General features: G+C 66.3%; 52 protein-coding genes and 1 riboswitch (2 of these 53 only partly in view). Of the genes, 20 read left to right on the top strand and 32 right to left on the bottom strand.

The window, feature by feature from the left end; all coding sequences use genetic code 11:
- A protein-coding gene (gene pruA / locus G6N08_RS11740; protein ID WP_163757483.1) for an L-glutamate gamma-semialdehyde dehydrogenase crosses the window boundary here: on the bottom strand, positions 1-695 show its 5' end (the start). It extends 937 nt beyond the left edge of the window; the window shows 695 of its 1,632 coding nt (coding positions 1-695); its start codon is at positions 693-695; its stop codon lies off the left edge, out of view.
- Between the two features lie 83 nt (positions 696-778).
- On the opposite strand from pruA, the gene G6N08_RS11735 reads away from it, so the two are divergent.
- The 3 genes from G6N08_RS11735 to G6N08_RS11725 all read left to right on the top strand — a co-directional run bounded on the left by G6N08_RS11735 (position 779) and on the right by G6N08_RS11725 (position 4,166).
- The gene (locus tag G6N08_RS11735; protein WP_163757481.1) at positions 779-2,359 is read left to right on the top strand and encodes a PucR family transcriptional regulator; all 1,581 of its coding nucleotides are present in this window, start codon (positions 779-781) and stop codon (positions 2,357-2,359) included.
- 155 nt (positions 2,360-2,514) lie between these two features.
- Positions 2,515-3,285, top strand: a complete 771-nt coding sequence (mddA, locus tag G6N08_RS11730) for a methanethiol S-methyltransferase (protein ID WP_163757479.1) — start codon at positions 2,515-2,517, stop codon at positions 3,283-3,285.
- Between the two features lie 89 nt (positions 3,286-3,374).
- Positions 3,375-4,166, top strand: coding sequence for a lipase family protein (locus tag G6N08_RS11725; RefSeq protein ID WP_163757477.1), 792 nt, complete (start codon positions 3,375-3,377; stop codon positions 4,164-4,166).
- Here G6N08_RS11725 and G6N08_RS11720 read toward each other — a convergent pair.
- The 9 genes from G6N08_RS11720 to mshB all read right to left on the bottom strand — a co-directional run bounded on the left by G6N08_RS11720 (position 4,121) and on the right by mshB (position 15,959).
- Positions 4,121-5,449 (bottom strand): alpha/beta hydrolase fold domain-containing protein, encoded by a 1,329-nt coding sequence (locus G6N08_RS11720; protein ID WP_163757475.1) that lies wholly within the window; start codon positions 5,447-5,449, stop codon positions 4,121-4,123. The two genes, G6N08_RS11725 and G6N08_RS11720, sit on opposite strands and share 46 nt — an antisense overlap.
- Positions 5,450-5,633: 184 nt before the next feature.
- A complete protein-coding gene (locus G6N08_RS11715) occupies positions 5,634-6,539 on the bottom strand; it encodes a pseudouridine-5'-phosphate glycosidase (protein ID WP_163757473.1) in 906 nt (301 codons plus the stop codon).
- 67 nt (positions 6,540-6,606) lie between these two features.
- Positions 6,607-8,934, bottom strand: coding sequence for an APC family permease (locus tag G6N08_RS11710; protein ID WP_163757471.1), 2,328 nt, complete (start codon positions 8,932-8,934; stop codon positions 6,607-6,609).
- A 49-nt stretch (positions 8,935-8,983) separates the two neighbouring features.
- On the bottom strand, positions 8,984-10,123 hold the full coding sequence (dapC, locus tag G6N08_RS11705) for a succinyldiaminopimelate transaminase (RefSeq protein WP_163760504.1): 1,140 nt from the start codon (positions 10,121-10,123) through the stop codon (positions 8,984-8,986).
- Between the two features lie 23 nt (positions 10,124-10,146).
- A complete protein-coding gene (gene fdxA, locus G6N08_RS11700) occupies positions 10,147-10,473 on the bottom strand; it encodes a ferredoxin (RefSeq protein WP_163757469.1) in 327 nt (108 codons plus the stop codon).
- A 498-nt stretch (positions 10,474-10,971) separates the two neighbouring features.
- On the bottom strand, positions 10,972-11,445 hold the full coding sequence (locus G6N08_RS11695) for a YbhB/YbcL family Raf kinase inhibitor-like protein (RefSeq protein WP_246216741.1): 474 nt from the start codon (positions 11,443-11,445) through the stop codon (positions 10,972-10,974).
- A 269-nt stretch (positions 11,446-11,714) separates the two neighbouring features.
- Complete coding sequence (locus G6N08_RS11690) at positions 11,715-14,291, bottom strand: bifunctional FO biosynthesis protein CofGH (protein WP_163757466.1); 2,577 nt, start codon at positions 14,289-14,291, stop codon at positions 11,715-11,717.
- A gap of 179 nt (positions 14,292-14,470) precedes the next feature.
- Positions 14,471-14,962, bottom strand: coding sequence for a hypothetical protein (locus G6N08_RS11685; RefSeq protein ID WP_174813291.1), 492 nt, complete (start codon positions 14,960-14,962; stop codon positions 14,471-14,473).
- Between the two features lie 91 nt (positions 14,963-15,053).
- On the bottom strand, positions 15,054-15,959 hold the full coding sequence (mshB, locus tag G6N08_RS11680) for an N-acetyl-1-D-myo-inositol-2-amino-2-deoxy-alpha-D-glucopyranoside deacetylase (protein ID WP_163757464.1): 906 nt from the start codon (positions 15,957-15,959) through the stop codon (positions 15,054-15,056).
- Positions 15,960-16,372: 413 nt separating this feature from the next.
- On the opposite strand from mshB, the gene G6N08_RS11675 reads away from it, so the two are divergent.
- The 3 genes from G6N08_RS11675 (at position 16,373) to G6N08_RS11665 (ending at position 18,710) form a co-directional block, all read left to right on the top strand.
- Positions 16,373-16,567, top strand: a complete 195-nt coding sequence (locus tag G6N08_RS11675; RefSeq protein ID WP_163757462.1) for a hypothetical protein — start codon at positions 16,373-16,375, stop codon at positions 16,565-16,567.
- Between the two features lie 124 nt (positions 16,568-16,691).
- Positions 16,692-17,882: a PPE family protein gene (locus tag G6N08_RS21090; protein WP_163757460.1), complete on the top strand. Its 1,191-nt coding sequence runs from the start codon at positions 16,692-16,694 to the stop codon at positions 17,880-17,882.
- A 198-nt stretch (positions 17,883-18,080) separates the two neighbouring features.
- Complete coding sequence (locus G6N08_RS11665; protein WP_163757458.1) at positions 18,081-18,710, top strand: TetR/AcrR family transcriptional regulator; 630 nt, start codon at positions 18,081-18,083, stop codon at positions 18,708-18,710.
- A gap of 246 nt (positions 18,711-18,956) precedes the next feature.
- Here G6N08_RS11665 and G6N08_RS11660 read toward each other — a convergent pair whose 3' ends face one another.
- From G6N08_RS11660 to G6N08_RS11635, 6 genes are all read right to left on the bottom strand, one after another.
- Positions 18,957-20,864 (bottom strand): ABC transporter family substrate-binding protein, encoded by a 1,908-nt coding sequence (locus tag G6N08_RS11660; RefSeq protein ID WP_163757456.1) that lies wholly within the window; start codon positions 20,862-20,864, stop codon positions 18,957-18,959.
- Between the two features lie 189 nt (positions 20,865-21,053).
- Positions 21,054-21,782, bottom strand: a complete 729-nt coding sequence (narI, locus tag G6N08_RS11655; RefSeq protein WP_163757454.1) for a respiratory nitrate reductase subunit gamma — start codon at positions 21,780-21,782, stop codon at positions 21,054-21,056.
- Entirely contained in the window at positions 21,775-22,443 is a 669-nt protein-coding gene (gene narJ / locus G6N08_RS11650) for a nitrate reductase molybdenum cofactor assembly chaperone (RefSeq protein WP_163757452.1), read from the bottom strand. The genes narI and narJ overlap by 8 nt, the downstream gene beginning before the upstream one ends.
- Complete coding sequence (narH, locus tag G6N08_RS11645) at positions 22,440-24,110, bottom strand: nitrate reductase subunit beta (RefSeq protein ID WP_163757450.1); 1,671 nt, start codon at positions 24,108-24,110, stop codon at positions 22,440-22,442. Before narH ends, narJ begins: the two co-directional genes overlap by 4 nt.
- A 34-nt stretch (positions 24,111-24,144) precedes the next feature.
- Entirely contained in the window at positions 24,145-27,831 is a 3,687-nt protein-coding gene (locus tag G6N08_RS11640; RefSeq protein ID WP_163757448.1) for a nitrate reductase subunit alpha, read from the bottom strand.
- Positions 27,832-28,297: 466 nt separating this feature from the next.
- Positions 28,298-28,687: a (deoxy)nucleoside triphosphate pyrophosphohydrolase gene (locus G6N08_RS11635; protein WP_163757446.1), complete on the bottom strand. Its 390-nt coding sequence runs from the start codon at positions 28,685-28,687 to the stop codon at positions 28,298-28,300.
- 26 nt (positions 28,688-28,713) lie between these two features.
- Here G6N08_RS11635 and G6N08_RS11630 point away from each other — a divergent pair, with 26 nt between their 5' ends.
- Positions 28,714-28,998: a 4a-hydroxytetrahydrobiopterin dehydratase gene (locus G6N08_RS11630; RefSeq protein ID WP_163757443.1), complete on the top strand. Its 285-nt coding sequence runs from the start codon at positions 28,714-28,716 to the stop codon at positions 28,996-28,998.
- On the opposite strand, the gene G6N08_RS11625 is transcribed toward G6N08_RS11630, so the two are convergent.
- The gene (locus G6N08_RS11625; RefSeq protein WP_163760500.1) at positions 28,995-30,305 is read right to left on the bottom strand and encodes a mannosyltransferase; all 1,311 of its coding nucleotides are present in this window, start codon (positions 30,303-30,305) and stop codon (positions 28,995-28,997) included. The genes G6N08_RS11630 and G6N08_RS11625 overlap by 4 nt on opposite strands.
- A 162-nt stretch (positions 30,306-30,467) precedes the next feature.
- On the opposite strand from G6N08_RS11625, the gene G6N08_RS11620 reads away from it, so the two are divergent.
- Positions 30,468-31,109, top strand: a complete 642-nt coding sequence (locus tag G6N08_RS11620) for a hypothetical protein (protein ID WP_163757442.1) — start codon at positions 30,468-30,470, stop codon at positions 31,107-31,109.
- A 43-nt stretch (positions 31,110-31,152) separates the two neighbouring features.
- Complete coding sequence (locus tag G6N08_RS11615) at positions 31,153-32,145, top strand: Rv1157c family protein (RefSeq protein ID WP_174813290.1); 993 nt, start codon at positions 31,153-31,155, stop codon at positions 32,143-32,145.
- Positions 32,146-32,233: 88 nt separating this feature from the next.
- Here the strand turns inward: G6N08_RS11615 and G6N08_RS11610 are convergent, their stop codons facing one another.
- From G6N08_RS11610 to G6N08_RS11595, 4 genes are all read right to left on the bottom strand, one after another.
- Positions 32,234-32,380, bottom strand: coding sequence for a DUF1059 domain-containing protein (locus G6N08_RS11610; RefSeq protein ID WP_163757440.1), 147 nt, complete (start codon positions 32,378-32,380; stop codon positions 32,234-32,236).
- On the bottom strand, positions 32,377-32,964 hold the full coding sequence (locus G6N08_RS11605) for an HhH-GPD-type base excision DNA repair protein (RefSeq protein ID WP_163757438.1): 588 nt from the start codon (positions 32,962-32,964) through the stop codon (positions 32,377-32,379). The genes G6N08_RS11610 and G6N08_RS11605 overlap by 4 nt, the downstream gene beginning before the upstream one ends.
- A gap of 220 nt (positions 32,965-33,184) precedes the next feature.
- Positions 33,185-33,373, bottom strand: a complete 189-nt coding sequence (locus tag G6N08_RS11600; RefSeq protein WP_163757436.1) for a DUF5302 domain-containing protein — start codon at positions 33,371-33,373, stop codon at positions 33,185-33,187.
- 64 nt (positions 33,374-33,437) lie between these two features.
- On the bottom strand, positions 33,438-33,881 hold the full coding sequence (locus G6N08_RS11595) for a PPOX class F420-dependent oxidoreductase (RefSeq protein WP_163757434.1): 444 nt from the start codon (positions 33,879-33,881) through the stop codon (positions 33,438-33,440).
- Between the two features lie 159 nt (positions 33,882-34,040).
- Between G6N08_RS11595 and G6N08_RS11590 the strand changes: the two genes are divergently transcribed.
- Complete coding sequence (locus tag G6N08_RS11590; RefSeq protein WP_163757432.1) at positions 34,041-34,562, top strand: DUF1697 domain-containing protein; 522 nt, start codon at positions 34,041-34,043, stop codon at positions 34,560-34,562.
- A gap of 92 nt (positions 34,563-34,654) precedes the next feature.
- On the opposite strand, the gene G6N08_RS11585 is transcribed toward G6N08_RS11590, so the two are convergent.
- On the bottom strand, positions 34,655-35,020 hold the full coding sequence (locus tag G6N08_RS11585) for an Rv1152 family transcriptional regulator (RefSeq protein WP_163757430.1): 366 nt from the start codon (positions 35,018-35,020) through the stop codon (positions 34,655-34,657).
- A gap of 35 nt (positions 35,021-35,055) precedes the next feature.
- Here G6N08_RS11585 and G6N08_RS11580 point away from each other — a divergent pair, with 35 nt between their 5' ends.
- Positions 35,056-35,769: an NAD-dependent deacylase gene (locus G6N08_RS11580; RefSeq protein WP_163757428.1), complete on the top strand. Its 714-nt coding sequence runs from the start codon at positions 35,056-35,058 to the stop codon at positions 35,767-35,769.
- Positions 35,770-35,830: 61 nt separating this feature from the next.
- Here the strand turns inward: G6N08_RS11580 and G6N08_RS11575 are convergent, their stop codons facing one another.
- Together G6N08_RS11575 and G6N08_RS11570 are read right to left on the bottom strand one after the other, a co-directional pair.
- On the bottom strand, positions 35,831-36,475 hold the full coding sequence (locus G6N08_RS11575; protein WP_163757426.1) for a class I SAM-dependent methyltransferase: 645 nt from the start codon (positions 36,473-36,475) through the stop codon (positions 35,831-35,833).
- 191 nt (positions 36,476-36,666) lie between these two features.
- A complete protein-coding gene (locus tag G6N08_RS11570) occupies positions 36,667-39,009 on the bottom strand; it encodes an MMPL family transporter (protein ID WP_163757424.1) in 2,343 nt (780 codons plus the stop codon).
- Between the two features lie 332 nt (positions 39,010-39,341).
- Between G6N08_RS11570 and G6N08_RS11565 the strand changes: the two genes are divergently transcribed.
- The 3 genes from G6N08_RS11565 to G6N08_RS21080 all read left to right on the top strand — a co-directional run bounded on the left by G6N08_RS11565 (position 39,342) and on the right by G6N08_RS21080 (position 43,429).
- Positions 39,342-41,075, top strand: a complete 1,734-nt coding sequence (locus G6N08_RS11565; RefSeq protein WP_163757421.1) for a hypothetical protein — start codon at positions 39,342-39,344, stop codon at positions 41,073-41,075.
- A gap of 294 nt (positions 41,076-41,369) precedes the next feature.
- Positions 41,370-42,929 (top strand): PGRS repeat-containing protein, encoded by a 1,560-nt coding sequence (locus tag G6N08_RS21085; protein WP_163757419.1) that lies wholly within the window; start codon positions 41,370-41,372, stop codon positions 42,927-42,929.
- A gap of 368 nt (positions 42,930-43,297) precedes the next feature.
- A complete protein-coding gene (locus tag G6N08_RS21080; protein WP_281352746.1) occupies positions 43,298-43,429 on the top strand; it encodes a hypothetical protein in 132 nt (43 codons plus the stop codon).
- Positions 43,430-43,722: 293 nt separating this feature from the next.
- Here G6N08_RS21080 and G6N08_RS11555 read toward each other — a convergent pair whose 3' ends face one another.
- A complete protein-coding gene (locus G6N08_RS11555; RefSeq protein ID WP_163757417.1) occupies positions 43,723-44,475 on the bottom strand; it encodes a 3-hydroxyacyl-CoA dehydrogenase in 753 nt (250 codons plus the stop codon).
- 27 nt (positions 44,476-44,502) lie between these two features.
- The gene (locus tag G6N08_RS11550) at positions 44,503-45,600 is read right to left on the bottom strand and encodes a CaiB/BaiF CoA transferase family protein (protein WP_163757416.1); all 1,098 of its coding nucleotides are present in this window, start codon (positions 45,598-45,600) and stop codon (positions 44,503-44,505) included.
- Between the two features lie 84 nt (positions 45,601-45,684).
- On the opposite strand from G6N08_RS11550, the gene G6N08_RS11545 reads away from it, so the two are divergent.
- Positions 45,685-46,521 (top strand): enoyl-CoA hydratase, encoded by an 837-nt coding sequence (locus G6N08_RS11545; RefSeq protein WP_163757413.1) that lies wholly within the window; start codon positions 45,685-45,687, stop codon positions 46,519-46,521.
- Here the strand turns inward: G6N08_RS11545 and G6N08_RS11540 are convergent.
- Together G6N08_RS11540 and G6N08_RS11535 are read right to left on the bottom strand one after the other, a co-directional pair.
- Positions 46,507-47,226, bottom strand: coding sequence for a CPBP family intramembrane glutamic endopeptidase (locus tag G6N08_RS11540; protein ID WP_163757411.1), 720 nt, complete (start codon positions 47,224-47,226; stop codon positions 46,507-46,509). The genes G6N08_RS11545 and G6N08_RS11540 overlap by 15 nt on opposite strands.
- The gene (locus tag G6N08_RS11535) at positions 47,223-48,362 is read right to left on the bottom strand and encodes an NAD(P)H-binding protein (protein ID WP_163757409.1); all 1,140 of its coding nucleotides are present in this window, start codon (positions 48,360-48,362) and stop codon (positions 47,223-47,225) included. The genes G6N08_RS11540 and G6N08_RS11535 overlap by 4 nt, the downstream gene beginning before the upstream one ends.
- A 228-nt stretch (positions 48,363-48,590) precedes the next feature.
- Here G6N08_RS11535 and G6N08_RS11530 point away from each other — a divergent pair, with 228 nt between their 5' ends.
- The 3 genes from G6N08_RS11530 to G6N08_RS11520 are packed head-to-tail and all read left to right on the top strand — an operon-like array spanning position 48,591 to position 51,178.
- Positions 48,591-49,661 (top strand): type III polyketide synthase, encoded by a 1,071-nt coding sequence (locus G6N08_RS11530; RefSeq protein ID WP_174813289.1) that lies wholly within the window; start codon positions 48,591-48,593, stop codon positions 49,659-49,661.
- A 3-nt stretch (positions 49,662-49,664) separates the two neighbouring features.
- Entirely contained in the window at positions 49,665-50,165 is a 501-nt protein-coding gene (locus G6N08_RS11525; protein ID WP_163760496.1) for an isoprenylcysteine carboxyl methyltransferase family protein, read from the top strand.
- Positions 50,162-51,178, top strand: a complete 1,017-nt coding sequence (locus G6N08_RS11520) for an NAD(P)/FAD-dependent oxidoreductase (protein WP_163757406.1) — start codon at positions 50,162-50,164, stop codon at positions 51,176-51,178. Before G6N08_RS11525 ends, G6N08_RS11520 begins: the two co-directional genes overlap by 4 nt.
- A 6-nt stretch (positions 51,179-51,184) precedes the next feature.
- On the opposite strand, the gene G6N08_RS11515 is transcribed toward G6N08_RS11520, so the two are convergent.
- Positions 51,185-52,501: a sensor histidine kinase gene (locus G6N08_RS11515; RefSeq protein WP_163757403.1), complete on the bottom strand. Its 1,317-nt coding sequence runs from the start codon at positions 52,499-52,501 to the stop codon at positions 51,185-51,187.
- 27 nt (positions 52,502-52,528) lie between these two features.
- Positions 52,529-53,236, bottom strand: a complete 708-nt coding sequence (locus tag G6N08_RS11510; protein WP_163757401.1) for a response regulator transcription factor — start codon at positions 53,234-53,236, stop codon at positions 52,529-52,531.
- Positions 53,237-53,585: 349 nt separating this feature from the next.
- Between G6N08_RS11510 and G6N08_RS11505 the strand changes: the two genes are divergently transcribed.
- Positions 53,586-54,845: a PPE family protein gene (locus G6N08_RS11505; RefSeq protein ID WP_163757400.1), complete on the top strand. Its 1,260-nt coding sequence runs from the start codon at positions 53,586-53,588 to the stop codon at positions 54,843-54,845.
- Positions 54,846-54,912: 67 nt separating this feature from the next.
- On the opposite strand, the gene G6N08_RS11500 is transcribed toward G6N08_RS11505, so the two are convergent.
- A complete protein-coding gene (locus G6N08_RS11500) occupies positions 54,913-55,713 on the bottom strand; it encodes a crotonase/enoyl-CoA hydratase family protein (RefSeq protein ID WP_163757398.1) in 801 nt (266 codons plus the stop codon).
- Positions 55,710-56,858: a thiolase family protein gene (locus tag G6N08_RS11495; protein ID WP_163757396.1), complete on the bottom strand. Its 1,149-nt coding sequence runs from the start codon at positions 56,856-56,858 to the stop codon at positions 55,710-55,712. The genes G6N08_RS11500 and G6N08_RS11495 overlap by 4 nt, the downstream gene beginning before the upstream one ends.
- A 190-nt stretch (positions 56,859-57,048) precedes the next feature.
- Positions 57,049-57,282: riboswitch (cobalamin riboswitch) on the top strand.
- A gap of 138 nt (positions 57,283-57,420) precedes the next feature.
- Here G6N08_RS11495 and metE point away from each other — a divergent pair.
- Positions 57,421-57,671, top strand: partial view of a 5-methyltetrahydropteroyltriglutamate--homocysteine S-methyltransferase gene (gene metE / locus G6N08_RS11490; protein ID WP_163757394.1) — the 5' end (the start) only. Its footprint extends 2,026 nt past the window's final position; only the first 251 of its 2,277 coding nucleotides appear in the window; the start codon lies at positions 57,421-57,423; its stop codon lies off the right edge, out of view.

The following is a 57,671-nucleotide window of genomic DNA, read 5'->3' as shown; positions in this document are numbered from 1 at the left end:
CCCGCCGCCTCCAGCAGTTGCATTGTCAAGTAGGCCGCCAGGGTTTGTGTGATTGACGGCTTCCACACGACGGTGTTGCCCATCAGCGCGGGCGCCGTGGGCAGGTTGCCGGCGATCGAGGAGAAGTTGAACGGCGTGATCGCATAGACAAAGCCATCCAGCGGCCGGTAGTCGGCGCGGTTCCACTCGCCAGGCGTGCTGATCGGCTGCTGCGCCAGGATCTGGCGGGCGAAGGCGACGTTGAACCGCCAGAAGTCGATCAGCTCGCAGGGCGCGTCGATCTCGGCCTGATAAGCGGTCTTGGATTGGCCGAGCATCGTTGCGGCGGCGATCGTTTCCCGCCACGGGCCAGCCAGCAGATCGGCGGCACGCAGGAAGACCGCGGCGCGTTCGTCGAACGGCGTCGCCGCCCAATCGTTCTTTGCGGCCATCGCGGCGTCGATCGCGGCAGCGGCGTCGGCGTGAGTGGCGTTGGTCAGCGTGCCCAGTTTCGCGGCGTGCCGGTGCGGCTGCACGACGTCGATGCGCTCACCGTCGCCCATCCGGTGCTGACCGGCGATGACGTGCGGCAGGTCGATCGGCTCACCACCCAACGAGGCCAGCGCGGCGCGCAGCCTCCGTCGTTCGGGGGAATGCGGGGCGTAGTCGTGCACCGGCTCGTTGACCGGCAGCGGTACCCGGGTGATCGCATCCATACTGCCAGGGTCGCGCGTACCCAGCCCCAGACGATTGGTTAATCGAACAAGATAGCCCGGCAGTGCTAGTAGGATCGGACAACATGCGGGCCGCTGGCGTCGGGCTGGGTCAGTTGCTGCTCGCGCTGGACACCACGATGGTCAGCCTCATCGACGCCCCGCGTGGCCTGGACCTGCCGGTGGGGTCGGCGGCGTTGATCGATTCCGACGATGTACGGTGGGGTCTGGCTGCGGGAGCGGACTCTGCCGACGTGTTCTTCTTGCTCGGTGTGAGCGACGACGAGGCGCTGCGCTGGATCGGCGAGCAGCCCAGCGGGTGGACACCGGTGGCCATCTTCGTCAAAAAGCCCTCCGATGAACTGGTGGCCACGGCGGTCGCCGCAGGGTCGGCGGTGGTGGCGGTGGACCCGCGAGCCCGCTGGGAGCGGCTGTATCGATTGGTCAACCACGTCTTCGAGCATCACCGTGCCGATCCGCTGTACGACTCCGGCGCCGATCTGTTCAGCCTGGCGCAATCACTGGCCGACCGCATCCACGGGATGGTCAGCATCGAAGACGACCGCTCGCACGTGCTGGCCTATTCGGCCTCCAACGAGGAGGCCGACGAACTGCGGCGGTCGTCCATCCTGGGCCGGGCCGGCCCGCCTGAGCATCTGGAATGGATCGGCAAGTGGGGCATCTTCGATGCGCTGCGGGCCGGCAACGAGGTCGTCCGCGTCGCGGAACGCCCGGAACTGGGGCTGCGGCCGCGGCTGGCGGTCGGTATCCATCTGCCTCCGGTCGACACCCGCCGAGCGTCGGTGTTTGCCGGCACTATCTGGGTTCAGCAGGGTTCTCGACCGCTGGCTGAGGATGCCGAGCAGATGCTGCGCGGGGCTGCGGTGCTGGCGGCGCGCATCATGGGGCGGCTGGCGGCCCGGCCCTCCTCCCATGCGTTGCGGGTGCAGCAACTTCTAGGCCTGCGCGAGATGGACAGCGCTGACACCGTCGCCGTCATCGCCCGCGAACTCGGCATCGTGGCCGACGCCGACGCCGCAGTCATCGGCTTCGACAGCATCGGCCGTGACCGGCAGCCGTCCGACGTCTTAGCATTGAGTGCCAGTGCTTTTCGCCATGATGCTCAAGTCGTCTCGAAAGGCTCACGGGTATATGTGCTGCTACCGCAGGCCACGAACACCCGCGCTGTCACCTCCTGGATTCGGGGGACGATCGCCGCACTGCGCAGCGAGCTGGGACTCGAGCTGCGCGCCGTCATCGCCGCCCCGGTGACCGGTTTGGCCGGGGCAGCCGCCGCGCGCGCCGAAGTGGACCGGGTGCTCGACAGCGCTGAGCGCCACCCGGTTTCCATCGCCCAGGTGACGTCGCTGGCCGAAGCGCGCACCACCGTGCTGCTCGACGAAATCGTGACCCTGGTCAGCGCCGACGAGCGACTGATCGACCCGCGGGTACGGGAGCTGCGGGCGCGTGACCCGGTGCTGGCCGAGACGCTGCGCGCGTACCTGGACAGCTTCGGGGATATCAGCGCCGCAGCGACCCGGCTACACGTCCACCCCAACACCGTGCGCTACCGGGTACGCCGAATCGAGAGAATACTGTCTGTGTCGCTGGCCGATCCCGATGTGCGACTGCTGCTTTCGCTGGGTCTGCGGGCGACCGAGGGCTGAGCCCCGGATCACCACCGCGAAGCACCCATCGCGGAAGTCTCGACCCAGGCGGTGCACAGCTGTACTGTTAGGGCAGTTGGTCACGGCGGTTGGCGATTTGCCGGGCATTCCGCTCAGCCCGGCTCACAAGAGCAGCGACCAGCTGGGAGGCCACCATGAGCCGCTTCCTGGTAATCGGCTACGCCGTGATGTGTTACGTGATGTTTGTCGCCGCCTTCATTTACGCGATCGGGTTCGTCGGCGACTTTGGGGTGCCGCGCAGTGTCGACTCCGCCGCGGTGGCCCCGGCGGGACAGGCGGTCGCGATCGACATGGTGCTGCTTTCGGTGTTCGCCATCCAGCACAGCGTGATGGCCCGCCCGGCGTTCAAACGATGGTGGACGCATTACGTGGCGCCGCCGATCGAACGCAGCACCTATGTGTTGGTGACGAATCTCGTGCTGTTCCTGCTGTTTTGGCAGTGGAGGTCCATTCCCGCTGTGGTGTGGAACGTGACAGCACCAGCCGGCAGGCTCGGACTGTGGGTGCTGTTCTGGCTGGGCTGGCTGATGGCGCTGGCGTCGACATTCATGATCAGCCATTTCGACCTGTTCGGGCTCAGGCAGGCGTACCTGGCTGGGCGTGGGAAACCACACGCAAACATCGGATTTCGCTCCCGTCTGCTGTACCGGCTGGTGCGGCATCCGATCATGCTGGGCTTTGTCATCGCGTTTTGGGCGACACCGAAACTGACCGCCGGGCACCTGCTGTTCGCCGTCGCCACCACCGGGTACATCGTCATCGCCGTGCAGCTGGAGGAACACGACCTGGTGGCCGGGCTCGGCGATGAATACCGCGACTACCGCCGCCGTGTGCCGATGTTGTTGCCCTGGCCGCGAAAACATCTCGGCTCAGGCACGCCTGAGCACGGGAGTCGCGCCCTTTAGCCGGCGGTCTTCCGGACAGTTGTCGCGGTAACGAACTCAAAAACGTCAATCCGGCCTGCTGGGACACCGAGTCGAGTACACCGTGCACTATGAGTTTCAACCCGCGATTCACCCGTGACACCGTGTTGCCCATGGCTGAGGCCGCCTACGCAGTGTTCACCACCCCTGCTGCCGAGCCGGCTCTCCCCGCCGGTTACCGCAAAACCGCCCTCCTCCAAGCCGATGTCGGCGTCCTGGACGCGATCACCGGCCTACCCGACAGTGCGCGGTCGCTTGTCGAACGGCTCACCGGCGCAGGCCCGGTATTCGGTTTGATCGCGAACAGCCGAGCGGCCAGGACGGTGTTCGTCGCGTTCCGCGGAACACTCACCGCAGCGGAATGGCTGGACGACTTCGACGCATTCGCCGGCGATTATCGGCCCGTCGCCGGCTTCGGGCATGTACACCTCGGCTGGATGGCCCTTTACGCGACGATACGGGACAGCCTCGCGTCGAATCTCGCGACCGCATGCGCCGGGTGCAATCACATCGTCGTCACCGGCCATAGCCTGGGCGCCGCGCTGGCGGTGCTCGCCGCGCCCGACATTTTCACAAACATGCCGCCGAATCTGGAACCCGCGCTGACCACGTTCGGCGGACCGCGCACCGGGCTGCACGACTTCGCCATGTCCTTCAACATGACCATCGACAGCTGCTACCGCGTCGTCAACCTCTTCGACGTGGTCCCTCATGTCCCGCTGCCGCTTCCCGGACTGCCCTACGAGCACGTCGGCGTCGAAATCGCGGTCGACTCCGGCGGCCCGATCGACCCGGTCGACCGGCACCGCCTCGCGGCCTACCGCGCCGGGCTGGACAAGCTGGTCACGTCCGCGGCCGCGTGATCCGACGCATAGACGTCGGCGAGGAACTGTTCGACGGCCACTGCCGCGTGCGCCGCCCGCGCTGAACCGAAGATGTCGAAGGCGTGCTGGGCGAACGGCAGCTCGGCGTAGACCACGGGCCGGCGGCTCACCTCGCGCAGCCGCGCCGTGAAGCTGCGTGCCTGCTGCACCGGGATCAGGGAGTCGTTGCGGCCGTGCAGCACGAAAAAGGGTGGCGCGTCGGCAGATACATGAGTGATCGGTGAGGCGGCGCGGAAGGCGTCCGACGTCTCGGTGCGGCTCAGCTTGAACACGTACTTACCCAGCATGGGTGCCATCAGCGGATGTATCGACGTACGGGTGAAGTCGTAGACGCCGTAGAACGGCACCGCGGCCCGAACCCGGGTGTCGGCGTCTTCGAAACCCGGTTGAAACTGAGGGTCATTGGGGGTAAGCGCGGCCAATGCACACAGGTGGCCGCCCGCCGAGCCGCCGGTGATCGCGATCCAGTCCGGGTCGCCGCCGTATTCGGCGATATGCTCCTTAACCCAGCTGATCGCGCGCTTGACGTCGACGATGTGGTCGGGCCAGGTCGAGCGCGGGCTGAGCCGATAGTTGATCGAGACACATATCCAACCCAGTTCGGTTAAGTGGCTCATCAACGGATGCGCTTGTCCGCGTTTGCTCCCCAGCGTCCAGCCACCGCCGGGCACCTGCAGCAGCACCGGCGCCCGGCCGCGACGCTCGAGGTCGGGGCGCCGCCAGATGTCGAGATGGTTGCGCGAGCCGTATTCGCCATAGCTGATGTCGGCATCGTGGACATAATCGCGGTAAACCCGGAGCATCCGGATCACACCGGGTGACTTAGCGGTGCCCGGCCCCGCCGGTCGCTTCCACAGACCCGCGGAGTCGGTGCGACGGTGCGTGCCCAGCCCGGCATCCAGCGCGGCGGCGAGTGGCTCATCGGCACGACTGCCGATACGGTGCAGCCCGAGCATCCCCAACCACGAGATACCGGACACCAGCCAGCTGAACCGGCGCACCCGCGGCGACAGCCGGCGCGTCACCGCGGCCAGTGCCGCCAGCTGAGCGCCCAGAATGGGCAGCGGAAGCTCCGAGGCGAAAACCCCGAAGACGAACGCATATAACGAGGGGTACCCGCGGCTGGACAGCGGCCGGTAACCATTGGCAGTGAAGATCAACCCGGCCAGCGAGCCCAGCACTGCTGCCAGCTTCGTCACGATCGTCCCTTTCCTCGGCTTCGCACATTGCGCAACGACCCGCTGGTCAACGCATCTAACCATGCGCCCGTCGACACCGGGCCGAGCGGAGACGTTCTGCCGACGTGCGCATCCGCGCCCTTCGCCGCGGTCTGCACGCTGAGACTCCGGCCGGGAACCCTCGCGGGCGCTGTCCATGCTGGTACCGACCGAAGGATGCCGCGATCCGCCAATGCACCGGCCACCCGATCGCCCACACACCCGCAAGTCACCCGCCGGCGGCGTCGGCGACGGCGACCTCCGCCGCCAGCCGGGCATTGGACAGCACCAGTGCGATGTTGGCGGCGACTGACGCGCCGCGCGTCTCGCGGTGGAAGAAGTCAAGTAAAAACGGCGTGAGATCCTTGCCGCGCACACCGCTCGCCTCGGCGGCGGCCAGGCCGGCGGCGAGCACCTGGTCGTGCAGCGTGCGGTCCATCTCGTCCTCAGCGGCGATCGGGTTGGCCAGTACCAGCCCGTACCCGTCGGTGCCCAGCCGGCGTCGGGCGCGGAGCACGTCGGCGGCCTGTTCGGGCGTATCCACCCGCCAGCCGACCCGGTGGCCGGAGTCGGCGAGGTAGAAGCCGGGGAACCAGTCGGTGCGGTAACCGATCACCGCGATGTTGAGCGTCTCCAGCCGTTCCAGGGTAGCCGCGACATCGAGAATCGACTTGACTCCGGCACATACCACCAAAACGCCGGTGCGCGATAGGGTCATGAGGTCCGCGGACTCGTCCCAGCTGTCACGCGCCCCCCGGTGCACACCGCCCAGCCCGCCGGTGGCGAGCACTGTGATCCCCGCTGCCGCCGCGAAATGCGCGGTCGAGGCGACCGTCGTCGCGCCGTCACCACCCCGGGCCGCGAGCACCGCGGCATCCCGGACACTGACCTTCACCACCGTGTCGCTCTCGGCGATACGCTGCAGCGACGTGTCGTCCAGGCCGATGTGCGGCTCACCGCCGACAATCGCGATGGTGGCCGGCACGGCACCGCCGGAACGCACTGCCGCCTCGATCTCGCGGGCGATGCGCAGGTTGTCCGGACGCGGCAGGCCATGGCTGATAATGGCGCTTTCCAGTGCGACGACCGGCCGCCGCGCCGTCAGCGCATCCGCGACCTCGGGATGGATACGCACGGTTGCACCCTACGTCGCAATCACCACGCCTGCCCAAATACCGCGTCACCGCATCGGTGATCGGAAACTATTGCGCTTCTTGGGCTTCTTCGACAATCCGGTAAGTGGGATCCACCATGCAGATGGGCTGGTTACCGCTTTGGCGTACCTTTCCGGTGATCCGCAGCAGCTGGCCGGGCTGGATATTGGCGCCGTGGCCGGGGTGGAACATGACGCGCAGGTCTCCGCTGTCATCGCCGATGACAATCCATCGAAACGTTCGCCGCCGTTTGGTGATGTCTTCGACTTGGCTGACCCGTCCTTCGACGGTGGCCTGCTGCCCGGGAATGAGGCTTTGCACCGGGATCACCGCCGACGTCCGCTCCGGGTGTGCATAGGCTTCGATGTCCCGCTGGTCATCGCGGGAGATCCGCGCCCACAGCCTATCGATCTCCCGCGCGATCCGGTGCTCCAAGCCTTCGGGGAACGCTTCCTTGATCCGGGATTGCACGTCGTAGGGCACAATCGTCGCTGCGGCGTCCGGGATCCGGCTGATGGCGCGCGCGATCTTGTCCGCGGTGCGGTCATGCAACAGACGTCCCAGCAGGGGGGCGTATGTTCGGCGAGGCAACAGCACGGTCACGTTGGTGTCAGGATGCTGCTTGGCCGCTGTTGCGACCAGCACTTGAGCAGCCCGGGTGATCCGTCGATCGGGGCAGTCCACCACGCGCAGCGGAGTGTCGAGGTCGAAGTGGTCCCAGCGGTTTCGCAACTGCGCCGCATGAGCGGCATCAACCATGAAATGCACCGCGGTCAACTCGTCGGCCCGCAACCCCTTCCCGTAGCGCAGGGCCTCCAGCACAGCCAGATCCACCGAATTCACGAAGACGAAGACCCGATGCCGGGCGTATTTGACGACCTCCGGTCGGTCCGTGCGGAACGCCTCCAAAATAGCCGCCTCAGCACGGTATTCCCGGTTCAGCCGGATCAACACGAACACCAGCAGCGGAAAGACGACCACAACCAGCCAGGCGCCTTCGGTGAACTTCGCCACGGCGAAGATTCCCACCACGATCGTGGACAAGATCGCCGCGGAGAAGTTGATCACCAGCCGGTGCCGCCAACCCGGTTCGCGATACCTGAGGTGGTGTCTGGTCATGCCGTAGCCGGCCATCGAAAATCCGGTGAACACACCGATGGCGTAGAACGGCACTAGCGCGTTGACCGAGCCGCCGGTCACCACCAGCAACACCACCGACAACGTGGCTAGGGTGATAATGCCGTTCGAAAATACTAGACGGTGGCCGCGCTTCATGAGTTGGCGCGGCAAAAAGCGGTCTTCAGCAACGAAATTCGCCAATGCCGGGAATCCGTTGAAACTGGTATTCGCGCCCGTGTACAAGATGGCGGCGCTGGAGGCCTGAACCAGCAAGTACAGCGTCTGGCCGGCCACACCTTGGCCGAAAACCGCGCGGGCTACCTGCGACAGCACCGACGGGTATTCGTCGACATAGGGCGTGGCGCGGGTGACGTGGGCGAGGTAGGCGACACCCGCCAACAAAAACCCCAAAATACAGGCCATCACGGTGAGAACCCGACGAGCGTTGACTCCCTGCGGTTTCCGAAAGACAGTGACCGTGTTGGAAATCGCTTCGACACCGGTCAACGAAGAACCGCCGTTGGCGAACGCGCGCAGCAACACCAAGACCGTCGCGCCCATCACCAGCCCGCTGCCGTGATGAACCGGCACCGCCCCGACGATGTGCTCAGGATCGCATGCCGGTAAACCCCAAAAGATTTCGCGGATGATCCCGACGACGATGGTCAAGCCGATCATGACCACAAACGAGTAGGTGGCCACCGCGAACGGCATCCCGGCTTCCCGCAATCCGCGCAGGTTTGCGTAACAGATGAGAATCACCACGGCGACAGTGATTTCCAGGCTGTAGGGACCCAGTGGGCGAATCGCCGACGCAACTGCTACCGTACCCGCCGCCGCCTGCACCGCCACGGTGACCACGTAGTCGATCAGCAATGCCGCGGCGGCGATCTGGGCTACCCTGGGCCCGAAATTCTCCCGCGCCACGATATAGGAGCCGCCCGCTCTGGTGTAGGCCATGACGACCTGCCGATACGATGCGGTGACCAATGCCAAGATCAGCAACAGGACGCCGGTGATAGGAAGTATCAACACGAACGCAGCCAGCCCCGCATGCGGAAGCAGTTCGATCAAGATCTGCTCCGGCCCGTAGGCGGTCGACGAGATCGCATCGGGTGAAAGCGCGCCCAGTGCAACTGGATTCGATAATTTCTCGGATTTCAGCTGCTCGCTGATCAGGGGCTTTCCCAGGAAGACACGCTTGAAAGCGTCTCCGACCGAGATCGGGATCACCGCCCGTCCCGCCGATGATGTCATCCACTTTCCTTACCCGAGCAGGGGCTGCTCAGCAGCATCCGCGGCGCTATCACGATTGCGTCGAACAGCGAGGTAGTCCAGCCTCAGGCTGCTCGTGTCCGCTCGCCCGCAGCCGCGCCACGGCGGCCGCGATCCGCTCGTCGGTCGCTGTGAGCGCGATACGCACGTGCCGCGCACCGCCGGCGCCATAGACTTCGCCCGGCGCCACCAAGATGCCGCGCTCCGCCAGCCAGGCAACGCTGTCGCGACACGACTCGCCGCGGGTGGCCCACAGATACAACCCGGCTTCGGAATGGTCGACGGCGAATCCGGCCGACCGGATCGCAGGCAACAGGGCGTTCCGCCGGCGCGCGTAGCGATCCCGCTGCTCCTGTTGATGAGCGTCATCGCCGAGGGCTGCGACCATGGCCGCCTGTACCGGCGTCGGCACCATCATTCCCGCGTGTCTGCGCACCGCCAGCAGTTCGGCGATCACGCTGGGATCGCCGGCGGCGAAACCGGCCCGGTAGCCGGCCAGTGACGAGGTCTTCGACAGCGAATGCACCGCAAGCAGACCGGTGTGGTCTTCGCCACACACCGCGGGGTGCAGCACCGACAACGGCTGCACATCCCACCCCAGGCCCAGGTAGCACTCATCGGATACCACCAGCACGCCCCGTTCACGTGCCCAGCCCACCACCTTGCGCAAGTGATCGACACCAAGCACCCGCCCGGTCGGATTGCTCGGCGAGTTCAGGTACACCAGGGCCGGAGACTGCGGACCCAGCTGGGTCAGCGAGTCCGCCCGTGCCACCTGCGTCCCGGCCAGCCGGGCACCCACTTCGTACGTCGGATACGCCAGTTCGGGCACTACGACCAGATCCTTCGCCCCCAGGCCGAGCAACGTTGGCAACCATGCGATGAGTTCTTTGGTACCGATGACGGGCAGCACGGCGGCCTCGGTGACGCCGGTGACACCGTGACGGCGCCCAAGCGCCGCCACAATGGAGCGGCGAAGCTCCGCGGTGCCGGCGGTGGTGGGGTATCCGGGCGCCGCACTCGCGTCGGCAAGCGCTTCCCGGATCAGCGGCGCGACAGGGTCGACCGGTGTGCCGATGGACAAATCGACGATGCCGTCGGGATGGGCCTCGGCGACGACCCTTGCGTCGGCCAGGGTGTCCCACGGAAAGATCGGCAAAGCCGCCGACATACGCCCGCGGGTCACGTGCCCGCTCAGGCGCTCTCGCCCTGCGGGGGCAGATCCTTGACCACTTGCGGATCGTTCTCGGTCATGCCGACCTTCGCTGCACCGCCCGGCGAACCGAGTTCGGCGAAAAAGTCGGCGTTGATCTGCGTGTAGTGACTCCACTGTTCGGGCACATCATCTTCGTAGAAGATCGCTTCGACGGGGCAGACCGGCTCGCAGGCCCCGCAGTCAACACATTCGTCGGGGTGGATGTAGAGCATCCGAACACCCTCGTAGATGCAGTCGACCGGGCACTCCTCAATGCAGGCCTTGTCCTTGATGTCGACACAGGGTTCGGCGATCGTGTACGTCACGAAGGTCTCCTCCACGTGCTGTTCAATATGGCTGGTGTGTCCGTCGCCCGAGAAGGACGTCCTGGGAAGTCGCTGACCCTACCCGATGCCGGTCCCCGAACTTCAGTGTGCCCTATCGTTTCGCTTCCCGGAGATACGGTTCCGATGGTTACTGATACTAGACGTTGCACATACACTTCAACCACCACCAGGTTGTGCGCGCGGGCGCAGTGCCGGTCTACCCGCAGCGGACACCCGGCGGCGCGCCACCCGCGCAGTGCGGGTGCGGACTCGTTAACCAACCCGCCCCCTGACCACCGCGTCCGGGCCCGTGCGCGGCGTTACTATCCACCCGCGCCGCCGCATCTGCCATCACCGTCGTGCCCACGTCTCGCCGCGGCAACTGCAGTGTAAGGGAACCCGCGGGTGTGTGGGACCGGCGAGGGTGGCAGTCGTCCCGGCCGTCGATCCACGATCGTGCACCGGGCACAGCCGGCGCGGCCCTGGCCAACCACGGCGTCAGCTGCTGAACACGCCGATGGTTCGGGCGACGGCGGTGGCGGCCTCAGCGATCGTTGCGGTCGCTTCTCCGGCCGGTGTCGTCGGCGCCACTGTGACGGGTTTACCCAGCGCGTACAGCTGGAAGCGGTAGTGATGGACACCCGTGCCGGCCGGTGGGCAGGGCCCGAAATACTGCGCTTTGCCGCCCGAGTTGAGGCTGACCACGGCTCCTTCTGGGAGCGCGCCTTCGGCGATTTCGGTGGTTGACGGCGTGATGCCGGTGACCACCCAGTGGACATAAAGCCCGGCAGGGGCGTCGGGGTCGTCGACGACCAATGCCAGCGATTGGGTGCCAGTGGGAACGTTCTCCCAGCGCAGCGGCGGAGAAACGTTGCGGCCCTTGCATGAGTAGTCGATCGGAATTTGTGAATTGTCGGCGAATGCGGGGCTGCTCAACCCGAAGGCGGCCGGCGACGGCGATGCCGTGGTCATCACGGTTCCCGAAGTGCTGTGAGCAGGTTTTTGTTCCGAGCTCACTGTGCCGCCGCCACACGCGGGCAAGGTGAAAACAAGCAACGCTAAAGCCGCAAGCGCCACCCTCATGAAGCGTGTGTATACCCGCTGGGCAGGCGTGGCGTAAAGGGCGTGAGGGGAGCGGACACGCCCGATCCGTGAACTGGGTCTGTGCTGGTCAGCGCTTATCACCACAGTGCTCAGCTGACGCGGCTCTATCCCGGTCGTGGTGACACCCGATTCCAGGCTCAGGCGGCCAGTGGCGCGTAGGTGGTGGTGCGCTGGCGGGCCGGACGGCCGATGCCCGCGGCGATAGCGACCAGCTCCGCAACGGTCTTGGCCGACCCGTGCTCAGAACCGGCCATCCGCGAGATCGTCTCTTCCATCAGCGTGCCGCCCAGATCGTTGGCACCCCCGTTCAGCATCACCTGCGTGCGCTGCACCCCGAGTTTGACCCAGCTGGTCTGGATGTGGGAGATGCGACCGTGCAGCATGATCCGAGCCAGGGCGTGAACGGCGCGATTGTCGCGGTGGCTGGGCCCGGGCCGCGACGCGCCGGCCAGATACAGCGGCGAATTCTGGTGCACGAACGGGAGCGGCACGAACTCGGTGAAACCGCCAGTGCGGTCCTGAATGTCGCGTAACACGTTGAGGTGAGCCACCCAGTGGCGGGGGCTGTCGACATGCCCGTACATCATGGTCGACGACGAGCGCAAGCCCACCTCGTGGGCGGTGGTGACGATCTCGATCCACAGCGATGTCGGCAGCTTCCCCTTGGTGAGCACCCAGCGGATCTCGTCGTCGAGAATCTCGGCGGCCGTACCGGGGATGGTGTCCAGACCCGCCTCGCGCAAGCTGATGAGCCATTCGCGAATGCTCAACCCGCTCCTGGTAACCCCGTTGGCAATCTCCATCGGCGAGAACGCGTGCACATGCATTGAGGGCACTTTGGCCTTAACGGCCCGCACCAGGTCGGCGTAGCCGCTCACCGGCAGCTCCGGGTCGATACCTCCCTGCATACATACTTCGGTGGCCCCGGCGAGGTGGGCCTCCCAAGCCCGCTCGGCGACCTCGGCAACCGACAGAGAGTAGGCGTCGGGGTCGCCTTTGCGCTGGGCGAACGCACAGAACCGGCATCCGGTGTAACAGATGTTGGTGAAGTTGATGTTGCGGTTCACCACGAAAGTCACATCGTCGCCGACCGCGTCCCGGCGCAGCGCATCAGCCAGTGCCGCCACCGCATCCAACGCAGGTCCGTCAGCGGTAGCCAATGCCAGGTACTCGGCGTCACTGCAGCCGGCGGGATCACGCTCCGCTGAGCGCAGCGCCCCCAGCACGTCGCTGTCGATGCGCTCAGGTGCGCGGGCTACCAGCTCGCGCGCTTGCGCGCGAATGGAATCCCAGTCCCCGAACGCGCTGTCGAGATCACTCCGAAGCTGCCGGGCGCGACCCTCGACATCGAGAGCCGTGTGCAGGTCGACGCGCCCACCAGATTGCACCTCGTCGGGTTCCTGCCACGGCATACCCACCGGGTTGACGTCGCGCGCCAGGCCCGTCGCCGGATCCGCCAGTGCCAGCACGTGCCCACGCACCCGCGGATCGATCCACGCCGCACCGGCCTGCACGTACTTGGGATGCGCGGTGAGCCGCTGCACCAGATCGTAGCCGGCCTGCGCGGTGACGGCAGCCAGCTCCGTCAAAGCGGGCCAAGGCCGTTCCGGGTTGACGTGGTCAGGCGTCAATGGTGACACCCCACCCCAGTCGTCGATGCCGGCAGCGATCAGCGCCAGGCACTCCTCGCGCGACACCAGATTCGGCGGCGCCTGAACCCGCATCCCCGGCCCGAGCACCAGGCGCGCCGTGGCCACCGTCGCCAGGAAATCCTGAATGTCGGCGTCAGGCGCCGAGGCCATCGCGGTATGTTCCTTGGCCCGGAAGTTCTGCACGATCACTTCCTGGATGTGCCCGAACTCCTTATGCGACTTGCGGATCGCATGTAAGGTCTCGGCGCGTTCCTGCAGTGTCTCGCCGATCCCGACCAAAAGGCCGGTTGTGAAAGGGATCGACAGCCGGCCCGCATCGGTTACGACGCGCAAGCGGACAGCCGGATCCTTGTCCGGGCATCCGTAATGCGGGAGCCCCTTGGTTTCGAACAGCCGCCGCGACGTGCTCTCCAGCATCAAGCCCATCGACGGGGCGACCGGCTTGAGCCGCGCGAGCTCCGACCAGCTCATCACTCCCGGGTTCAGGTGTGGCAGCAGCCCGGTTTCCTCTAACACGCGGATTGCCAGCGCCCGCACGTACGACAGCGTGGAGTCGTAGCCGCGTTGCGCCAGCCACTCGCGTGCTTCGGGCCAGCGTTGCTCGGGTCGGTCACCCAGGGTGAACAGCGCTTCCTTACAACCGAGTTCGCCGCCGCGCCGGGCGATGTCGACAACCTCTTCGGGTTCGAGGTACATGCCCGCGCCCTGGGCGCGCAGCTTGCCCGGTACCGTGACGAACGTGCAGTAGTGGCAGCTGTCGCGGCACAGTCGGGTGACCGGGATGAACACTTTGCGTGAGTAGCTAATCGGCAGCCGTCCGGCTGCGCCGCGGCGGCCCGCCGATTCCAGTCCCGCGTCTCGTACCCGCGCCGCGCTGCGACACAGCTCCACCAGGTCGTCACCGCGGGCAGTCATCGCAACGGCCGCCTCGTCGACGTTGAGCACCACCCCGTCGCGGGCCCGGCGCAGCACGCGCCGCAGTGCGCTGGTGCCAGCAGCCGCGGTTCGGGCTGGAACGACCGGAGTAGGCAGAGCGACACTGCGCCGCGGGTTCAGAGCCACGCCTCCTTAACGTTGCTTTGATCGAGAATCATCCGCACACCTCCGGAAAATCTCGGCCCTACATGCCCGTCACACTAGACCCAGCCTATGCCCGTGGTGGAGACTGCCGCGCCGATGACAGCACTGGCCGCGATGGCGACCCGGATCCGACTCAAACTCATCGGGGCGTGGGTCGCGCGCTAACCAGGCCGCGGTTCGGCCCGGTCCGGCCGCCGGCCGGACCGGCGGGGCCGCAACACCCACGCCGGTGGCACTACCCCGAAGGCGATCAACAGCAGAACGCTGTAAGCCAGCACTCCCCGACCGCCCAGGATGATGTCGTCACCGGGACCACCCAATGACATCACGGTCACGGTCAAAAGCCAGGTCCACAACGGCAAACCCGCCACCCGGGCTGACCTGGTCCATCCACGGGCGGCCCACACCAGGGCCGCATTGACCAGGCCACTGATCAGCGCGCTCACCGGAAACGGCACGGCACCGATGTAGGCAGGCATGAGCAACGCCGCGGTGAGCGCGGACAAGATGCCGTCGACGGCGAGCAGTGTCAGGACCACGATGCGAATGGCAGGATCCGTCGTGCCGGCGTCGGCCGCCGGCCCGGCGCTGGTCTTGGTGGTGATCAGGTCGGGACGCTGTCGAGTTCTGCGACCAGAGAGGCGATTACCCACTGGAAGTTGTCAAGCCGGTCCTGCCAGTGCTGCAGGTTGGGGTCCAGATCAGGGTCCATACCGATTCCTTCCGTGGCCTGCTGGAGGCAGCCTACCGCGCGCCCGGCTCGGTCAGATCAAGTCCGGCCAGAAGATCGGTTTCCCAGCCGCGCTCATCGCGCTCACCAGCGGTGCCGGCGGCGAGAACGTAGTGCTCGTCGGCCAAAATGGGCAGCGCGAGGTTGTTCGAGAGGGCAAATGCGCGGCCAGTGGGGCCGACACTGACCTGGGTTTGGTGCGCAGCCAATGCCGCAACTTTGGCGGGTAGAGCATTCCCGGCCTCGATGACGGCGTCGATGTGCTCGTCAGAGTAGCCGAAACCTTCAAAATCATTGGTGCTTGGCGGAATAACCCAGCCGGGCCGCACATCCTGGGGGCTCAGTGCCCGCCAGCCGGCCACCAACGCGTTGGTCGCTAGCACCGTCCAATAGAACTTCGGCACGGTCCACGGCGAGCCGGGGTGGTCAGCGGTGGCGGCCGCGCGCACCGCCGCCGCGGTCACGGCGTGGGTGCGGACGTGGTCGGGATGCCCATAGCCGCCGTTGGGGTCATAAGTCACCACGACATGCGGGCGCTGCTCGCGGATTATCGATACCAGCGCGCCGACCGCCTCGCGGTCGTCGGCGTCAACGAACTTTTGCTGGCGCCGCGCCGGGGTACCGGGCATACCGGAGTCACGCCAGCGACCCGCTCCACCGAGAAAGATGGGCGCGTCCACACCCAGGGCGTGCAGCGCCGCGGTCAACTCGCCGATCCGATAACCGCCGAGTTGGTCAGCATGGTCAACGGCCAGCCGAGCCCAGCGGTCCCCGATCACCTCGCCTTCCTCGCCGAGGGTGCAGGTGACAACCTGGACGTGGGCACCGCGCGCGGTGTAATGGGCGATAGTGGCACCGTTGGCGATGCTTTCATCGTCCGGATGTGCGTGCACGAACAGCAGCCGCGGCGTCTCCTGCATGCGCGCACCATACCCGCGCGGGATCTGCGCTGGGCAACGACCAGTGTGATGCGGCTTTGACATGTGAAGTACCGCGCCACCACGAGCAGGCCCAGACCGCTGCTCAACCCGTCACGACCTCACCGAGCCGCTACCGCCGCTCCACTAATCCGGGTATGATGAGCCATATAGTGAACGTAGCCGTCTACAAAATGTTGGAGCGGTGGCGCTCCTGCGCTCATCCACGCACGAGCCAAGTGTGGCGGCAACAGCAGATAAAGCCGCCGAGTCCGGGGGCGTAATCCGGGCACGCCCAATTCGCTCGGGCCGCGCCGTTCAGTCCGAAGGCGGGGACAACACGGGTGGAGCTTCACAGTGGACACGTCGCCAACCGCCAGCATCACCGACAGTCAGAAATTGCGACGATTCGCCGTTTGACCACAGATCTGTCGAACGTGCAACGCTATTCGGCCACCGAAACATGTGCCGCCGACACGCGCGTGTTGTCGGCGATTACCCAACCAGGACTGCCGATACCAGCGGCCGGCAACGGCCGGGGCATTGGCTCTGCGATGAGCGCACGGAACGCTGCCGCGGCGCTGATCGCCGGGGTTTTCGCCCCGTCATGAAGCGGCCGCGCTCACCTCCGGTGCACCTGAACGATTTGTGGTGGCCGAATCCCAAGGCCGCTAGCGGGTATCCACAGCCTCGTCTGCCGATGCGATCGCAGCCCACTGAAGGAGGTTTCTAGCAATGGATTTCGGCGCACTGCCACCGGAAATAAACTCCGGCAACATGTATGCTGGTCCGGGATCGGGACCGATGTTGGCCGCCGCGGCGGCCTGGAGTGAGCTGGCCACCGAGCTCTATTCCATGGCGAGCTCATTTCAGTCGGTGATCTCCGAACTGACCAGCGGGCCGTGGCTGGGACCGTCGTCGGCCGCGATGGTGGCCGCGGCCGTTCCCTATGTGGCATGGATGAGCGCCACCGCCGCACAGGCCGAACAGACTGCACTACAGGCCAACGCGGCGGCCAGGGCCTTTGAGACCGCGTTTGCTATGACCGTGCCTCCGCCCGTGGTCGCTGCCAACCGGGCTTCTTTGATGTCGTTGATCGCAACCAACTTCCTGGGGCAAAACACTCCAGCGATAGCGGCGAACGAAGCCGACTATCACGAGATGTGGGCCCAGGACGCAACGGCGATGTACGGGTATGCAGCTGCGTCGGCGGCTGCGGCGAAATTGGCTCCGTTCACACCGCCGACCCACCCGACCGGGCTGGCGGGCCAGCTCGTCACGCTCGCGCAGGTTGTGGGTCAGTCTCTGGTGACAGACACGGTGGACCCCTTCGTGACGCTCTACCAGCTGCTCGTCGCGGTGCCACCGGCACTGCAGGGGCTCGTGTCACCCGCGCCGTCTCTGTCAGGACTGACGAATCTGGTATCGCTGGCGTTATCGCCGGCGTCGGTGAATTCGCTGTCGACGTTCAGTTTGCCGCCTCTGGCGGCCCGGATCGCCACAACACCAGTGACATATCTGGGAGCCGCCGTCTTCGGCAATAACGTGGGGCGCGCGATAGGCCTACTGCAGACTGTCGGTCCGGGCGGCTTGGGATCGATCCTGGGCGGCAGTCCGGGCACCCCGGCTGCGCTTGGGGCAGTGGGTGCGAGCTCGCCGATCTCGGCTGGTTTAGGCCAGGCGCCCGCTGTCGGCGGATTATCGGTGCCGCCCAGTTGGGCTGCGGCAGCGCCGGCGGTCCGGCTTGCGGCGGCAGCACACACCAGCGCCGAGACTGCTCCGACAGCTGCCCCGGCGGCCTCGACAGCACTCCCGGCACACTCGTTCGGCCAGTCGCTGCTGGGCGCACTGGCCGGGCGGGCCCTCACCGGTGTGACTGCCCGGGCCCGCATCAGCGTGATGCCACGGGTGCCGGCGGGCGGTTAGGGCAGATGACGCCGCTGGATCACAGTGCCGATATCGCCGCCCTTTCAGGAGATTCGGGCTCGGTCCCTCAAAGCGCACGAAGGCGGTTCAGGGACTATCAGCGGCCAATCCCCATTGTGCTGGAGACGGTAGCGTTCGTTCACCGAAACCGCCCTAGCCTGCACACCAGCTAGGAACGTCAACGGCTACTATCGGGGAATGCCCCAGCAGGCCGGAGCGAAAACCGTCCGCAGCCGCAGGCGCGGCGAAGTCCTCGAGCGTGCGCTGTACGAGGCGACACTAGCCGAACTGGCTGCCGTAGGCTACGGCGGGCTGACCATGGAGGGGATCGCGACGCGCGCCCGCACCGGCAAGGCCGCACTGTACCGGCGCTGGTCTAGCAAACATGACTTGGTGCAGGCCGCATTAATTTATGCTGTACCGCCGTTGCCCGAGCCCCGTGCCGACCGCCCGGCGCGGGAGAACTTGCTGGCGGTATTCACTGCGCATTGCGACGTGCTCGCCGGCAAAACCGCGTTCCCCAGCCTGGCGATCATGGGCCAGCTGATTCATGAACCCGAACTGCGCACGCTTTACGCCGACGCGGTGGTGGCGCCTCGTTTACGGATCATCGAATCCATCCTGCGGGCCGGCGTGCGCCGGGGCGAGATCGACGGGGGCGCGCTCACTCCGCTCACCGCGCGGGTGGGGCCGGCGCTGATCAATCAGCATCTCCTCCTTACCGGGGCGCCGCCCAACCGGCGTCAGCTCACCCGCATTGTCGACACCGTCATGGCACGTGCACCGGTCGCGCGCACCGGCAGACAGGCCAGCGGCACGCCGAGTTAGTCCACGCGGGTGGTGGCGACCTGAGCCTCGATGAGGCGGAGCCGATCGTCTAACGGCGTGAACCGGTCGGCCATACCCGGCCGCGAACCCATTCTCTGCTGCAGGTAGGCCAGAGTCTGCGCGCCGAAGATACCGACCGTAGGTGGACGTGCCCACGTGGTCGGCGCGCCACCCGTTCGACGTTGTCGCGCGGCAAGCCCTCCAACTGGATACCGTTGCCGTTGTGGCGGCCACGTTGATGAGTGCTCACTGCCCGGTCTTGACCCACTGGCCAGCGTCACCGACGATACCGACCGGCACCGCGCCGGACAGGCTGACGTTCTGCACACTGGGGCCCGCGGCGACGATGGTGGTGTCCTGCAGGATCGGCAGCACGGTCGACATATTCCATAGGCGCGGTTCGACCGCGTTGATCACCTCGTTGATGTTCTTGGTGCCGTTGAGCGCAGCATCGATATTCGACTGGATGCTGCGATCACAGATTCCGGTGATGTTCGACGGCGCTTGCACCAACGCACCCGGCTCGGGTGCGCGGCTGGGTGTGGTCGCCGTCGGCGTCGTCGAGGCGGTGGCGGGATCCGCCGACGAACCGGAGGGCGCGGCGGCGCGGGTGGTCGGCGCAGTACCCGACGTCGACACTGCGGTCGCCTCCAATGCCGGGCAGCCGTACCGCGAGGCCAGCAGTGTCGCCAAGTTGCCGCCAGCCTGACGCCAACCGACGATCGCGTCCACCCGATTGTTGATCAAGGCGTCGCGGTAGAGCGTCACCGGGTCCAGCGCCAGCACAGTCGCGGCGATGCCGACATTGCGTAATTGATCAGCCGCGGTATTGGCGACCGCCACCGATGTAGGGTCGTTGGACGCCACCCCGATGACGAGCGACAACTGCTTGCCGTCCTTGGTGATTCGGCCGTGGGTGATCTCCGGCGGCCCGCTCGTCACTGGTGTTGTCGGCGAATCCGCGGCGGGTGCCGTCACCGAGGCGGAGGTGTCGTTTTCGATCTCGTATCCGGCCGCCTCCAGAAGCCCCAGCGCTGCATCCCGGGTCATCGCGGGCGGCGCGGTCGGCACATACCCGGGGTCGCTGGGTGCCCGAATCTGCGCCTGGTCCAGGGTGACGGTGTTGTCACTGCCGGCACCCACTGCGGCCAGCAGGTCAACGTCGAGTAACCCCAGAATGGCTTTGCGGACCTGCGTATCGGCCAACTTGGGGACATTCGCGCGCAACGTGAGCTGCATGACCCGGGGTGTCATGATCCGGGCCGTGCGCACATCCGGAATAGCCGACAACTGCGCGAACGCAGCGGACCCGCCATGCACCTGGGCTACCTGGGTGTCACCGTTGCGGATGGAGTCGGCCAGCGCCGCGGGCGCGCCGGCCCGGCGGAAGAGAATGAGATCGGGTTTCGCCGGAGGACCCCAGTAGCGGTCGTTGCGCGCAAGCAGGATCTCGTCGCGCTGCGGATCGATCGTCTCCACCCGGAACTGGCCGCCGGTCACGGGAAGCGCTCTGGCCAGACCGGCCGGGAAACCACCCGGTACGTCCTTGACGATGTGCGCCGGCAAGATGTTGCTGAACAACTCCCGCCACGCCGGATACGGTTGCGAGAACGTCACCACCGCCTGTTTGCCGCCGTCGATCGACTGCACACCGGTGATCAGGTCGTAGCCGGCGGGGTCAACCACCCCGGGCTGGCTGACCATTTGCCGCCACAGGTACCAGAAATCGTCGGCGCCGATGGGAGCGTTGTCGGTCCACTGGGCCTCGGGCCGGATCTTGTAGGTCACCGTGAACGGGTTATCGTTGGTCACCTCAGCAGACACCAACAAGGTGGGATCCATCTCCCAGCGTGAGCCTGTCGGGGTATCGGGATCAGGCACCGGCCGGAACGCACTGGGGAGCACCAAGGCACTGATCGCCGCGTTCACCGCCGACAGGTCGGACAGCAGATGCGGGTTGAACCCGGCGCCGATCGAGTCGATACCCACGATGATCTGCATGACCCGCGGTGGCGGCGGTGGCGTGCTCTTCGACGTTTCGGTGCTTTGCGGCGCCGGCGGTGGATGGACGGTGCATGCGGACACCACCAAAGTCCACACCGAAACGAGCACGCCGACCACTACGCAGACCCTGGCTCGTTTCGGCACGTCCATCAGGGTATCGGGGAATGGTACGACGTCCCCAGCGCCTGACCTAAGTTTGCCGGACACGGCGTGCTCCGGGCCGCGCGGCGCAGAAGGGGCGCAACTCTTCCCGTATGCCGAGCCGTCACCGCCGGCGTTGACCCGCACCGCTGGGCCACACACGGCGGTCCAGCAGAAACGTGCTCTGGCACCCCGCGCTCACCAGCCCCGCCGACGCGGCTGCGATCCGAGCAGTTCGTTGTTCGCCGCCACCTCCCGGCTGCGATAGACGATGTACGGGCGGAACAAATAGGCGATCGGCGCGCTGAACGCGTGCACCAGCCGGGTGAACGGCCATAAGCAGAACAGCGCCATGCCGATGACGGCGTGCAGTTGGTAGTCCAACGGCGCGCCGACCATGAGATCGCCACGCGGCTGCAAGATCCAGATTCCGCGAAACCACACCCCGACGGTGTGGCGGTAGTGGTATACGCCGCCATGTGGTCCGGTGCCCAACAGCGTGCAGTACAAGCCCACCAGCAGCGCAAGCACCAGTACCACATACATCACGACGTCGCTGCGGGCGGTGGCCAGACGTACCGGGCCCTGGGTGACGCGCCGGTAGATCAGCAGCCCCAGACCGATCACCGTGGCGAACCCGGCGACACCCCCGAGCAGGACCGCCTGCACGTGGTACATCTCGGAGCTCACATGCATCAGCTGCGTCACACGCGGCGGGACCAGCAAACCCATAAGGTGCCCGGCCAACACCACCAGGATGCCGAAATGAAAGACGGGGCTGGCGATTTGCAGAAGCCGCGACTCATAGATCTGCGACGAGCGTGATGTCCAGCCGAATTTGTCGTAGCGGTACCGCCACCAAGTGCCGACGATCAGGATCGCCAACGTCACATACGGCGCGATGTCCCAGAACACGGGGCTACTCATCTAACGAGCCTCCCTGGCGCCGAGGCGGCACGGTTAGCGTGAACGGTTGTAGTCCAACGGACTCCACGGGCGGGCCGGCCTGCGCGAGTCGTTGCGCCCGGCGCACATCCTGATCTGTCGCGGCGGGCAATGTCTCACAAACCGCGCCCACAGCGTACTGGTACGGCGAGTGGGCCCTGGCTAACGCGTCGCGCAAGACACCAATGGGAACCCGGTGCTCGGTCAGCAGTCGCCGCCCGGCTTCGGGGTCGACGGTGGCGGCGAACTCCAGCACCACGGCCAGGTGATCCGGGGCCTCGTCGCGCGGCGGCTCGACACCGGCAGCGCGGTAGGCGGTGGCGAATGCCAGCATCTCCCTGCCGCGGTTGCGGGTGTCCCCGGCGGTCCAGTACGTCAGATACATCGTCGAGCGCCGCCGCATATCGAATGTCTCGACATAGTCCATCGCAGCGCTCATCGGATCGCGGGCCCGCAACGCTGCGACGGTCTCCCCCAGCAGCGCCGCCGCCGGCCCGCTGAGATGCGCCCGCAACGCCTCGACGGTGTCCAGCCGCTCGGCGAATCGCTCGTCGGGGTAAGCCAGCAGCAACGAAGCCGCCTGCCAAACCAGCCGGTTGTGTAACATGCGGGCGCCGGAGCGGTCCCGGGTCAGCAACCTCATCGCTGCACCGCGTGATCACTGGCGGTGCCGCGGTCATTTCGCGGCGGGAACAGACCCGCGGGCGCACCCCGAACGTCCCAGTTGAGCAAATTCACCCTGCCGCGACGCTGCACGTCGGCCACGTCATTGGGGTGCTGGCGCGCGTGAAATGTCTCCACGGCGACCGGCACCGGCTCGCCGCCGTCGTCGCCGAACCCGCCGAACTCATACATCCCCGGTCCACCGTCAAACGATAATGAGCACTGCAGCTCGTCTGCGGCTGCCGCATGGTCAATCGAATAGGCGGTCGGGATCACGTAGCGCTCGTCGTATTTGGCGATCGCGAGCAGCCGGTACATCTCGTAGATCTGTTCTTCGGTCATCCCCACGGCATGCGGAATATGCGGTTGAGTCTCACGACCCAGGTTGATGTCGCGCATATAGGACCGCATTGCCGCCAGCCGCCGCAGCACTCCTTCCACGACCGTGATATCCCCGGCGGTGAACAGTTCAGCCAGGTAAGCCATCGGGATGCGCAGCGCCTCGATCGCCCCGAACAGGTTGCCCAGGTCCTCGCCGTCGTGCCCGTCACGGCTGACCGCGTCGACCACCGGCGACAACGGTGGGATATACCAGACCATCGGCAGGGTCCGATACTCCGGATGCAGCGGCAGCGCCACCTTGTAGGTGTTAATCAGCGCGTACACCGGCGAGCGCTGAGCGGCCTCGATCCACTCGTCAGAGATGCCTTCGGCCCGCGCTGCGGTGATGACCTCAGGATCGTTGGGGTCCAACAAGATCCGGCACTGTGCCTGGTAGAGCTCGGTGTCGTTTTCCACTGACGCTGCCTCCAGCACCCGGTCCACGTCGTAGAGCACCAGCCCGAGGTAGCGCAGCCGGCCCACACACGTTTCCGAACACACCGTCGGCAACCCGACCTCGATGCGCGGATAACACAACGTGCACTTCTCGGCCTTGCCGGTCTTGTGGTTGAAATAGACCTTCTTGTACGGGCATCCGGACACACACATCCGCCAGCCACGGCAGCGGTCCTGGTCGACGAGCACGATGCCGTCCTCACTGCGCTTGTACATCGCTCCCGACGGACACGAGGCCACGCACGACGGGTTCAGGCAATGCTCACAGATGCGCGGCAGGTAGAACATGAAGGTCTCTTCGAACTTGAGCTTGACCTCATCGCTGACCTTCTTCAGGACCGGGTCGTTGGGCAAGGTCTCCGGTGATCCGGCCAAGTTGTCGTCCCAGTTGGGTCCCCACGACACCTTCATCGGCTTACCGGTGAGCTGGCTGCGCGGTGCGGCGACCGGGAATGTGTCGCCCATCGGCGCGGAGGTGAGATTCTCGTAGTCGTAGGTCCACGGCTCGTAGTAGTCGCCGATGGTGGGCAGCTTCGGGTTGGCGAAAATACGTAACAACTTTCGGATGCGCCCGCCGTCGCGCAGCCGCAGCCGTCCCTTCTTGTCGCGCACCCATCCCCCGCGCCAGTGGTCCTGGTCTTCGTAGCTGCGCGGATAGCCGACCCCCGGACGGGTTTCGACGTTGTTGAACCACACGTACTCGGTGCCGGCGCGGTTCGTCCAGGCCTGCTTGCAGGTCACCGAGCAGGTGTGACAACCAATGCACTTGTCGAGGTTCATCACCATCGCCATCTGCGCCATGACCTTCATCGCAGGCCTCGCTCCCGGCGCTCTACTCGGCGCATCAGTACCGCACCTCCTGGTTGCGGCGGCGCACCACGGTCACCTCGTCACGCTGATTGCCGGTCGGTCCCAGGTAATTGAATGCGAATGCGAACTGACCGTAGCCACCGGCCAGGTGGCTGGGCTTGATCCGCACCCGGGTCAGCGCATTGTGGTTACCCCCGCGCCGACCGCTGGTCTCCGTTCGCGGTGTGTCGACGGTGCGTTCCTGCACGTGGTAGACGAACACCACACCGTCGGGCATGCGGTGTGAGACGATCGCCCGGCACACGAAGACACCGTTGGCGTTAACCGCCTCGACCCAATCATTGTCGCGCACATTGATTTTCGCTGCGTCCCCGGGACTCATCCACATGGTGGGGCCGCCGCGGGACAACGAGAGCATGTACAGGTTGTCCTGATAGGTCGAGTGGAACGACCACTTGGAGTGCGGGGTCAGATACCGCACGGTCAGCCCGATTCCGTCATGTCCAAGTTGGGGTGCGTTGAATAACCGCGCCATGTCCAGCGGCGGGCGGTAGACGGGTAGCTGCTCGCCGAGTTCCTCCAGCCAGTCGTGGGCCAGATAGAAGTGCATCCGGCCGGTGATCGTGTGGAAAGGCTTGAGGTTCTCGATGTTGATCGTGAACGGGGCATAGCGCCGCCCGCCCGACTCACTGCCGGACCACTCCGGGCTGGTGATCACCGGCACCGGGCGTGCCTGGATATCGGCATAGGTGATGCGGCGCTCCTCACTGCCTTCGGCCAGGTGCGCCAGTCGCTGGCCGGTGCGTTTTTCCAGCTCCCGGAAACCTTCGACCGCGAGCCGGCCGTTGCATGTCCCCGACAGCGCCAGTATCACATCGGCCATCCGCTGGGCCGTGGTAATAGCCGGACGGCCCGCCGCCGCACCGGAATTCATCACCCCGAATTTCGCCGATAGCTCGTCGACCTCCCGGAAAGGATGCACGGTGAAACCCTTGGTGGTCAGCCCGAACTTTTCCACCAACGGTCCCAGCGTCACCCACTTGTCATAGATCGCGCCGTAGTCGCGCTCCACCACAGCGAGCTTGCCCATAGTCCTTCCGGCGACCGGAACTTCCCCGGTACGCAGCCAATCATGTTCGGCACCATCGGCATACGTCATCGCGTCCGGGGTGTCATGCAACAACGCGGTCAGTACCACGTCACTGCGAGTGCCTAAATGCCGCTTGGCCAACGCGCTGAAAGCGCGGGCAATAGCACCGAATGCTTCGAAGTCCGAACGCGTTTCCCATGGAGGGTCGATCGCCGGACTGAACGCATGCACATACGGATGCATGTCGGTGCTGGACAAGTCGGCCTTCTCGTACCAGGTCGCCGCGGGCAGCACCACGTCCGACACCAAAGTCGTCGACGTCATCCGGAAGTCGAGCGACAACAACAGATCCAGTTTTCCGTCCGGAATGTCCCCATCGCAGGCGACAACACCGGGCCGCACCCCACCGGCCGGCGGATCGCACTGGATGTCGGAGTCGGTGCCCAGGAGGTGCCGCAGGAAGTATTCCCCGCCCTTTCCTGATGAACCGATCAGGTTGGCTCGCCACACCGTGAGCACCCGCGGCCAGTTGACCGGGTTGTCAGGATCGGTGATCGACAGTTTCAGTGTCCCCGCCGCCAGCTGCTCGCCAACGTATTCGCCGACCTCACGACCGGCCGCACGGGCCTCGTCGGCGACGTCGAGGCTGGAGCGGTCGAATTGCGGATAAAACGGGCTCCACCCCATTGCCACCGCGGAAGCCAGCAGGTCGATCGTGTGCTTGCCGGCGAACCGGCCGCGTCCCACCGGGCTGGCCAGCTTGTCCGCTCCGTAGGCGTCGTAGCGCCACTGGTCGGTGTGGGTATACCAGTAGGAGGCGCCGGGCACCTGCCGCGGGGGGCGCGACCAGTCGCTGGCCATCGCCATCGTCTGCCACCCAGTCAGCGGCCGGATCTTCTCCTGGCCGACGTAATGGGCCCAACCCCCGCCGTTGCGTCCCATCGACCCGGTCAGCAGCAGCAGCGTAAGCACCGACCGATAGGTGGCGTCCCCGTGGAACCAGTGGCAGATCCCGCCGCCCATGATCACCATCGACCGCCCGCCGGATTCCTCCGCGCTGCGAGCGAATTCCCGGGCGATGCGGATCGCCTGCGCGGCCGATACCCCGGTGATCGGCTCCTGCCAGGCCGGGGTGTTCGGCTGACTGGGATCGTCATAGCCGGTGGGCCACTGGCCGGGCAGCCCCGGGCGCATCACCCCGTAGTGGGCAAGCATCAAGTCAAAGACCGTGCACACCAAATGCTTTCCAACACGGCGTACCGGAACCCCCCGCGTCACCGTTTCGCCGTGCCCGTCGACCGTATCGAAGCTGGGCAGTGCGACCAGCGCCGTCTCGCTGTCGGCGCCGCTGACACGTTGGGCACTGAGCGCCGGGACCACCTCACCCAAGTCAAGGTTCCACTTACCCACACCGTCTTCGCCGTAGCGGAATCCCAGCGAGCCATGGGGCACCACGACGGTGTCGGTGACCTCATCCAGCAGTGCGGGTTTGAACGCCGCGTTCTCGACCTCCTGACCGATGTCAGCGGCGGTGAGAAACTTCCCGGGTACCAGCGCGTCCCCGCGCTTTTCCAGCTTGATCAAAAACGGCAGATCTGTGTAGCGGCGCACATAGTCGACGAAGAACGGAACCTGTTTGCGCACGTAACATTCGGTGAGTATTACGTGGCCCATGGCCATGGCCAGCGCTGCGTCAGTACCCGCAGCGCACGGCATCCACTCGTCGGCGAACTTGGTGTTATCGGCGTAATCGGGGCTGACGACAACAACTTTGGTTCCGCGGTAACGGGCCTCGGCCATCCAGTGCGCGTCGGGTGTCCGGGTGATCGGGACATTGGAACCCCACATCACCAGATACGCGGCGTCCCACCAGTCCCCGGATTCCGGTACGTCGGTCTGATCACCAAACACCTGCGGCGAGGCCACCGGCAAATCCGCGTACCAGTCGTAGAACGAAACCATCGCGCCGCCGATCAACTCGACGAACCGGCAGCCCGCGGCGTGACTGACCATCGACATCGCCGGGATCGGGGAAAATCCGGCGATCCTGTCGGGCCCGTAGGTCTTGATGGTGTGCACATGGGCTGCGGCGATCATTTCGGTGGCTTCGGCCCAGGTCACCCGCACCAGGCCGCCTTTACCACGGGCCCGCTGGTAGCGGCGGCGACGCTCGGGGTCGGCCTGGATATCGGCCCAGGCCAGCACCGGGTCGCCGAGTCGGGCTTTGGCTTCCCGGAACATTTCCACGAGCACACCGCGGGCATAGGGGTAGCGCACGCGGGTCGGCGAGTAGCTGTACCAGGAGAACGACGCGCCCCGCGGGCAGCCGCGCGGTTCGTATTCGGGCCGGTCAGGTCCCACCGACGGGTAATCGGTCTGCTGCGTTTCCCACGTGATGATGCCGTCTTTGACGTAGATCTTCCACGAGCACGACCCAGTGCAGTTGACCCCGTGGGTCGAGCGCACTACTTTGTCGTGGCTCCAGCGGTCGCGATAAAAAACATCTGCATCCCTCCCGCCGCGGCGGGTGACAGTGCGCAGGTCTGTGGAGAACTCGCCGGGGGTGAAGAAGCGGCCACTGCGCTCAAGCAACTCCTCGAGAGGTCCGCCAACGTGGGGTGTCGTGGTCAAACAAAGACCTCCTTAACAGCCGGCGGAGCGTCTCGTCGCCCGCCGTGAGCGCGCAGCCCTGTCACGGTGTATCGCAGACCAGCCGACGGCGCGACCCGGCCGGTCACCATCAGTGCGGGGCCGACCACACCGTCAGCCCACATGCGTGTCGACAACAGCCCATAAAGCATAGATGCTGCGGCCCGGCATGCTAGCGCGTGCGACACTGCCGCTGTTCCGCGTAAATCCGGCGAGCACACGCCGCGCTCATCGCACGCCATAGGCCATCGTCCGTACCCATATGTGGCCGAAAATCATCTTTTCTACTAGCGCGATGCCAATTCCGCGTCAATGATTTGACTATCTGTGTAATGGGAAGCCCACCATAGAATTTCATCGCGCCGACCTTCGCATATGCTGTGACTTGTCTGCAAGAATTCTGTGCGTCTCGAGCCTCGTCTTGTCTGCGACCGGGTGTCGTGACTGATCACGTGGTGAGGGCTTCGGTCAACTGTGCCAACCACTCGCGATCGGCCGGAACCCAATCGATGTCGGGAAGTTCGGCCGCGGTCACCCACCGTAGCGCGCAGTGGTCGCGTGGATGCGGTTGACCCCGGATCACCCGCACCCGGTACGCGCGAAGCGTCATCGTTCCGTCGAGGGCAACGTCGTCGCCCAGGCGCGCACCTACCACGACCTCAAGGCCCAACTCCTCGGCCAATTCACGGGCCAGCGCGGCGCGGTCGGTCTCGCCGGGCGCCACCTTGCCACCGGGTAACTCCCACCGCCCCGCCAATTCCGGTGGCCGACGCCGCTGGGCCAGCAAGACCGCAGAGCCGCAGATGATCGCGCCGGCCACAACGATCTGGTTTGGCATGGTCAGTGACGGTATACCGTCGGTGTATGGCTGTGTTATCGGATGAGCAAGTAGACGCCGCACTGCCCGCCCTGACCGGCTGGACGCGCGCCGAAGGCGTCCTGCGCCGGTCGATCAAGTTCCCGTCGTTTATGGCGGGTATCGACGCGGTACGCCGGGTGGCCGAGCACGCCGAAGCGAAAAATCATCATCCCGATATCGATATCCGTTGGCGGACGGTGACTTTTTCGTTGGTCACCCATTCAGCGGGCGGTATTACCGAAAACGACATCGCAATGGCACGCGACATCAACGAGATGCTCGGCACCTAGCACACCGTTGCCATTGTCACCGGTGTCGTGCCTGACCCGGCGCTGCGACCCCTCGCCGCGGCGATCCAGGTCAAAGTCGCCAGCGTCGCCACGATATAGACGAGCCCACCCCAGGCCAGATACCACGGGCGTCCAGCTTGCCAAATGGTCGGTTGGGCGAAGCTGAGCAACCACGGCACACCGATGATGGTCAGCACAAGCCACCCCCAGCCCAGGATCCGCGCGCCGCGACGTTCGCGCAGCGGCCCGTGAATGAGCCAGATCATCAACGGCACCAGCCACACCCAGTGGTGCGTCCACGAAATCGGTGAGAGCAGCAGCCCGAACAATTCGACCACCAGCAGTTTGCCCAGCCGGTCGGGTTGGGTGGCCTCACCGGTTCTGATGCCGTCGAGTGCTCGCCAAGCGGCGACCGCGATGATCGCGGTGAGCGCAAGCGCGGCCAAGACCAACGGGCCATAGCCGGCATCATGGCCGAAAATACGGGAGATACCGCCGCGCCAGGATTGGTTGACCGATGTTTCGACCGGCCCCACCCGGTGGGTGTCACCCAGCAGGTGGGTGAAGTAGTAGCGGGCCTGGTCGCCGACTACCAGGGCCGACACCGCGACGCTGGCCACAAACACCGCGGCGGAAAATACCGCCGCGCCCCACCGGCGGACACCGACCAAGTACACGCCGGCGATCGCCGGTGTCAATTTCACCCCCGCGGCGAGGCCGATCAACAGGCCCGATACCCACCACCGCAGGCTGTAGGCGGCCCACAGGACGGCCAGCACCAGCGGCACATTGACCTGCCCGTAGTCGAATGTGCCCCGCAGCGGCTCGATCCAGATGCTGACCGCCGTCCATAGCATCGCAGCACGCTGACCGCGGCCGGCCGGGATACCGAGCAGACGCTGGCTGATTCGCACCACGCCGTATAGCGCGGCCATGGTTCCGATCTGCCAGGCAAAAGCCACTACCCCGAACGGCAGCAGGTGCAGTGGGTAGAAGACAACCGCCGCGAACGGCGGGTAAGTAAACGGCAGGGGAAAATCCGGTGTCTGGTCGGCGTAGACATAGCTGTAGAGCGTGTCGGGATGGTCAATGGTGGCTGCGCCACCAATGTAGACATGCAGATCGACGAAGTTCGCGCCGTTCGGCGCGAGATATGTCCAGGCCAGACGCGCCGCGATGCTGAGGGCCAACACCAGCGGCGCGGCAGCGTCCCATGCGACCGCCTGCCGGCGGATGAGTGGTGCCGCCGGGGCGGCCGAGGTGGTGTCGATTTCTCCGACTTTAGGGCTTAACTCGTCACGGGTCATGCTCTCGGTTGCGCGAACGGCGCAACCGGGCGCCGGCAGGCCGGTCACCGTCACCGCTCGGGTGCGTAACGATCGAATAACCGCCACACGTGTCACTTGAGTCACTTTGACCACAGGCGAACGATCGGCCCTGGGACCTGTCGTCGAGACCTAGGGAGAATCATGCCAACACCGTGGACGTTATTGCGCCCCACCATCGTCGTCGTGGGATCGTCAGCCGCACTCCTCGCAGGCGGGCTGATGGGCACAGCCCACGCCGACCCGGCGGCGCCGGCACCAGTCCCCAACGTCGGGGAACAGCTCGCGAACACGGCCGTTAGGGCCCCGCAGATGCTGCAGAACCTCGCAACCGCCTTAGGTGCCCCGCCGCCGGTACCTCAAACGCCGCCGCCGTTGGCCAGCGCCGCGATCAGTGTGCCGCAGCCGGGAACGCTGCCCGGCACGCCGGTGGGCCTGCCCGGAACGCCTGCTGCGATGCCCGGGATGACGTCGGTACTTCCCGGGGCGACGACGGGTCTGCCGGCCACGACATCGGTCATCCCGGGCGCGACCACCACGGTCCCGGCCGCCGGATCGAATCAGTTGCTGCCTTCGGCGAAGGTTGACCTGCCACAGCTGCCGTTCCTGCCAGTACCGCTGCCCCAGCAGGTGTCGTTCCCGGGCGATCTGTTGTCGATCGCGTCGGGCGGCATGCCGGGCGCGCGGGGCGCGACCCCACCGGCCACGGTTGCCGCGGCTGCTCCGGGTGCAGCACCCGCCGCCGCGCGCGACGCCCTGCTCCTGCCTCTGTCCGGGCTGCCCTGAGGTGTCAGCCGGCTAAACCACCGTCGACGACTGGGGGAATACCGTGGTACGTACCTGGAACCTGGCCAGCGGCTTGGTCGCCGGCGCGGTTGTGTCGACGATTGCCCTGGTCGCCTCTCCTGCGGCAGTCGCCGAACCGGCACCACCGCCGCCGATCCCGTCCCAACAGCTACCGGGCCTGCCGGCTCTCACCCAGTTAAGCCCGATCATCCAACAGGCTGCGACCCACCCCGAGCAGGCGTCGCAGCTGTTGATGGCCGCCGCGTCCATGTTCACCCATAATCCGTCCACGCCCGACGAGTCCAAAAACGTCGCGTCGTCGGTGAACCAGTTCGTGCAGGAGCCCACCGGCCAAGTCCCGGGCCATGCGGATCTGAACCAGCCGGCACGCAACGAAACCACGGGCGCCGCTCCCGCGGCTCATATGCCCCCACCGGGGGTGGAGCCGGGTGCACAGGCGCACTTACCCACCGGCGTTGACCCCGCGCACGCGGCGGGGCCAACCGTTCAGGCGGCACCGCCGGTCGCGTCCGCTCCCCCACCAGCGGCCGCGCCGGCGCCGCCTGTCGGATCACCGGCGGGGGCGCCCGCCGCACCGGCACCTGCGGCATCGGCTTTCGGCCCGGACGCACCGCCGACACAAGACTTCCTGTACCCCTCGATCGGCACCGCTTGCCTGGCCGACGGCAGCAACTCCATCGCGACGGCGCTCTCGGTCGCCGGGCCGGCCAAGATCCCTGCACCGGGTCCGGGTCCCGGCCAGACCGCCTACGTATTCACCGCCATCGGCACTCCGGGGCCCGCCGAGGTGCAGAAATTGCCCTTGAATGTCACCTGGGTGAACCTGACCACCGGAAAATCCGGCACCACCACGCTCAAACCACGCCCGGATATCAACCCCGACGGGCCGACGACGCTGACCGCGATTGCCGACACCGGATCGGGCAGCATCGTGTCCACGATCTTCGGACAGGTCACCACCAAGGACAAACAGTGTCAGTTCATGCCCACCATCGGCTCGACAGTGGTGCCCTGACCGCCGCTCTCGGCAACACGGCGCTCCACGGCCCGGCATCGCCGGGCGCGGGCACTACGACACGATCACGACGGCACGATCAACACGATCAATACGCCATGAACAAAATGGCGTCGCGGTCATACTCCAGGCCGGGGTGAGAACTGGCCAGGTGCGCCTGGGTCAGCTCTACCAGCTCGTCCTCATCCTTGCCGACGATGGCCTCGCCGCACGGGCAGTTCAGATGTGTCTTCATGGTGTCGCCTTTCCCTTGATCTTCTCGGCCGCCTTCATCCGCTTCTTGTGCAATCGCACCTGCTCAAGCGAATCGGGATCGACGATGTCAGCCACCGACAGGTGGGTGCCGGGTTTTCCGTACTCCCCGGCTGCCGCCCGCCAGCCCTTCGGGGTCACGCCGTATTGCTTGCCCAGCAGCGCCAGCAAGATCCGGGCCTTCTGATCGCCGAACCCGGGCAGCTGTGTGAGCCGGCGCAGTACCTCGTCACCGTCCGGGTTGCCGGCGGTCCACAACGTCGTCACATCACCGTCGTAACGATCCACAATGATCTGCGCGAGGGCCTGGATCCGCCTGGCCATCGCCACCGGAAAACGATGTATCGCAGGGCGTTCCGAGCACAGCTCGGCGAACTTGTCCGGGTTGTAGTCGGCGATGGCGCGGACGTCGAAGCCACCCATCCGGTCGGCGATCTTTTTCGGCCCGGCGAAGGCGGTTTCCATTGGCACCTGCTGGTCGAGCAGCATTCCGACCACTAGCGCGAATGGGTTGGTCTCCAGGAGCGCGTCGGCGGCCGGGTCTTGAGCCAGCTGCAGTTTCGGCACCTGCACAGTCTAGAGCGACAGCACCACGTTAACAGCGCTTAGGCGGATTCGGTCGAACCGTGCGCCCGCGGCACCCAGTGTCTGGGCGACAGGCGGTGACAACGCAGTCGGGGCGCCCGCCTTCACCGAAGCTACTTCGGCCACCGCGGTCTTTTGCTTGCCCAGCAGGATCCGTTGTCTCGCAGTACTCTTCGGGATTGCTGACGACGAGCACTACCGGCTAGCCGCTCTTGCGGCGGAATTCGCGGCGGTTTTCGGCGGGCCCGTGCGCTCGCAACCGTTTCGCACCGCGGTCTTTGTGTTCGGACCCGCTCGCCGCTGTGGCTTTCTTATGTTCGAGGGCTTCCCGGAATCTGCGCTTGGTCTCGTTCCCCGGCGTGGACCGCGGTGACGAGTTTGATGCAGCCATGTCAGGAGCCTAACCCGGCGGCCCGGTCGTGCGCCCGGTGCGACTGATGATCGCCGGCGCGCGGCTAGCGCCTCCCCGGCGGCAACCCGTAGACGTGCGAGATCGGCAGCGTCAGCACCACCCGCCGATCCGTCACCATCGCCTCGCGGTACTCGTCCCAGTCGGGGTGTTCGCCGGCAATGTTGCGGTACAAGGCAATCAGCGCCTCGACAGTGTCATCGTCAGGTGCTGCTGCCGGCGGCGTCAATTGCGCGGTGCCCTCGGCGACCGCATACGCCCATCCGTCGTCGGCGCTGACCAAAATCGAGGCCCGCGGGTCCCGGCGCAGGTTGCGCGTTTTGGCCCGCGGCTCGGTGATCGACACCTGCAGCGTCACCGTGCGCGGGTCGAAGTAGTACCGCACGTTGGACAGCTGGGGACGCCCGTCGCGCTTGATGGTGGCCAGCACGCCAATGGAATTGCCGCTGATCAGGGCCAGCAGCTTGTCGTCGAAAACGTGGCGCCCCATGACGAAAGCCTACGTCGCGGCGCGGCGGGCAGGCCGCGATTCGGCCACCGCTACCATCACGCTATGACAACGCTTTAGACTGCTGGCCTGGCGGCCCTTGGACCGCATCCGGCCGCTGCGCCGGGCACGTCCGAGCATCACACTGCTGGAGTTCGACCGGTGAACCGGTATGCGGCGTTTTTGCGTGGCGTCAATGTGGGCGGCATCAACCTCACGATGGCCGAGGTGGCGACCGCGTTGGCTGACGCCGGATTCGCCCAAGTCCGCACCATCCTCGCCAGCGGCAACGTGCTGCTCGAGTCGAATTTGCCCGCGGCCGCGGTGCGAGCAAAGGCCGAGGCCGCGCTGCGCGCGAGGTTCGGCTACGACGCCTGGGTGCTCGTCTACGACATCGACACCGTCCGGGCGATCGTCGACGGCTACCCCTTCGAACCCGAGGTCGACGGGTACCAGTCCTATGTCACCTTCGTGACCGATACCGCCGTGCTCGACGAGCTCGCCGCGCTGGCCGCCCAGGCCGGGCCCGACGAGAAGATCAGCCGCGGTGACGAGGTCATCTACTGGCAGGTGCCCAAGGGCAGCACCCTGGACAGCACCATCGGCAAGACGATGGGCAAGCAGCGCTACAAGCCGTCGACCACCACCCGCAACCTGCGCACACTGGCCAAAGTATTGCGGTGAGGCAGGACAAACGGCGAAAGCCCCGCAGCCACCCGGGTTTCCGCGGCAGCTGCCCGTCGCTAACGCCGCTGCAGCCCGCTACACGGCGGCGCTCAGTGGTCGAACTCGGCCTCCAGATAGCGCATTGCTTCGGCCTTGCCGAGCCCGAGCGCTTGCGCCGCGTCATGATAAGCCCGGGCCGCCGCCGCCATCGCGGCGTCAGCCGGGTCGGCGCGGGCGACGAAAGTGCCGAAGCGGCCCCGGGTTTCGACGATTCCGGCCGTCTCCAGTTCACGGTAGGCGCGGGCCACGGTGTTGACCGCCAACCCGAGTTGACCGGCCAGTTGCCGCACAGTAGGCAGCCGCGCCCCCGGCGGCAACGTACCGTCTCGGATTCCGTCGATGACTTGTGTTCTGAGCTGGTCAAACAGCGGTTTACCCGCCTGCGCGTCAAGCCGCAGCCAGTCGCCCAAGTCCACCTGTCCAGTATCTCGCAGGCCGCTATGTTGGTGGGGTGCGAGTGACGGTGCTCTCCGGTGCAGGAATCTCCGCGGAAAGCGGGGTCCCGACCTTCCGCGACAGCAAGAACGGCCTGTGGTCCCGCTTCGACCCGTACCAGCTGTCCAGCATCGATGGGTGGCTGCAAAACCCGGAACGCGTCTGGGGATGGTACTTGTGGCGGCACCACCTGCTGACCCAGGTTGAACCCAACGAAGGACACCGCGCCATCGCCGCCTGGCAGGATCACGCCGAGGTTTGCGTCATCACCCAAAACGTCGATGACCTGCACGAGCGTGCCGGCAGCAGGCCGGTGCACCACCTGCATGGGAGTCTTTTCGAATTTCGCTGCGCTCGTTGCGGTCTGCCTTACACCGGTGAACTGCCCGAGATCGTTGAGGCGACGACGGACATGGAGCCGCCGAGGTGTCGCTGCGGCGGCTTGATCCGGCCGGATATTGTCTGGTTCGGTGAACCGCTGCCCGAGGAGCCGTGGCAGCGTGCCGTGGAGGCGACCGAAGCCGCCGACGTGATGGTAGTGGTCGGGACTTCGGCGATCGTCTACCCGGCGGCCGGTCTGCCCGAGCTCGCGCTGTCACGTGGCATCAGCGTCGTCGAGGTCAACCCCGAACAGACGCCGTTGTCCGCCAGCGCTACGGTCAGCATCCGCGAGCCTGCGAGCAGAGCACTCCCGGGGTTGCTGCATCGGCTGACCGCCTTGCTGAACTGATCCCCCAGCCGCCGGTGGGTCGCGACACAGCCCGCGCCCCGCGCAGCCACGAGGCCCGTCATCACGCTGGCCTGCGTGCGCGGCCGATCGCGAATTCCGCCGTCGGCAACGGCATCCACGCCGGAACCGTCCACTCTCGCCGAGCGCCGTCGATTTCGAACCCCGCCGCCAGAATCGATTGCTCAGTGTGCCGATGGGTGTGGCAGTTACCCAGCAACCGCGGCCAGAATGTCACGTCGACACACCGCTGAAACCAACCCCGCATACCCCGGCTGGCGACATGCTCGAGAAACCTCAGTTGCCCGCCCGGACGAAGCAGCGAATGTAGTCGCCGCAGCACGGTGTCGGGGTCACTGATCGAGCACAGCACCAGGGAGCACACGATTGCGTCGAATGGTTTGCCGGCAGTGAACTGCTCCACGGTCTCGCCGATCACCTGGACCGGAACCGGCACGTCAGCGGCCGCGTCGCGGGCCCGGGCAGCGAGTCGCGGCTCAGGCTCGATCGCCACCACCTGCTCGACGGAATCGGGGTAGAAGGCGAAGTTCGTGCCGATCCCCGCGCCAACCTCCAGCACCCTCCCTGACAACCCCGCCAGATTCTCCCGACGCAGCGCGCGGATCATTTCGGTCTCGTGCGTGGCGATGACCGGCCAGATCCGAGCGAATAACGGATGGTCGACCGTGGATGCGGTAGCAGATGTCATACGTGTCAGCCTTCCGAAGACCGATACGGTAGCAGCCGGTGCCCCGTGTTCTTGGACGCGGGCCCACACCCGCTGCCCCGGCACCACGGGCCCACCTGTCAATGCGCCGAGCACGGTCGGGCCAATGCGGCGGCCTCACTCGCATCGCGACCATTGTGGTCGCAGTGCCAAACCACGGCGACGTCGCATCGTTAACGACGCTCTGTCACCGGGGCCGCGGTTGGTTCACCACTGTATTCGCCGTCGGGACCGATCGATACCGCCGGCCCGGTGCCGGAGCGCTGCTGATGCATCCGGGTGGTGGCTGGCCGCCGTGTGATGCCAGCCTCACTGATTCCGCATCGCTGATGAAGCCAGGCCAGCGGCCGCGGCGCCCACCAACTCCACCGGCCCAGCACGTGCATGAAGGCCGGGACAAGGATCATCCGCACCAGCGTGGCATCAACCAGCACGGCCAGCGTCAGCCCAACACCGAACATCCGCATAAACGACACCCGCGCGGCGATCAGCGCAGCAAACGAGATCGACATCACCAGCGCCGCCGCGGTGATCACCCGGCCCGTGCGCGCAACCCCCAGCGCAACGCTTTCGTCGTTGGCTTGCCGAGTGCGCGGTGACATCAGCCAGTACTCGTGAATCCGGGATACCAGAAACACCTCGTAATCCATTGAGAGCCCAAACGCGATACAAAACAGCAGCACCGGGATATTGGCCACCAAAGTTCCCGTCGGTGTGGTGCCGAAAGCGCCGAAATGACCATCCTGAAAAACCCACACCAGCGCGCCGAACGCCGCCGACAATGACAGCACATTGAGCACCAGCGCTTTAGCCGGTAACACCACACTTCCGGTGAGCACGAACAGCAGCACAAAAGTGATGACAGCGATCAGTCCCAGCACCAGCGGCAGCCGCGTCATCACGGCGTTGACACTGTCACGGTTGATCTGGGCCAGCCCGGCCATCTGCACGGTTCGACCGCCCGGGCCAGGCACAGCGTGCAGCCGGTCGAGCTGCGCGTCGGAGGCGGGCGAGAACAGCGGTGCGCTGCTGCGGACCGTCAGAAATGCACTGCCGTCCGACAGCCCGGCTCCCCCGCCGGGGGGGCCGACTTTCTTGCCGCCCACGAACATCCCGGTCGGGGCGCTCACCGCCGACACATCGGGAACCCGCGACAGCTCGGCGGCATAGCGGTCAAGGTCGGTTGCGCGCAGACCGCGGGCATCAGGGACGACGACGGGCACCGCCGTCGCCGAGTCGTCGGCGAACGCGGTGCGCAACTGATCACCGACCTGATGCGCAGACGCCGAGCCGGGCAGCACACGATCATCCGGCATGCCCCACCTCACCCCGAGAAACGGCAACCCCAGCACCACCAGCAGCGCAACGACAGCCAAACCGACCGGCAGGGCGCGGCGGGTCACGAATGTCGTTGCCCGATACCAAAACAGCCGCTCAACCGGTTTGGCCACCGGATCGGGCCGGCGCAGCAGCCGACGCCCCAGCCGACGCACATCCAGCGCATCCAGCCGCGGACCGAGCAGCACTATCGCAGCCGGAGTCACCACAATCGCCGCGACGGCGACCAGGGCCACCGTGGCCACACCGGCATAGGCGAACGACTTCAAAAAATACATCGGAAACAACACCATCACGGCCATCGACAACGCCACTGTGGTCGCCGAGAACAACACGGTGCGCCCAGCGGTGGCCATGGTGCAGATCAACGCGTCGTCCCGGTCGGCGCCGTCGGCCAGCTCGTCACGGTAGCGACTAATGATCAACAGCGTGTAATCGATGGCCAGGGCCAAACCCATGGCAATACTGAGGTTGAGCGCGAAGATGGACACATCGGTGCTGAAGGTGATCAGCCGCAACACCGACATCGACCCGACAATGGCCAACCCACCCAGGGCCATCGGTAACGCCGCCGCCAGCAATCCGCCGAACACCCAGACCAGCACGACAAAGCTCAGCGGAATCGCGATGGTCTCCATCACCAGCAGATCACGCTCGTTCTGCCGGTTGATCTGCGCATATACCATCGCAACACCACCCGCTCGGACGGTGACACCGTCCCGGTTGTGCACCACGTCGCGGGCCAGCACCGCAGCGTTTTTTTGGGCGTTGTTCTCCCCGCCCTTCAGATTCGCCACAATCAGCCCGGACTTGCCGTCCCTGCTCACAAAATCGGAGGCAGCCCAAGCCGGCACACTCCAGGCCGAGGACACGTTAAACACCAGCGGCGACTTTTTCAGCTCCTCGACAATCTCTGTAGCAACCCGGCGAGCCTGAGCGCTACCCGCCCCGCCGGGCGCGGTGACCGCAATCAGCATCTGCTGATCGCTCTGGCCGAACTTGTCGGTTAACCGCTGGATAGCCTGTGCCGACTCCGAATTCGGATCCTGAAAACCACCAGCGGACAAACTCTTGGCGACCGGGACGCCAAAGACTGCGCCGCCCACCAATAACACCGCGGTGACCGCAATGACCCGTCGAGGCCAGGCGATGGCAAGCCGCGCGACCTTCTGCAGCAATCGGCATCCTCCCCCCGCCGACTTGCGTCGCGCTCGTCAGCCGCCGCGCCAACCCATCAGCGGTATTCAGGGGTGTTATCGACACACGCCGATAACACGATCCGTCTGTCTCCTCGGTTCACCTGCACCGGGTAGCTGTGACGTCAGCAATGCCTGACCAGCCCGGTCGTGGCTCAGGGCGGAAAACGACCACACCCACCGTCACTCCGGCAGGCCAACTGACCCTACCCGCCGTAATAGTGCCACCATTTTCCAAAGATTAAGCTCAAGCGAAGCTATAATTTACCTTAACGAAAGCAGGTTTCCCCGCGCAGAACGAACGGAGTTATTGGATGTATATCCGTCTCCTGCTGGCTGGGCTGGCCAGCGGCGGGCTGGCGGCCGCGGCGCTGTCGCAGGCCACCTCGGCGCTCGCCGATGCCCCCAGCGCCGACGGTGCCGACGCTTTTACCATCGCCACCACCACATTCGATCCCTACTACCTCAGCAGTAGCGGCGCCGAAGTCCAAGGCTGGGCGCCGCTGACCCAGATCAGCGTCGCTTCGCCGCTGTGGGAGCTTGCCGAACCGGTCGCCAACCAGTACCTCGACGTCTACACCACCAACGGCGTCGATATCGGAACCCTCAGCGTCAACGACTATGTGGCCAACGTGCTGGGCATGACCAACACCGGATTCACCGTCGCCAGCGCGACAGCCGCCAGCGGGGACACCGGTGCACAGGCCGCGCAGCTGCCGACGCCCGGCACGGTCTATGACGTGTTCAACCTGGGTCACGGTGTGGCGAACGTCTACACCGCCACCCCGGGAGCCGACGGCACCGTCACCGACACCCTGGTGACCCCGCTGGGTGACCTCAACCTGAGCCCGCTGGTCAGCGGAATCGACGCCGCTGAGCCGCTACAACCCGCCGACGCGTTCACCGCGCTGGTCGGCCACACCAGCGCCGGCAATTCCGACGCGTTCGCCATCGGCAACCTCACCTTCGACCCGTTCACCGTCAGCAGCAGCGGCACCGACGTGCCCGGCTTCGCCACGGTTCCGTTGTCGGTGGTCACGCCGCCGGTGTTGCTTACCGCTGGCGGGACGGCAGGTAATCCGGCCACCCAATTCGCGCTGGCCACCCAGAGTTTTGATGTCTACAACGGCACCAGCTCCAGCGCACCCGACATCGGAACCATCACGACCGCCGAGGACGTGACGAACCTGCTTGGCATGACCAATACCGAGCTTGTGGTGCGGGCTCCTGCTGCCGGCGGCGAGACCGGCGCGCAGCTGCCGACGCCCGGCACGGTCTATGACGTGTTCAACCTGGGTCACGGTGTGGCGAACGTCTACACCGCCACCCCGGGAGCCGACGGCACCGTCACCGACACCCTGGTGACCCCGCTGGGTGACCTCAACCTGAGCCCGCTGGTCAGCGGAATCGACGCCGCTGAGCCGCTACAACCCGCCGACGCGTTCACCGCGCTGGTCGGCCACACCAGCGCCGGCAATTCCGACGCGTTCGCCATCGGCAACCTCACCTTCGACCCGTTCACCGTCAGCAGCAGCGGCACCGACGTGCCCGGCTTCGCCACGGTCTACCAGCTGCTCGGGGTTCTGCCCCTGCTGAATCTCGGCGGCGGCTCCTACACCGACTGGATCCCCCCGCTGGCGACCCAAAGCTTCGATGTCTACAACGGCACCAGCTCCAGCGCACCCGACATCGGAACCCTCAGCACCAACGAATATGTGGCGGATTTGCTGGGCATGACCAACACCGGGTTCATCGTCACCGGTTCCACCGCCGCCAGCGGGGACACCGGTGCACAGGCCGCGCAGCTGCCGGCCGTCGGCACGGTCTATGACGTGTTCAACCTGGGTCACGGCGTGGCGAACGTCTACATCGCCACCCCGGGAGCCGACGGCACCGTCACCGACACCCTGGTGACCCCGCTGGGTGACCTCAACCTGAGCCCGCTGGTCAGCGGAATCGACGCGGCGATGCTCAATCCGGGCGCAGCCTTCGACATCGGCTCCGCTGCGGCCTCCCTCATCGACCCGCTGGCGTTCCTCGGTCTATAAGGGCCCGCACCCGCCGACCGCCCAGCACCCCAGCGTCCTGGTGTGCTTGTCGCGAGTGTTGCCCGCACGGTGAGCGAGGCCGCCCAAATCACCCGGCGATGGTGATCGGCGGCAATGTCGCCGGTGCCGGGCGCCGGGTGGTAAGCGGCCGCAGCCGCGCGCAGAGCACTGATGTATTTTCGCGTGGTCGGGGTGTAGGCACCGGCATCGAACGCACACAGGGGAGGTCAGCAGATGGCGTGTGGTCACGGCACCGGAAGGCAGCACCGTAAGGCGGGCCGTCGCAATCGGGCGGTGGCAACGACCGGTACCGCGGCGGCGTTTGTGGCGGCCGGGATGGCCCCGTTAGCCACTGCGCCGAGCGCGCACGCCGACGTGCTCGACTGGGTCGTCGACCTCTTCACCCTGGTCGACCCCTCCGGTTTCGCCCCCTCCACCGGCGTGAGCGCCGGCGCGGAGGGCGTGAGCACCGCTCTCGCAGCCGCGTCGAGCCTGCCGGGCGACGCCGTCCCGAGCGCCACAACCGGGGTCGACAGCGTCTTCGGCAATTCGCCGTTTTTCGACCAACTGATCCAGGCTGACCCACAACTCAACCCCGCGCTGGTGCTCAACTCGACACTGTGGAACCCGTTCAACACGGCCATGGAGAACTGGATCAACAGCCCGCTCGGCGAGCACATCGACACGGCCATCAACAGCGCTGCCGGTGAGTATCTGATCGGCAACGGTGCCCCCGGCACGGAGGCCGATCCCAACGGCGGCAACGCCGGGTTGTGGTTCGGCGACGGCGGCGCCGGCTGGAACAGCACCGAGCCCGGTGTGGACGGAGGCAACGGCGGCGACGCCGGAATGTTCGGTGATGGCGGCGCGGGTGGTAGCGGCGGGCTCGGCGCTGACGGCGGCGCCGGCGGCACCGGCGGCACGGTGATGGGCGACGGCGGCGCCGGCGGCGCGGGTGGCGCCGGAATTTCCGCCGTGTTCCACGGCGAAGGCGGCACCGCGGTCGGCGGCGCCGGTGGTAACGGCGGGCGGGCGGCAACGCCGTCGCCTCCATCTTCGGCAACGGCGGTGCCGGCGGCGCCGGGGGTGCCGGCGGTGCGGCCACGACAGACGGTAGTTCGGGCACCGTCACCGGCGGTGCAGGCGGTGCCGGCGGCGCCGGCGGGAGCACCACGGCAACCATCGGCGACGGGGGCACCGGCGGCACCGGCGGCGCCGGCGGTGCCGGCGGGACAGCTACCGCCAACGGATTCAGCGGCACCTCGACCGGCGGTGACGGCGGCATGGGCGGGACCGGTGGCACCGCCGAGAACGGGACGGGCGGCACCGGCGGCGCCGGCGGCGCCGGCGGCGACGCCACTGCCAACGGTGCCTCGGGCCACGCCACGGCTGGTAGCGGCGGTACCGGCGGCACAGGCGGCCAGGGTCTTATCGCCGGTACCGGCGGCGCCGGCGGCGCCGGCGGTAACGCCACGGCCAACGGGCACTACGGTGTCGCCGTCGCCGGTGCCGGTGGTACCGGCGGCGTCGGCGCCGAGGGCGCTGCCGGTGCGGCCGGCGCAGTCGGCGGGACGGGCGGTACCGGGGGCGCCGGCGGGGCGGGTGGCGACGCCACTACGCACGGCGCAGGTGGAGTCTCGACCGCCGGTAACGGCGGCGACGGCGGCGCGGGCGGCAACGGCGGCGCACCTGGCGGGGCCGGGGGCCAGGGCGGTGCGCCCGGCAGCGGCGGCACCGCCACGGCGACCGGCAGCGACAGCACGGCGACAAACGGCGCGGCCGGCGCCCCCGGCGCGACTGGTGAGCCGGGTGCGGCCACCGCATCCTCGTCATAGCTCACATGACGTGACGTGACAGTGCCCGCACGCTGAAACGTGCGGGCACGTGCGCTGTGCCGTGGGGCAGACGCCGATCAGGGCAACATACTGCCCGCCGCCCGCGACCCGCCAAGCCGGCCTTGCCGGCCGCCACCGACGCCGATGGCGAGAAACCTTTGGGTCCAGCGGATCCTGGCTTGGCGGCTGCGGCCCGGTGCTGACCAGCCGCCGGATTTTTGCCCGACCGACGCCGACGCTGCCGACGGGTGCCGATGCGGTCCGACACCGCGCGCACCGCATCCGCCACCCCGGCAGCCCAACTGACCCTACCCGGCAGTAATATTGCCACCATTTTCCGAATCGTGACTCAAAGATTCCTTAATAGTTACTCATACGCTCAAGGACATGTGGATCGACGACTCGAGTGCCGACGTCATCAAAGCCGACTTCGACGCTCTCTACCACGGCGACATGCTGGTCGAGGGTGACACTTCGGAGCAGCTTGACGACTGGCACCCCCTGCCTACCGCGGTCTGATACCCGACTCGGCCGACTGGTCCGTTGTGCTGGCCTTGACGGCACGATTTTGTCGTTTCTGTTGTTGGCGATTCACTAAGTCCATTCCATTCCCATCGTGGATTTCACGATCGGATTCCGTGCTAGCCGGAAGCTGCCCACGACCGGCGGGAACAGAGTTGGTAAATTGGAGCTAATCCGTCTCAGGCGCTGATCCCGCAAGCGGCTGTGTCGTGCACCGCGCGACGGATAACCGGCCAACTCCCGTGTGCTGTGGCGTTTTTCTCCGTTTTCTCCGTTTTTCGCCGTGAGTGTCAACGCGGGGCCATGCGAATGGCGCCGTCGAGGCGGATGACCTCGCCGTTGAGCATCGGGTTCTCAATGATGTGCAGCGCTAGTGCCGCGTATTCGTCGGGCTTGCCTAGCCGCGCCGGATGCGGCACCTGCTTGCCAAGCGATTCCTTGGCCGGCTCGGGCAGGCTGGCCAGTAAGGGGGTGTCGAACAGGCCCGGGGCAATCGTCACGACTCGGATAGCTTTGCCGGCGAGGTCGCGAGCAATCGGCAGGGTCATGCTGACCACACCGCCTTTTGAGGCCGAGTAAGCGGCCTGGCCGATCTGTCCGTCGAACGCGGCCACCGACGCCGTGTTGATGATGACGCCGCGCTCCTCGCCGATCAGTTCGGTTTTGGCGATCCGCTCCGCGGCCAGCCGCAGCACATTGAACGTCCCGACCAGGTTGATATCCACAACCTTGCGGAAAGCGTCGAGCGGGAACACACCGTCTTTGCCCAGCACCCGGATAGCGTTGCCGGTGCCCGCACAGTTGACCACGATGCGCAGCGGCCCGAGTGATTCAGCGATGTCCAGCGCCGACATCACCGCCTTTTCGTCGACGACGTTGGCCGGCGCGAAATGCGCTCGCTCGCCGAGTTCGCTAACCACCTCTTTTCCTTTGAGATCGAGCACGACCACCTGCGCACCGGCATCCAGCAAATGCTTCGCCGTGGCCAGACCCAGGCCTGACGCGCCGCCCGTCACGACTGCTACAGCGCCATTGATGTCCACTCGAGTCTTTCCTTTCCGGCCAACGGCCTACTGGTTGGTTGGTGCTGTCCAGTCAGTGACAACGGCCTCGATATCGGACGCCGGCCGTCTCGGCGGACGCGGTTCGTCCGGCACCGTGCGAGAGAACCGCGGTGCCGGCATGGGCTGTAATCCACCGTCCACCTCATAGAAGGTGTGCCGTTCGGTGATATGCGGCTCGGTGAGCACCTCGCCAAAGGACAGCACCGGCGTTACGCAGGCATCCGACTCGGCGAACACCTTGGCCCAGTGGTCGCGCTCTTTGGAGGCGAACACCTCGGTTAACCGGGCTCGCAGCTCAGGCCAGCGGCCGCGGTCATTCTGGCCGGGCAGCTCACCCGGGTCAAGGCCGAGCCCGTGGAGCAACGCCGCATAGAACTGCGGCTCGATGGCGCCGACCGCGACATAACGCCCGTCGGCGCACCCATAGGTGTCGTAGTAGGGCGCGCCGCCGTCGAGCATATTGGTGCCGCGGTCGTCGGACCACATGCCGGCTGCACGCATGGCCCACATCATCTGCACCAGCACCGATGATCCATCGATCATCGCGGCGTCGATGACCTGACCCTCGCCGGAGCGCTGCCGCTCCCACAACGCGGCCAGGATGCCCACCAGCAAGAACATCGACCCACCGCCGAAGTCGCCGACCAGGTTCAGCGGTGGCACCGGCCGCTCGCCCGCACGGCCGATGGCGTGCAGTACCCCGTTGAGGGAGATGTAGTTGATGTCATGGCCGGCTTGCCGGCTGCGCGGACCCGTTTGGCCCCACCCGGTCATCCGAGCGTAGATCAGCCGTCGATTGACCCTGGCGCAGTCGTCGGGGCCCAGACCGAGCCGCTCAGTGACGCCCGGGCGGTAGCCCTCGATCAGCACGTCAGCCTTGGCGACCAGCCGCAGCACCTGATCGCGCCCCTCGGCCGACTTCAGGTCGGCAGTCACCAAGCGCCGGTTGCGCAGCATCGCGTCGCTGACCACGCCGCCGGTGCTGGTCGGCCGCTCGATGCGCACCACGTCCGCACCGAGATCACCCAGAATCATCGCGGCGTGCGGGCCTGGCCCGATGCCGGCCAGCTCGATCACCCGCAGCCCTTTCAGTGGTCCCGCCATGATGTACCGACCTTTCGACAACGACCCGTGGTTGGCATCTTCGCAGGCGCCGGAGAAGGCGCTGCAGCCCGGTCACTTAAGGTGATGCCCATGACTGCTATCGAGTCGGGAGTCGACACGCTCGCCGCTGTCGAGGGTCTGTCCGTCACACTCGCCGGAGGCGTGCTATCGGTGACTATTGACCGCCCTGAGAGCCTCAATTCGTTGACGGCGCCGGTGCTGGCCGGGATCGCCGAAGCCATCGAGTGCGCGGCCGGCGACCCGCGAGTGAAAGTGGTGCGCCTCGGCGGCGCTGGCCGTGGCTTCAGTTCGGGAGCGGGTATGAGCGCCGAAGACGTCTCCGGCAGCGGCGGCCCGGGAACCGAGATCATCGTGCAGGCCAACCGTGCGGTGCGCGCGATCACCGCGCTGCCGCACCCGGTGGTGGCTGTCGTACAAGGTCCGGCTGCTGGCGTCGGCGTCTCCTTGGCCTTGGCGTGTGACCTCGTATTAGCTTCGGAAAAAGCATTTTTCATGCTGGCCTTCACCAAGGTCGGGTTGATGCCCGACGGCGGGGCGTCGGCGTTGGTGGCCGCGGCGACCGGTCGTGTGCGCGCAATGCGGATGGCGCTGCTGGCCGAGCGATTACCGGCCCCCGAGGCGCTGGCGTGCGGCCTGATCAGCGCGGTCTATCCGGCGGACGACTTCGAAGCCGAGGTGGACAAAGTGATCTCGGCGCTGCTGTCGGGCCCGGCCGTGGCTTTCGCCAAGACCAAGGAGGCCATCAACGCGGCCACGCTTGCCGAACTGGAGCCCGCCCTGGAGCGCGAGCTACGAGGTCAAGCCGTTCTACTGCGATCGCATGATTTCATCGAGGGCGCAAGGGCTTTCCAGCAGCGCCGCAGCCCGAAGTTCAGCGATTCGCTTTCAGACGCCGAATAGCGGCGGCAGCGCGAGCACCATTATCAAACCCCAGACGAAGTGGGTCAGCATCGGCGCCAGCACTCCCCCGGTTACCCGGCGCTCGAATGCGCACACCGTCCCGAGGACCAATGCGGCGAAGCCGAGCATCGGGTTTCCGCTCGCCATGGTCGCGAAAACATACAGGGCGGTCGAAATGGTCAACGGATGGTGCCGGCCCAGCGCGGTATAGAGCGCGCCGCGGTAGAACATCTCCTCGGCGAGTGCGTTGACTACCGTGATCGCGGTCACCAAAAGCGGTTCGTGATGGGCGAACTGCAGCACGCGGGTAATCAGCTCGCACACGACCGGAATTGTGCGGGCCCCGACGCCGCCCACGACGAAAAGGCCGGCGAGCAGCAGGCCGACCGCCGTCCCGGTGATGACCGGTCGCTGGTTGCGCCCACGCCAACAGATCCCGCCCAGATGCAATGGCCCGGAGACAAGCGCACCGCCGGCCCAGACCGCTGCCAGCACCAGCGTCAACCAATAGAAACTCGACTCGCCGGGTGGTCGTCTCAGCGAAAAGCCCAACACCACAGCGCCGATCACTATTGTGATGGTCACGACGACGCGCCTGCGCCGTATCACCGAAGGTGGTTCGTGGTGCGGCACAGCCACATTGGTGATGGCACGACGAAACTCGTCACGGACAGTGACCCGGTAAGGAGTTAGGGGTTCGCTCATCTGGACCGCACCTTGGGAGTCAGGCTACTCAGCATGTCAAGACCGGTTCGCAGCGCGCCGGCGAGCGGACCGGGGACTCGGTTGACCAGATCGAGGGTCGGTCGCGCGAGCGGTGGCATCACCGCGCAAGCCAGCCGGTGGATGCGCAACGCGTCGCCACCGGCCCACACCGGATCGCTATCCGCGAGGTGATGCGGATCAGCGAGTGTGTTGACGGGACGCGGCGGCGGGCTCGCCAGTGCTCGCGCGATCGCCTCCTCGGCCACCAGCGGGCCGCCGGGCGGGTCGGCAACCAGGTCTTTGAGCACCGTGTCAGACGCCGTCATCGGGTGGTCCAACGATTTCACCAGGTCGGCTGCCAGCCCGTCAGGTACCGGCAGGGCCGCGGCCGTGACCCAAGACGCCACCCGGGTGTCCACCCCCCGTACCCGCAGACCCGCCCGCCGCCTGCCGGACACCTGGGCATACGTGTGCAGCAGCCCCCGATAGGTGGTGGTCCGCGGGCCACTGATGTCATAGGCCCCGGCCGGTACCCGGCTTCCGTCGGCTGCGGCGGTTAAGTAGTACACCACATCTCGGATGGAAACCGGGTCGATCGGGTTGTCCATCCACGCCGGGATCGGGATAAGCGGGAAACGGTCGCCGACGTACCGCAGCATCTCGAACGAGGTCGACCCGGAGCCGATGATCATCGCGGCACCCAGCCATACCACTTCCGGGCCACCGTCAACCGTTAAAGCCGCGGCGACCTCGGCCCGGCTGGCGAGGTGCTCAGACAAATTGTCATCGTCCGGGGTGAAGCCGCCCAAGTAAACGATGCGCCGGACACCGGCGTCTTTTGCCGCCGCTGCGACGTTGGCGGCCGCTTTTGGGTCGGCGTCGCGAAAACCCGGTTGACCGATCCCGTGCACCAAGTAATACAGCACGTCGGCCGGACCGGCCGCGGTCAACGCCGCGCGCGCCAAGACCGCGTCCGAAGCCTCCAGCCTGATCGGAATGACCTCGCCAGACCAGCCCAACCGGTTGAGGCGGGCCGGGGTGCGAGTGGCGGCGATGACCTGGTGGTGGTCGGCGAGCAGTGCGGTGACCAAGCGCGACCCCACATAGCCGGTGGCACCCGTCACCACAACCCGCACGTCTTTAACCTATCCTGGCGAATCTATCCCGGCGCCGATGCGGGGCGAAATTAGCGCACCACTAATTATACTCACGTCGAATTAAATCTATTGACGGTCGCGTCGAATTAATTCTATTGACACCAGTGACAAATTAAATCCATTGGCGCTGCGATTCAGCCAAATTGATTTCACGCTCAACTCGTGAGGTAATTTCGACATGGATACGATTACGAAATGTGCTCGGTGATGACCGGAGGACAGGCACCGACCGCTCTCGTTGCGGCAAGCCCGTCGGTCACTGCGGTGAGCGTCGAGTTCCCGGCGTATCAGGTCGGCCAAGACGAAGCAATGGCGGTGCTGGCCGATTTCGCCGGACCAGAGTTTTGCCGGTTCGCCGCCAGCAGCGGGGTCGAGAGGCGCCGGGTGGCGCTACCACCGTCGCGATACGCCGACCTCGGCGGCTTCAGCGAAGCCAACGATATTTTCATCGACATTGCCCTGGAGTTGAGTGAGCGGGCGCTGCTGTCGGCGCTGGACAAGGCCAAAGTCAAACCGTCTGAGGTTGACATCGTGTTCTCGACGACAGTTACCGGTCTCGCGGTGCCGACGCTGGAAGCGCGCCTGGCAACACGGCTGGGTTTTCGAAGCGATATCAAGCGGCTGCCGCTGTTTGGCCTCGGTTGTGTCGCCGGGGCGGCCGGAGTGGCGCGCATGAACGACTATCTACGCGCCTATCCCGATCAGGTGGCGGCACTCGTCGCCGTCGAGCTGTGCACGCTGACCGTTCAGCGCACCGACCGTTCGATGGCCAATTTCGTCGCGGCTTCGCTATTTGGTGATGCTGCCGCCGCCGTCGTCGCGACAGGCCCTGAACGCAGGCACAGCGGACCGAAGGTTCTGGCCACACGCAGCCGCCTCTACCCCAACACCGAAGACGTGATGGGCTGGGACATCGGCAGCCATGGCTTTCGCATTCAGTTGTCGGTCGAAGTGGCAACCGTCGCTGAGAAGTACCTGGGCGAAGATGTCCGCCACTTCCTGGCCGACTACGGACTGACCCCCGCAGACATCGCGACATGGGTCTGCCACCCCGGCGGTCCGAAAGTTATCGACGCCGTCGAAAGCGTGTTGGACTTGCCCCCGGACGCCCTTGCCCGCACCCGAAAATCGCTGCGCGAAAACGGGAATCTGTCGTCGGTGTCAGTGCTGGACGTGCTTCGCGCCACCATGGCAGATCCGCCGCCGCCCGGTTCCCTAGGGCTGATGATCGCCATGGGCCCGGGCTTCTGCTCTGAGCTCGTACTGCTTGGCTGGTAGGTGGTGTACTACCTTCTGGTACTGACCGTCGGCATCGAACGCTTCGCCGAACTCATCGTTTCGCGACGCAACACACAATGGGCTTTCGCCCACGGCGGCAAAGAGTTCGGCCACAAACACTATCCGGTAATGGTGGCTCTCCACACCGGCCTGCTACTCGGCTGCGTCGTCGAGGTATGGGCACTGCACCGGCCCTTTTTGCCTTGGCTGGGTTGGCCGATGCTGGCCGTGGTGGCGCTGAGCCACGCGCTGCGCTGGTGGTGTGTAAGAACACTGGGACTCCGGTGGAACACACGGGTAATCGTGATACCCCAAGCACCGTTGGTGCGATGTGGTCCATATCGGTGGCTGCACCACCCTAACTACGTCGCCGTGGTGGCCGAAGGGCTAGCGTTGCCGCTGGTGCACACCGCGTGGCTGACGGCAAGCACTTTCACCGTGGCAAACGCGGCGCTGCTGCGTGTGCGGATCCATGTGGAAAACGTCGCGCTGGGCTATCGATGACAACCTACGACACCGACGTTCTGATCGCGGGTGGTGGACCCGCCGGCCTGGCTACCGCATTACATGCTCGCCGGCAAGGGCTTTCGGTGATCATCGCCGAGCCGCGGCAAGACCCGGTCGATAAGGCCTGCGGTGAAGGCCTGATGCCCGGCGGCTTGGCGGAACTGCTGTCGCTCGGCGTGGACCCCGCCGGTATGCCGTTTCGCGGGATCGCCTACGTCAGCGATCATTATCGAGCTGAAGCGTGTTTTCGCGACGGACCGGGCCGCGGCGTACGGCGCACGACGTTACACGCGGCGTTGGCGGCACAGGCCAAACAACAAGACACCCAATGGATCCGAACTCCGGTAAAAGATGTCCGACAGGATGCGCATGGCGTGACAGCCGCGGGTGTGCGCGCTAAATGGCTGGTGGCCGCCGACGGGCTGCATTCGGCGACTCGCCGTGCCGTCGGAATCGGCACTGCGGTCGGCGCACCCCGACGATACGGTGTGCGCCGCCATTACCGAGTGCCGGTGTGGTCGGATCTCGTCGAGGTGCACTGGTCGCGTTGGGGCGAGGCATACGTGACTCCGGTGGAACCCGATCTGGTAGGGGTGGCAATCCTGTCTCGTCGTCGGCCCGATCTAGGCTGGTTCCCGCGGCTGGCGCACCAACTACGCTCCGGTCGCTGCGGGCCAGCGCGTGGTTGCGGCCCGCTGCGGCAAGTAGTTTCGCGTCGAGTCGCCGGGCGGGTATTGCTGGTGGGCGACGCCGCCGGATACGAAGATGCCCTCACCGGCGAGGGTATCAGCCTCGCGATCAGGCAAGCCGCCGCGGCGGTGACGGCCATCATCGACGGCGCGCCATCGTCGTATGAGAAAGCGTGGCGCCGTATCACCCGCGACTATCGGTTGCTGACCCGCGGACTGGTGCTCGCGACCGCGCCGCGCGCCACCCGGTGCGCCATCGTGCCCGCCTGCGCACTGCTGCCCGGCGTGTTCGGGTGTGCGGTCAACAGGCTGGCGCACTGAAAAGTTTCAGCGTGCGACGAGCGGGCCGTCATGGTGGTGATCGCTGCCCTGCTGAGGGGGCGGCAGGAAGAGGGTGAACGTGGTGGGAGCGCGGCTGCTCAGACGCAGCCGCCCACCTTCGGCGTCGGCGAGGTCACGTGCCAGCGCCAGACCAAGTCCGTGACCGCGGGCGGATCGGCGGTCCAGGAGACCGGTTTTGTCGCTGCAGGTTCCCTCGTCGGACACGTCGATCGCTGTTGTCGCGCTCGCCTCACGCGCGTGCACGGTGACGGTGCCCGTACCGTGCTGCAGGGCGTTATCGACGAGGACCGCGAGGATCTGGCGCACGGCCGCGGTCGAAGCTGCGGTTGACGGCAGGGAGGTATCAGCCCCGACCTGCAATGACCTCCCGGCGTCGGCCAAGCGGGGCCCCCAGGTGTCGCGAATCTCCGCGAGCAGCTCGTGCAACGGCAGCGGTTCGGTGCCGCGGCTGGCGCCGCGGGCAAGCGCGGTCAGCTCGTCGATGGTACGGCTGAGGCGTTCGGTGGTCGCGACGGCATCAACGATGGCTTGCCGGTAGTCGGGGTGCGGTGAGTCGAGAGCCGCTTCCAGCCCGAGGCGCAACCCGGTTAAGGGGGTGCGCAGTTGGTGGGAGGCGTTGGCGGTGATGGCTCGTTCACGCTCCACCAAATCACCGAGCCGTTCGGCGGTCTGGTTGAGTGCAGTGCCGGCGGCGTCGATTTCGGGAATGCCGCTGGGCTGGGCGCGGATGCTGAAGTCGCCGTCGCCGAGGGTGCGGGCCGCAGCCGAGAGGTTTTCCAGCGGCCGGGCCAACCGCCGGGCCTGCCACCGAGCCAGTTGCCAGGTCAGGGTGAGAACCAGGGTTTCCAGGGCGAGCATCAGCGCCCAGATCGTCACAATCCGCGCGTAGACCTGGGCCGTGGAGGTCGCGGCCCGGACAGCATAGGCGGCACGGGGACCGTCGGCGAGCGGCACGACGGCGACGATCTCGCCGCCACGGTTAGAGCGGTGCACGCTGTTGTCGGCCAAGGCCCGGGTGACGATGGAATCGGCCGTCGGTGGCCCGGACCCGACCAGAAGCCGGCCGTCGGCGCTGTACAGCGCGACACTGGTGCCGCGTTCGGGGGTGGGCAGATGTCCGGTGAACCGGCCGTGGAACAAGTCAGCGGCGGCTTCTACGCCGGCTGTGTGGGCAGCACGTTCCATCGCATTGGCTTCGTGAACTCGGTAATAGTGGGCCGCGAGCACCGCCAACGGGATACCGAATAGGCTGGTCGCCAGGGTCGCGGCCAGCATAGCGACGGCGACGATGCGTTTACGCATGCGCCTGGCCCGCACTATTCATGGGCACTATCCGGGGCAATCGAGCCGATAGCCGTAGCCGCGCAGCGTGGTGATCTGCGGCGCGGCAGCGGGATCCAGCCCATGCTGCGCGGCCGCGGCGGCAAGCTTTTTGCGGAGTATCCCGATGTGCACATCGAGGGTTTTGGTCGATCCGTACCAATTTTCATCCCAGACCTCCGCGATCAAAGTCTCACGGGACAGCGCGGTACCCGCATCCGCGGCCAATCGGGCCAGCAAATCGAATTCCCTGGGCCGCAGGTCGATGTGGTGTCTACCGAAAGTGCTGGTCCGGGCGTTAGGGTCCACCACCAGCTCCCCGACAACATACGCCTCTGCTGATGCGGCGGACATGGGTCCCCGACGCAGGTGCGCCCGGATGCGGGCCAGCAGTTCGGCATAGCGGAACGGTTTGGTGAGGTAGTCGTCGGCGCCGGCATCCAGACCGACTACAACGTCGATCTCGGCATCACGAGCAGTGAGAATCACCAGCACACACCGGGATTGGGTGGCGCGTAACTGCCGGCACACCTCGACCCCATCGAGGTCGGGCAGCCCAAGGTCGAGCAGTACCAAGTCGAATTCCCGGAGCAGCGCCTCGCGCAGCGCAGCACGCCCGGAGCGGCACCACATCACCTCGTGACCGTGAGTGCGCAGGCCGTCGGCGAGGAGGCGGCCGATGGTCTCGTCATCCTCGACCACCAGCAGCTGCGCCACGGGCACGATCCTATCGAGCACAGCGGCTAGCAGCCCCGATCCGGCCGGGCGCGGGTGCGGGGCCCGTGCGAAATCTCGAGGGTGGCTGACAGCCGCCGCAGCTGATCATGTCTTACCCCTGATCACCCTGCGGCACGGAAGGTAAACACTGCCATTACTTCGCGATAGCAGCCCCCTGACCAGCGATTTCCTAGCCTTCGAAGGACAAGTGCCGGTTTTCGGCGCTGTCCAGGACATGGTCGGTTCCGGTTTCGGGCGCCAGTGCGGCAGCGTCGGCGGCTACCAAGCCGCCATATGGCGCCGGCTAAGGCAAACAGAGCACGCAGAGGTACACGCAGAGGTAACAGTGATGGATTTCGGAATGCTACCGCCGGAGATCAACTCCGCTCGCATGTATACCGGCCCCGGCGCAGGGCCATTGTTGGCCGCCGCGGCGGCGTGGGACGGACTGGCCGACAGCTTGTATTCCACAGCGACCTCCTACAGCGCCGTCATTTCCGGGTTGACCAGCGACCAATGGCAAGGGCCGGCGGCGGCGGCGATGGCCGCCGCCGCCGCGCCCTACGTGACCTGGATGACGACCACTGCCGCGCACGCCCAGCAGGCCGCTACCCAGGCCAGGCAAGCCGTCAGCGCCTACGAGACAGCCTTCGTGGCAACGGTTCCTCCGCCGGTGATCGCGGCCAACCGCAGCCTGTTGGCATCGCTGGTCGCGACCAATGTGCTGGGGCAAAATGCACCGGCCATCGCGGCCACCGAGGCGCACTACGCCGAAATGTGGGCGCAAGACGCCAGCGCGATGTACGACTACGCCGCCTCTTCGGCGCTCGCGGTCTCGCCCTTGACACCGTTCGTCGCGCCCCAGCACCACACCAACGGCGTGGGGCTGGCCGGCCAAGCCGCCGCCGTCGCGCACGCCGCCGGCACCTCCGCCGGTACGTCACGGGCCGCGCTCTCAGGATTGATGACGGCCATACCCGCCGCGCTGCAGGAACTCGCAGCACCCGCAGCATCGACATCATCAACGGCAGAGCTGACCGGGATCCTCTCGACGCTGGGTTTGGGGTCGTCAACGTCCCCGGCGTCGGCGCTGTCCTGGTTCGACTCGGCGAAATCGGTTCTCTACCCGATGTCGATTATGTCGATGATGCCGATGAGGGGGATGTCGATGGCGAACATGGGGAGGTCTCTGATATCGACCGCCGCCGGCGGCGGCAAGGGGCTGCCGGCGTTGGGGTCCGCTGCGTTGGGTGGGCCCGGTCTCCCCGCCGGCGCCATGGGCTCAGCGGGCCCGGCGGGGTTGGGCGCGCAGGGATCAGCGAACCCGGCAGGTGTGGCTGGCGTGCCGGTATTGGCAGGTCTGCGCCGGGCGACGTCGATCGGGACGCTCTCGGTTCCGCATACCTGGACGGGGGCGGCCGCGACCGGAACGATCCGCCCGCTCGCTCCACCACTTCCGGTCAGCCACGTTCGCGCCATCCCGAATGCCACAACCACCGCGATGCCGGGGCTTCCGGCGGCCAGTGGCGGCGGCCACGGTGTGGGCGGCGCGCTTCCGCGCTACGGAGTCCGGCCTGTGGTGATGGGCCGCAAACCGGTTGGCAGGTAACGGTAGGTCAGGTAACGCAAACGACGGTGCACGCAATCCCCGCAGTTCGGCCCGCCGGGATCTGGCCTCACCGCGCCTTCCACACCGGCTGTCGTTTCTCGGCAAATGCCCGCGGGCCTTCCTTGGCGTCCTCGGACCTGAGCAGCGTGGCGAATTCCCTTGTCGTGCGAGCCCATCCCGGCTCTTCATCGGGAATAACCCCGTCGTCGGCACCGTAGGCGATCCGTTTGCTGGCCTGCACCGACAGCGGCGCATTCACGGTGATGCGCTCAGCTAGCCTCAGCGCGGCATCTAACACCGTGCCGTCGGGGACGACCTGGTTGATCAAACCCCATCGGGCGGCGTCGGCGGCGCTCATCGGCTCGCCGGTGAGCAACATTTCCAGCGCCACCTTGCGGGGTAGCTGGTGCACGATGCGGAACACCCCGCCGGCGCCCGCGATCAGCCCACGTTTGACCTCGGGCAGCCCGAACTGGGCCCGCTCCTCGGCCACCACCAGGTCGCTGGCCAGCGCCAGCTCGGTGCCGCCGCCCAATGCGGTCCCGTTGACCGCGGCGATGGTGGGCTTGTCGATGAAGTGGTGCACGTATCCGGCGAAGCCCCACTCCCCGTGGTCGGGGTGGTAGAGGTTTTCACGGCGGGCGATCGCTTTCAGATCCGCTCCGGCGCAGAAGGCTTTCTCGCCGGCGCCGGTGATCACCACCGCGCGCACCTCGGCGTCGTGCTGGGCTTCTTCGAGCGCGTCGCCCACGGCAATGCTCACAGCGCTGTTGACCGCATTGCGGGCTTCCGGCCGGTTGATCGTGATGACCATGACATTGCCGCGGCGCTCGATGAGCGCCGCGGGTTGGGCGACCGCTTCGGTCACAGCAGCTCCACAATCGTGGCGTTGGCCTGGCCCCCGCCCTCGCACATGGTCTGCAAGCCGTAGCGGATTCCCTTGTCGCGCATGTGGTAGAGCAATGTCGTCATGATGCGGGCCCCCGATCCGCCGAGCGGGTGGCCCAGTGCGATCGCCCCGCCGTTGGGGTTGAGTTTCTTTTCGTCGGCGCCGATGTCGGCCAGCCAGGCCAGCGGCACCGGGGCGAACGCCTCGTTGACCTCGAACACGCCGATGTCTTCGAGCTTCAAACCGGATTTCTGGAGCACCTTCTGGGTCGCCGGGATCGGAGCGGTCAACATGATCACCGGGTCAGCCCCGGCCAGTGTCGCGGTGTGCACCTTGGCGAGCGGTTTGAGACCCAACGACTTGGCTTTCTCCGCTGACATGAACAGCAGTGCCGCCGCACCGTCGGAGATCTGGCTGGAATTGCCGGCGTGGATCACTCCGTCTTCTTTGAACGCCGGCTTCAGCTCGGCCATTTTCTCGATTGTGGTGCCGCGGCGGATGCCTTCGTCCTTGAGCACGACGTTGCCGTCCTGATCCTTGATCGCGACGATCTGATCGTCGAAAGCACCGGAATCTTGTGCTGCGGCAGCTTTTTCGTGTGAACCGAGAGAGAACTCGTCCAGTGTGGTGCGGTCGAAGCCCCAGCGTTCGGCGATCATCTCGGCACCGATGCCCTGGTTGGGGATCACCCGGTGGTACCGCTGCAGGAAAGCGTCCGGGTAAGGCCTGCCGCCGTTAGCCAGCGAGGAACCCATCGGTACCCGCGACATCGACTCGACCCCGCCCGCGACAACCACGTCGTAGTGGCCGGCCACCACCCCAGCGGCGGCGAAGTGCACCGACTGCTGGCTGGACCCGCATTGGCGGTCGACGGTCACACCCGGGACGGTCTCAGGCCAGCCCGCCGAGAGCAATGCGGTGCGGGCGATGTCGAGGGCCTGTTCACCGGCTTGCATGACACAGCCCCAGATCACGTCGTCGACGATTTCCGGGTCGACACCGGCCTTTTCGACTAGTCCGTTGAGCACTTGCGCGGACAAATCCGCAGGATGCACCCCCGAGAGCGCGCCGTTGCGCTTGCCGATCGGGGACCGCACCGCCTCGACGATTACGGCTTCGGCCATGGAACTATCTCCTTCGACGGTGACCTTCCAACCAAGGTCATGAATCGATTCTCGACCAGCGCGCGTGGCGGTTCGCCATTGGGGTCATCGACTCCGCTGCGCCGGCCGGCCCGAGAGGCTGCCCGCTCGCCGTCGACACCGCCGCACGCGCCGGCCGGTGGGTCGCGATTGCCATGTCGACCGGCCGGGTAATCTCAGAGACGCAGCTGGTCTGCCGGCCGCGCCGCCGGGCACTGCCGGCATCGAGCAAGACGTGATGTCTTGTGAGAGGGAACCCGGTGCGAATCCGGGACTGTCCCGCAGCGGTAAACAGGAACGACCGCCGTCATCTGCACTGGTCAGCGACTGGGAAGCGACGGCTATTAGGAGCACCACCGGGTGCGTGCCTGTGAGTCCGAAGACCTGCCAGCTGTGCCGGGCGCACCGCGTCCGGCGGCTCATCGCCTCGAGGAATGGGCGTCTGGCCGTCCCGGGTGGGATCGCGCGTCGAGGCGCGCACCGCGACCGGATCGGCTGTGCGTCCGCCGGCGATGACCACTCATCGCAGATGAAGGACGAACTGATGACTGCTCAACCTTTCACCGCTACCGTCACCGGCTCCCCGCGCATCGGCCCGCGCCGCGAACTCAAACGCGCCATCGAGGGTTTCTGGGCGGGGCGAACCAGCCGCTCGGAGCTGGAATCCGTTGCTGCCGCCCTGCGCCGCGACACCTGGTCGGATCTAGCCGGCGCCGGGCTGGATTCCGTGCCGGTGAACACGTTTTCCTACTACGACCAGATGCTCGACACCGCGGTCCTGCTGGGGGCGCTGCC

It is taken from the genome of Mycobacterium botniense, assembly GCF_010723305.1.
Lineage (GTDB): Bacteria > Actinomycetota > Actinomycetes > Mycobacteriales > Mycobacteriaceae > Mycobacterium > Mycobacterium botniense.
Note: the sequence above shows the minus strand (reverse complement) of the source record. Positions and strands in the feature narration are given on the sequence as shown.

What these genes read in the sequence shown, in the direction of transcription:
- G6N08_RS11735 (WP_163757481.1), top strand. Translation starts at nt 779, where the DNA reads ATGCGGGCCGCTGGCGTCGGGCTGGGTCAGTTGCTGCTCGCGCTGGAC.
- mddA (WP_163757479.1), top strand. Translation starts at nt 2,515, where the DNA reads ATGAGCCGCTTCCTGGTAATCGGCTACGCCGTGATGTGTTACGTGATG.
- G6N08_RS11725 (WP_163757477.1), top strand. Translation starts at nt 3,375, where the DNA reads ATGAGTTTCAACCCGCGATTCACCCGTGACACCGTGTTGCCCATGGCT.
- G6N08_RS11720 (WP_163757475.1), bottom strand. Translation starts at nt 5,449, where the DNA reads ATGGTTAGATGCGTTGACCAGCGGGTCGTTGCGCAATGTGCGAAGCCG.
- G6N08_RS11710 (WP_163757471.1), bottom strand. Translation starts at nt 8,934, where the DNA reads ATGACATCATCGGCGGGACGGGCGGTGATCCCGATCTCGGTCGGAGAC.
- dapC (WP_163760504.1), bottom strand. Translation starts at nt 10,123, where the DNA reads ATGTCGGCGGCTTTGCCGATCTTTCCGTGGGACACCCTGGCCGACGCA.
- G6N08_RS11695 (WP_246216741.1), bottom strand. Translation starts at nt 11,445, where the DNA reads ATGACCACGGCATCGCCGTCGCCGGCCGCCTTCGGGTTGAGCAGCCCC.
- mshB (WP_163757464.1), bottom strand. Translation starts at nt 15,959, where the DNA reads ATGCAGGAGACGCCGCGGCTGCTGTTCGTGCACGCACATCCGGACGAT.
- G6N08_RS21090 (WP_163757460.1), top strand. Translation starts at nt 16,692, where the DNA reads ATGGATTTCGGCGCACTGCCACCGGAAATAAACTCCGGCAACATGTAT.
- G6N08_RS11665 (WP_163757458.1), top strand. Translation starts at nt 18,081, where the DNA reads ATGCCCCAGCAGGCCGGAGCGAAAACCGTCCGCAGCCGCAGGCGCGGC.
- G6N08_RS11660 (WP_163757456.1), bottom strand. Translation starts at nt 20,864, where the DNA reads ATGGACGTGCCGAAACGAGCCAGGGTCTGCGTAGTGGTCGGCGTGCTC.
- narI (WP_163757454.1), bottom strand. Translation starts at nt 21,782, where the DNA reads ATGAGTAGCCCCGTGTTCTGGGACATCGCGCCGTATGTGACGTTGGCG.
- narJ (WP_163757452.1), bottom strand. Translation starts at nt 22,443, where the DNA reads ATGAGGTTGCTGACCCGGGACCGCTCCGGCGCCCGCATGTTACACAAC.
- narH (WP_163757450.1), bottom strand. Translation starts at nt 24,110, where the DNA reads ATGAAGGTCATGGCGCAGATGGCGATGGTGATGAACCTCGACAAGTGC.
- G6N08_RS11635 (WP_163757446.1), bottom strand. Translation starts at nt 28,687, where the DNA reads ATGCCAAACCAGATCGTTGTGGCCGGCGCGATCATCTGCGGCTCTGCG.
- G6N08_RS11630 (WP_163757443.1), top strand. Translation starts at nt 28,714, where the DNA reads ATGGCTGTGTTATCGGATGAGCAAGTAGACGCCGCACTGCCCGCCCTG.
- G6N08_RS11625 (WP_163760500.1), bottom strand. Translation starts at nt 30,305, where the DNA reads ATGACCCGTGACGAGTTAAGCCCTAAAGTCGGAGAAATCGACACCACC.
- G6N08_RS11620 (WP_163757442.1), top strand. Translation starts at nt 30,468, where the DNA reads ATGCCAACACCGTGGACGTTATTGCGCCCCACCATCGTCGTCGTGGGA.
- G6N08_RS11610 (WP_163757440.1), bottom strand. Translation starts at nt 32,380, where the DNA reads ATGAAGACACATCTGAACTGCCCGTGCGGCGAGGCCATCGTCGGCAAG.
- G6N08_RS11600 (WP_163757436.1), bottom strand. Translation starts at nt 33,373, where the DNA reads ATGGCTGCATCAAACTCGTCACCGCGGTCCACGCCGGGGAACGAGACC.
- G6N08_RS11595 (WP_163757434.1), bottom strand. Translation starts at nt 33,881, where the DNA reads ATGGGGCGCCACGTTTTCGACGACAAGCTGCTGGCCCTGATCAGCGGC.
- G6N08_RS11575 (WP_163757426.1), bottom strand. Translation starts at nt 36,475, where the DNA reads ATGACATCTGCTACCGCATCCACGGTCGACCATCCGTTATTCGCTCGG.
- G6N08_RS11565 (WP_163757421.1), top strand. Translation starts at nt 39,342, where the DNA reads ATGTATATCCGTCTCCTGCTGGCTGGGCTGGCCAGCGGCGGGCTGGCG.
- G6N08_RS21080 (WP_281352746.1), top strand. Translation starts at nt 43,298, where the DNA reads ATGTGGATCGACGACTCGAGTGCCGACGTCATCAAAGCCGACTTCGAC.
- G6N08_RS11550 (WP_163757416.1), bottom strand. Translation starts at nt 45,600, where the DNA reads ATGGCGGGACCACTGAAAGGGCTGCGGGTGATCGAGCTGGCCGGCATC.
- G6N08_RS11545 (WP_163757413.1), top strand. Translation starts at nt 45,685, where the DNA reads ATGCCCATGACTGCTATCGAGTCGGGAGTCGACACGCTCGCCGCTGTC.
- G6N08_RS11540 (WP_163757411.1), bottom strand. Translation starts at nt 47,226, where the DNA reads ATGAGCGAACCCCTAACTCCTTACCGGGTCACTGTCCGTGACGAGTTT.
- G6N08_RS11530 (WP_174813289.1), top strand. Translation starts at nt 48,591, where the DNA reads ATGACCGGAGGACAGGCACCGACCGCTCTCGTTGCGGCAAGCCCGTCG.
- G6N08_RS11520 (WP_163757406.1), top strand. Translation starts at nt 50,162, where the DNA reads ATGACAACCTACGACACCGACGTTCTGATCGCGGGTGGTGGACCCGCC.
- G6N08_RS11515 (WP_163757403.1), bottom strand. Translation starts at nt 52,501, where the DNA reads ATGCGTAAACGCATCGTCGCCGTCGCTATGCTGGCCGCGACCCTGGCG.
- G6N08_RS11505 (WP_163757400.1), top strand. Translation starts at nt 53,586, where the DNA reads ATGGATTTCGGAATGCTACCGCCGGAGATCAACTCCGCTCGCATGTAT.
- G6N08_RS11495 (WP_163757396.1), bottom strand. Translation starts at nt 56,858, where the DNA reads ATGGCCGAAGCCGTAATCGTCGAGGCGGTGCGGTCCCCGATCGGCAAG.